Origin of the sequence: Microcoleus sp. POL10_C6 (assembly GCF_036701585.1) — a bacterium.
GTDB lineage: Bacteria > Cyanobacteriota > Cyanobacteriia > Cyanobacteriales > Microcoleaceae > Microcoleus.
Genome location: NZ_JAUBRB010000001.1, coordinates 57,672 through 115,342 on the forward strand (window position 1 = coordinate 57,672; position 57,671 = coordinate 115,342).

At 45.4% G+C, this 57,671-nt stretch carries 44 protein-coding genes (2 of these 44 cut by a window edge); 27 read left to right on the forward strand and 17 right to left on the reverse strand.

Features of this window, described 5'->3' with window-relative positions:
- Window positions 1–2,743, forward strand: the 3' portion of a protein-coding gene (locus tag QUA34_RS00235; RefSeq protein WP_333383125.1) for a PAS domain S-box protein. The gene continues 1,211 nt to the left of window position 1, outside the view; only the last 2,743 of its 3,954 coding nucleotides appear in the window; its start codon lies off the left edge, out of view; it ends in the stop codon at window positions 2,741–2,743.
- A gap of 77 nt (window positions 2,744–2,820) precedes the next feature.
- On the opposite strand, the gene QUA34_RS00240 is transcribed toward QUA34_RS00235, so the two are convergent.
- The 5 genes from QUA34_RS00240 to QUA34_RS00260 all read right to left on the reverse strand — a co-directional run bounded on the left by QUA34_RS00240 (window position 2,821) and on the right by QUA34_RS00260 (window position 12,596).
- Window positions 2,821–7,731 (reverse strand): choice-of-anchor Y domain-containing protein, encoded by a 4,911-nt coding sequence (locus QUA34_RS00240; RefSeq protein WP_333383128.1) that lies wholly within the window; start codon window positions 7,729–7,731, stop codon window positions 2,821–2,823.
- Between the two features lie 413 nt (window positions 7,732–8,144).
- The gene (locus QUA34_RS00245) at window positions 8,145–11,402 is read right to left on the reverse strand and encodes a tetratricopeptide repeat protein (RefSeq protein WP_333383131.1); all 3,258 of its coding nucleotides are present in this window, start codon (window positions 11,400–11,402) and stop codon (window positions 8,145–8,147) included.
- A 225-nt stretch (window positions 11,403–11,627) separates the two neighbouring features.
- Window positions 11,628–12,122 carry a glycosyltransferase gene (locus tag QUA34_RS00250; protein WP_333383424.1) on the reverse strand — a complete coding sequence of 165 codons (495 nt, stop codon included), beginning with the start codon at window positions 12,120–12,122 and terminating at the stop codon, window positions 11,628–11,630.
- A gap of 30 nt (window positions 12,123–12,152) precedes the next feature.
- A complete protein-coding gene (locus QUA34_RS00255) occupies window positions 12,153–12,380 on the reverse strand; it encodes a hypothetical protein (RefSeq protein WP_333383134.1) in 228 nt (75 codons plus the stop codon).
- Complete coding sequence (locus tag QUA34_RS00260; protein ID WP_333323924.1) at window positions 12,381–12,596, reverse strand: hypothetical protein; 216 nt, start codon at window positions 12,594–12,596, stop codon at window positions 12,381–12,383.
- Between the two features lie 39 nt (window positions 12,597–12,635).
- Here QUA34_RS00260 and rpiA point away from each other — a divergent pair, with 39 nt between their 5' ends.
- The 3 genes from rpiA to QUA34_RS00275 all read left to right on the forward strand — a co-directional run bounded on the left by rpiA (window position 12,636) and on the right by QUA34_RS00275 (window position 15,898).
- Entirely contained in the window at window positions 12,636–13,352 is a 717-nt protein-coding gene (rpiA, locus tag QUA34_RS00265) for a ribose-5-phosphate isomerase RpiA (RefSeq protein WP_333383137.1), read from the forward strand.
- 368 nt (window positions 13,353–13,720) lie between these two features.
- Entirely contained in the window at window positions 13,721–14,929 is a 1,209-nt protein-coding gene (locus QUA34_RS00270) for an aldo/keto reductase (RefSeq protein WP_445242780.1), read from the forward strand.
- A gap of 213 nt (window positions 14,930–15,142) precedes the next feature.
- Entirely contained in the window at window positions 15,143–15,898 is a 756-nt protein-coding gene (locus QUA34_RS00275; protein WP_333309030.1) for a Fe-Mn family superoxide dismutase, read from the forward strand.
- 66 nt (window positions 15,899–15,964) lie between these two features.
- Here QUA34_RS00275 and rsmG read toward each other — a convergent pair whose 3' ends face one another.
- Both rsmG and QUA34_RS00285 read right to left on the reverse strand, forming a co-directional pair.
- Window positions 15,965–16,708 (reverse strand): 16S rRNA (guanine(527)-N(7))-methyltransferase RsmG, encoded by a 744-nt coding sequence (gene rsmG, locus QUA34_RS00280; RefSeq protein WP_333323922.1) that lies wholly within the window; start codon window positions 16,706–16,708, stop codon window positions 15,965–15,967.
- A gap of 194 nt (window positions 16,709–16,902) precedes the next feature.
- Window positions 16,903–17,568 (reverse strand): energy-coupling factor ABC transporter ATP-binding protein, encoded by a 666-nt coding sequence (locus QUA34_RS00285; protein ID WP_333081148.1) that lies wholly within the window; start codon window positions 17,566–17,568, stop codon window positions 16,903–16,905.
- Between the two features lie 384 nt (window positions 17,569–17,952).
- Between QUA34_RS00285 and QUA34_RS00290 the strand changes: the two genes are divergently transcribed.
- From QUA34_RS00290 to QUA34_RS00300, 3 genes are all read left to right on the forward strand, one after another.
- Window positions 17,953–18,969, forward strand: a complete 1,017-nt coding sequence (locus tag QUA34_RS00290) for a Sll0314/Alr1548 family TPR repeat-containing protein (protein ID WP_333323919.1) — start codon at window positions 17,953–17,955, stop codon at window positions 18,967–18,969.
- Between the two features lie 15 nt (window positions 18,970–18,984).
- Window positions 18,985–19,437 (forward strand): DUF3531 family protein, encoded by a 453-nt coding sequence (locus QUA34_RS00295; protein WP_333038358.1) that lies wholly within the window; start codon window positions 18,985–18,987, stop codon window positions 19,435–19,437.
- A gap of 184 nt (window positions 19,438–19,621) precedes the next feature.
- Window positions 19,622–20,056, forward strand: a complete 435-nt coding sequence (locus QUA34_RS00300; protein ID WP_333323917.1) for an NUDIX domain-containing protein — start codon at window positions 19,622–19,624, stop codon at window positions 20,054–20,056.
- Window positions 20,057–20,204: 148 nt separating this feature from the next.
- Here the strand turns inward: QUA34_RS00300 and QUA34_RS00305 are convergent, their stop codons facing one another.
- The gene (locus QUA34_RS00305) at window positions 20,205–20,570 is read right to left on the reverse strand and encodes a phage holin family protein (RefSeq protein ID WP_333323915.1); all 366 of its coding nucleotides are present in this window, start codon (window positions 20,568–20,570) and stop codon (window positions 20,205–20,207) included.
- A 21-nt stretch (window positions 20,571–20,591) separates the two neighbouring features.
- A complete protein-coding gene (gene ychF, locus QUA34_RS00310; protein ID WP_333076677.1) occupies window positions 20,592–21,683 on the reverse strand; it encodes a redox-regulated ATPase YchF in 1,092 nt (363 codons plus the stop codon).
- A 121-nt stretch (window positions 21,684–21,804) separates the two neighbouring features.
- Here ychF and QUA34_RS00315 point away from each other — a divergent pair, with 121 nt between their 5' ends.
- Window positions 21,805–22,161, forward strand: a complete 357-nt coding sequence (locus QUA34_RS00315; RefSeq protein ID WP_333383142.1) for a hypothetical protein — start codon at window positions 21,805–21,807, stop codon at window positions 22,159–22,161.
- 133 nt (window positions 22,162–22,294) lie between these two features.
- On the opposite strand, the gene QUA34_RS00320 is transcribed toward QUA34_RS00315, so the two are convergent.
- A complete protein-coding gene (locus QUA34_RS00320) occupies window positions 22,295–22,543 on the reverse strand; it encodes a gamma-aminobutyric acid A receptor, epsilon-like protein (protein ID WP_333061712.1) in 249 nt (82 codons plus the stop codon).
- A 505-nt stretch (window positions 22,544–23,048) separates the two neighbouring features.
- On the opposite strand from QUA34_RS00320, the gene QUA34_RS00325 reads away from it, so the two are divergent.
- From QUA34_RS00325 to QUA34_RS00360, 8 genes are all read left to right on the forward strand, one after another.
- Window positions 23,049–23,945: a C39 family peptidase gene (locus tag QUA34_RS00325; RefSeq protein ID WP_333323911.1), complete on the forward strand. Its 897-nt coding sequence runs from the start codon at window positions 23,049–23,051 to the stop codon at window positions 23,943–23,945.
- Between the two features lie 117 nt (window positions 23,946–24,062).
- Window positions 24,063–24,608, forward strand: coding sequence for a hypothetical protein (locus QUA34_RS00330; protein ID WP_333383146.1), 546 nt, complete (start codon window positions 24,063–24,065; stop codon window positions 24,606–24,608).
- Between the two features lie 64 nt (window positions 24,609–24,672).
- Window positions 24,673–25,314 carry a lysozyme gene (locus QUA34_RS00335; protein ID WP_333323907.1) on the forward strand — a complete coding sequence of 214 codons (642 nt, stop codon included), beginning with the start codon at window positions 24,673–24,675 and terminating at the stop codon, window positions 25,312–25,314.
- A gap of 71 nt (window positions 25,315–25,385) precedes the next feature.
- Complete coding sequence (locus QUA34_RS00340) at window positions 25,386–27,524, forward strand: caspase family protein (protein ID WP_333323905.1); 2,139 nt, start codon at window positions 25,386–25,388, stop codon at window positions 27,522–27,524.
- Between the two features lie 111 nt (window positions 27,525–27,635).
- Window positions 27,636–32,423, forward strand: a complete 4,788-nt coding sequence (locus QUA34_RS00345) for an nSTAND1 domain-containing NTPase (RefSeq protein WP_333383150.1) — start codon at window positions 27,636–27,638, stop codon at window positions 32,421–32,423.
- A gap of 684 nt (window positions 32,424–33,107) precedes the next feature.
- Window positions 33,108–34,679: an aminotransferase class I/II-fold pyridoxal phosphate-dependent enzyme gene (locus QUA34_RS00350; protein ID WP_333323901.1), complete on the forward strand. Its 1,572-nt coding sequence runs from the start codon at window positions 33,108–33,110 to the stop codon at window positions 34,677–34,679.
- 99 nt (window positions 34,680–34,778) lie between these two features.
- Window positions 34,779–35,372, forward strand: coding sequence for a precorrin-6Y C5,15-methyltransferase subunit CbiT (gene cbiT, locus QUA34_RS00355; RefSeq protein WP_172184729.1), 594 nt, complete (start codon window positions 34,779–34,781; stop codon window positions 35,370–35,372).
- Window positions 35,373–35,849: 477 nt separating this feature from the next.
- Complete coding sequence (locus QUA34_RS00360) at window positions 35,850–36,767, forward strand: phosphatidate cytidylyltransferase (RefSeq protein WP_333383153.1); 918 nt, start codon at window positions 35,850–35,852, stop codon at window positions 36,765–36,767.
- Window positions 36,768–36,902: 135 nt separating this feature from the next.
- Here the strand turns inward: QUA34_RS00360 and QUA34_RS00365 are convergent, their stop codons facing one another.
- On the reverse strand, window positions 36,903–37,694 hold the full coding sequence (locus QUA34_RS00365) for a DUF2993 domain-containing protein (RefSeq protein WP_333323897.1): 792 nt from the start codon (window positions 37,692–37,694) through the stop codon (window positions 36,903–36,905).
- A gap of 618 nt (window positions 37,695–38,312) precedes the next feature.
- Between QUA34_RS00365 and QUA34_RS00370 the strand changes: the two genes are divergently transcribed.
- Both QUA34_RS00370 and QUA34_RS00375 read left to right on the forward strand, forming a co-directional pair.
- The gene (locus QUA34_RS00370) at window positions 38,313–39,107 is read left to right on the forward strand and encodes a pseudouridine synthase (RefSeq protein WP_333324001.1); all 795 of its coding nucleotides are present in this window, start codon (window positions 38,313–38,315) and stop codon (window positions 39,105–39,107) included.
- On the forward strand, window positions 39,104–39,985 hold the full coding sequence (locus tag QUA34_RS00375; protein ID WP_333323895.1) for a RodZ domain-containing protein: 882 nt from the start codon (window positions 39,104–39,106) through the stop codon (window positions 39,983–39,985). Before QUA34_RS00370 ends, QUA34_RS00375 begins: the two co-directional genes overlap by 4 nt.
- Window positions 39,986–40,370: 385 nt before the next feature.
- On the opposite strand, the gene malQ is transcribed toward QUA34_RS00375, so the two are convergent.
- The 4 genes from malQ to QUA34_RS00395 form a co-directional block, all read right to left on the reverse strand.
- On the reverse strand, window positions 40,371–41,879 hold the full coding sequence (gene malQ / locus QUA34_RS00380; RefSeq protein WP_333383154.1) for a 4-alpha-glucanotransferase: 1,509 nt from the start codon (window positions 41,877–41,879) through the stop codon (window positions 40,371–40,373).
- 462 nt (window positions 41,880–42,341) lie between these two features.
- Window positions 42,342–42,467 (reverse strand): photosystem II protein Y, encoded by a 126-nt coding sequence (locus QUA34_RS00385; RefSeq protein WP_333053037.1) that lies wholly within the window; start codon window positions 42,465–42,467, stop codon window positions 42,342–42,344.
- Window positions 42,468–42,642: 175 nt separating this feature from the next.
- Window positions 42,643–43,401, reverse strand: a complete 759-nt coding sequence (locus QUA34_RS00390) for a MinD/ParA family protein (RefSeq protein WP_333383156.1) — start codon at window positions 43,399–43,401, stop codon at window positions 42,643–42,645.
- 74 nt (window positions 43,402–43,475) lie between these two features.
- A complete protein-coding gene (locus QUA34_RS00395; protein ID WP_333383158.1) occupies window positions 43,476–45,260 on the reverse strand; it encodes a CHASE2 domain-containing protein in 1,785 nt (594 codons plus the stop codon).
- 336 nt (window positions 45,261–45,596) lie between these two features.
- Between QUA34_RS00395 and QUA34_RS00400 the strand changes: the two genes are divergently transcribed.
- The 5 genes from QUA34_RS00400 (at window position 45,597) to QUA34_RS00420 (ending at window position 50,220) form a co-directional block, all read left to right on the forward strand.
- A complete protein-coding gene (locus QUA34_RS00400) occupies window positions 45,597–46,337 on the forward strand; it encodes a DUF928 domain-containing protein (RefSeq protein ID WP_333323886.1) in 741 nt (246 codons plus the stop codon).
- A 142-nt stretch (window positions 46,338–46,479) separates the two neighbouring features.
- Window positions 46,480–47,217 (forward strand): DUF928 domain-containing protein, encoded by a 738-nt coding sequence (locus tag QUA34_RS00405; RefSeq protein WP_333323884.1) that lies wholly within the window; start codon window positions 46,480–46,482, stop codon window positions 47,215–47,217.
- Between the two features lie 227 nt (window positions 47,218–47,444).
- Window positions 47,445–48,239, forward strand: coding sequence for an HAD family hydrolase (locus QUA34_RS00410; protein WP_333323999.1), 795 nt, complete (start codon window positions 47,445–47,447; stop codon window positions 48,237–48,239).
- Window positions 48,240–48,652: 413 nt separating this feature from the next.
- Entirely contained in the window at window positions 48,653–49,870 is a 1,218-nt protein-coding gene (locus QUA34_RS00415) for a DNA double-strand break repair nuclease NurA (protein WP_333323882.1), read from the forward strand.
- 131 nt (window positions 49,871–50,001) lie between these two features.
- A complete protein-coding gene (locus QUA34_RS00420; RefSeq protein WP_006633087.1) occupies window positions 50,002–50,220 on the forward strand; it encodes a hypothetical protein in 219 nt (72 codons plus the stop codon).
- Window positions 50,221–50,353: 133 nt separating this feature from the next.
- Here QUA34_RS00420 and QUA34_RS00425 read toward each other — a convergent pair whose 3' ends face one another.
- On the reverse strand, window positions 50,354–52,444 hold the full coding sequence (locus QUA34_RS00425; RefSeq protein ID WP_333323881.1) for an ABC transporter ATP-binding protein: 2,091 nt from the start codon (window positions 52,442–52,444) through the stop codon (window positions 50,354–50,356).
- Window positions 52,445–52,888: 444 nt separating this feature from the next.
- On the opposite strand from QUA34_RS00425, the gene QUA34_RS00430 reads away from it, so the two are divergent.
- Window positions 52,889–53,413 (forward strand): GNAT family N-acetyltransferase, encoded by a 525-nt coding sequence (locus QUA34_RS00430; protein WP_333383160.1) that lies wholly within the window; start codon window positions 52,889–52,891, stop codon window positions 53,411–53,413.
- Window positions 53,414–53,612: 199 nt separating this feature from the next.
- On the opposite strand, the gene QUA34_RS00435 is transcribed toward QUA34_RS00430, so the two are convergent.
- On the reverse strand, window positions 53,613–54,935 hold the full coding sequence (locus tag QUA34_RS00435; protein WP_333383163.1) for a tetratricopeptide repeat protein: 1,323 nt from the start codon (window positions 54,933–54,935) through the stop codon (window positions 53,613–53,615).
- 33 nt (window positions 54,936–54,968) lie between these two features.
- Here QUA34_RS00435 and QUA34_RS00440 point away from each other — a divergent pair, with 33 nt between their 5' ends.
- From QUA34_RS00440 to QUA34_RS00450, 3 genes are all read left to right on the forward strand, one after another.
- Complete coding sequence (locus tag QUA34_RS00440) at window positions 54,969–56,249, forward strand: esterase-like activity of phytase family protein (RefSeq protein ID WP_333383166.1); 1,281 nt, start codon at window positions 54,969–54,971, stop codon at window positions 56,247–56,249.
- A 179-nt stretch (window positions 56,250–56,428) separates the two neighbouring features.
- The gene (locus QUA34_RS00445; protein WP_333383167.1) at window positions 56,429–57,283 is read left to right on the forward strand and encodes an alpha/beta hydrolase; all 855 of its coding nucleotides are present in this window, start codon (window positions 56,429–56,431) and stop codon (window positions 57,281–57,283) included.
- On the forward strand, window positions 57,280–57,671 hold the 5' portion of the coding sequence (locus QUA34_RS00450; RefSeq protein ID WP_333383170.1) for a glycerophosphodiester phosphodiesterase family protein. It continues 322 nt past the right edge of the window; the window shows 392 of its 714 coding nt (coding positions 1–392); it begins with the start codon at window positions 57,280–57,282; its stop codon lies beyond the right edge, outside the window. The genes QUA34_RS00445 and QUA34_RS00450 overlap by 4 nt, the downstream gene beginning before the upstream one ends.

Below are 57,671 nucleotides of genomic sequence, written 5' to 3' on the forward strand. Positions count from 1 at the left end.
AGCAGAACTACGCCTGCAGCAACAAGAACAGCAAATTATTTTTGATTCCGTGCCGGCGATGATTTGGCTCAAAGATACCGAAAGTCGCCTGCTGCGAATTAATCAAGCCGCCGCTGCATCAAGAGGTTTGCCCGCAGCTCAATTAGAAGGTAAATCTTTTTATGAAATCTATCCAGACGAAGCAGAGCAATATTATTTAGAAGATTTGGAAGTAATCAATTCCGGCATTCCCAAGCAGGGGCAAGTCGAACTGCTACCAACAGTTTCGGGTCAAAAATGCTGGGTGCGGACAGATAAAATACCTTACCGTGATGAAACAGGTAAAGTCGCTGGTGTAATCGTGTTTGCAGTAGATATTACTGATTTAATTAAAGTCGAAAGAGAACTGCGAGAATATCGCGATCGCCTCGCACAAAAAGTCGAAAAACGTACTGCTATGTACAGGCAAGCCATGACCGCTTTGTACTCGGCAAATACGCAATTGCAACAGCTAATTAACAACAGCTATTCCTCGGGCGAAAATGGCAGCAGTTACTCAGCAGCGCGCTTGCTCGAATGCGAAGCTTATTTTGAAGCAGTTGCCGTGGCTGACCGCGACACAATTTTGAGCGTCAGCAGTAATTTTGCCCAACTTTTCGGTTACGAACCGGCGGAAATGGTGGGAATGAGCTTGCTGGAACTACTGTCGCCGAAATCATACAAACAGGCGCCGCAAATGATTTCAGCAGCCAGCAATACAGTCTGTGAAACTATTTTTCTTAAGCGAGATGGAACTGCTTTTCCTGCTGACGTTCGCAGCAAATTCGTATTTTGGGAAGGTCGTTTAGTACAGGTGAAAGCAGTCCGAGACCTCACGGAACGCAAATTGACCGCTGCAGAATTAGAGCGATCGCGCTCTTTGCTGCACGCTACCTTAGAAGCAACGGCAGACGGCATTCTCGCCGTTACTACCGCCGGAGAAATGATTAGTTATAACGAAAAGTTAGTTCAAATGTGGGGGATTTATGAAGAAGTTAGAAACTCAATGGATAGAACGGTGCGGCTGGCATTTCTCACTAAGCAAGTGAAAGATCCGAGGGCTTTTTTGCAGAGAGTTAAAGAATTTTATAGTGATGCGGAGTCGGAAGGTTGCGATATTCTAGAATTTAAAGACGGCCGCACTTTTGAGCGCTACACGCAGCCAATTAGAGTCGGACAAAATATTATTGGCAGGGTGTGGCGCTTCCGCGATATTACCTCTCGCGAAAAAGTGACGGCAATGTTGGGAGATTCTCAAAGGCGCTTTCGGGCAATTTTTGATTCTTCTTTCCAATTTGTGAGCTTATTGAAACCGGACGGTACTCTGCTGGAAGCTAACCAAACTTCTCTAGATTTTGCGGGAATTAAGCTACGGGATGTGGCTAATAAACCGTTTTGGCTATTGCCTTGGTGGGGAGATTCTGAGGAAGTTCAGGAACAGTTGCAGGAGGCGATTTCTCGATCGGCACAAGGTGAATTTGTCCGCTATGAAGTGGAAGTTCAAGGTGTAAATCGGACGGCAATTGTTGATTTTTCTCTCAAACCTGTCGCGGATGAAACTGGCAAAATAGTATTGTTGCTGCCGGAAGGTCGGGACATTACTAAAAGTAAGCAAGCCCAAGTCGCGCTGCGGCAACAAATAGAACGGGAACGCCTGATCGGGCAGATTCAATCGCGCATTCGTTCTTCTCTGGATCTCCAAGATATTCTCAACACTACAGTAGCGGAAGTGCGGGAGTTTTTGGCAACCGATCGCGTGCTGATTTTCCGCTTCCGACCAGACTGGAACGGAGATGTGGTGGTGGAGTCGGTTGCAGAAGGATGGATGCCACTCAAAGGGATGGGAATTGACGATTGCTGTTTTGCCAATAGTTACATCGGACAGTATTTAAAGGGCCGCATTCGCGCCATAGAGGATATTCATGCTTCTAATTTGAGCGAGTGTCACCTGAATTTTTTGGAGACTTGTCAGGTGAAGGCAAATTTGGTGGTGCCGATTGTCCAGCAGGGAATAGAACCTAGGGAAGGGAACGGTTCTTGTCAAGTGCCGAAGTTGTGGGGTTTGCTGATTGCCCACCACTGTTCGGCACCCCGCCAGTGGCAGCAGTTTGATGTGGATTTGCTGAGTCAGTTGGGTACTCAAGTTGCGATCGCGATCGAACAATCTTTACTTTACCAGCAGCTAGCTGCGGCCAACCAGCGGTTGGACGGGTTGGCGAATTTGGACAGTCTGACTCAACTAGCTAACCGCCGCCGTTTTGACGAGGTGATCAACCGAGAATGGGAGCAGTCGAGCTCTTCGGAACCGCTATCTTTGATTCTGTGCGACATTGACTGTTTTAAACTTTACAACGACAATTACGGCCACCAAGCCGGGGATGCTTGTTTGCAGCAAGTGGCGCGGGCGATCGGGGATGCTTGCACAAAGGCACCCGCAGAACGCCTCTATTTGGCTGCTAGGTACGGCGGCGAGGAATTTGGGGTAATTTTGCCAAATACGGATGTCGTCGCTGCACAGGCGGTTGCGGAGGCAATCCGCAGCCGCGTCAAAGCATTGGCCATTCCCCACATCAAGTCTGTTGTCAGTGATTGTGTGACTCTCAGCTTGGGAGTGGCGGGCGTTTCGCAAAGTCAAAACTCCCCGAAAATGTTGATTGAAGCGGCGGATAAGGCACTGTATCGAGCTAAGTCTGGCGGGCGCGATCGAGTGGCTATTAATGAGTAGTTGTTACTTGTTACTTGTTACTTGTTGGTGAGTAGTTATTTGTTTCCCCTAACTCATAACCAACAAATAACCAATAACTAAAGTAAAGTGATATCGCTAAGTGCGATCGCACTAGCTTCCACTCCTACCAACAGAACCAACCGTTCCCCATTTGCTTTACTAATTAAAGAGCCTTCTGGAATTTGAGTTATTGCCAAATTTCCAATAGTTCCGCCTTTATATTGTAGCACATCCAGCCCTTTCGTGAAATCATAAATAATATCAAATCCGCCGTTACTTTCTAACACAAATGTGTCATTTCCTAGACCCCCAATTATAGTATCATCCCCCAAACCGGAGATTAAAATATCATCGCCCAAACCGCCAGTGAGAGTGTCACTACCAGCCCCGCCAAAGATAGTATCATTTTCCTCGCAGCCATCCAGCAAATCGTTACTTTGATTCCCACTTAAAAAATCCTTGCCAGCACCTCCGCAGATAGTATCGCTGCCCGAATTGCCGTAGAGAAGATCATTGCCTTTGCCACCCAACACAATATCATTACCTTTGCCACCAAATGCAGAATCATTACCTTTACCGCCGTCGATAAAATCAGCACCTTCATTGCCAAAAATTAAGTCGTTTTCTTCCTTGCCATTTATGGAATCATTGCCACGATTGCCAAAAATAATATCTTCACCTTCACCACCAAAAATGATGTCATTATTCTTTCCTCCAAAAAGGATATCATCTCCCTTGTTCCCGTCAATAAAATCATTGCCTCGGTTCCCGTAAAGGATATCGTTTCCTTCACCGCCATAGAGGTTATCGTCGCCTAAATCCCCATCGAAAAGGTTCTGATTTGGACTGCCGTAAAAAGCATCATTTCCTGCAGTGCCAAACTGAATTTCACCGCTACCATTGCTGTTGATAATATTGTCAACTTGATTGGGTTGGTTGAAATTGGGCTGCGGAATAGTATCGCAAATGCAATCGCTTTCAGTGGGCGTTGGCGTAGGCGTTCCGGCTGGGGTCGGCGTCGGAGTTGGTGTTCCCGTTGGAGTTGGAGTCGGTGTTCCCGTCGGAGTCGGAGTTTCCGTTGGAGTTGGAGTCGGTGTTCCCGTCGGAGTCGGAGTTTCCGTTGGCGTCGGAGTCGGAGTCGGTGTTCCCGTCGGAGTCGGAGTTTCCGTTGGCGTCGGAGTCGGAGTCGGTGTTCCCGTGGGAGTCGGAGTCGGAGTTGGTGTTCCAGTTGGCGTTGGAGTAGGTGTTCCCGTGGGAGTCGGAGTCGGGGTTCCCGTTGGCGTTGGAGTCGGAGTTCCCGTTGGCGTTGGAGTCGGAGTTCCCGTTGGCGTTGGAGTCGGAGTCGGAGTTTCCGTTGGAGTCGGAGTCGGAGTTTCCGTTGGCGTTGGAGTCGGAGTCGGAGTCGGAGTTTCCGTTTCCGTTGGAGTTTCCGTTTCCGTTGGAGTCGGAGTCGGAGTTGGTGTTCCGGTTGGAGTCGGAGTCGGAGTTTCCGTTGGAGTCGGAGTCGGAGTTTCCGTTTCCGTTGGAGTCTGAGTTTCCGTTGGAGTCGGAGTCGGAGTCGGAGTTTCCGTTTCCGTTGGAGTCGGAGTCGGAGTTTCCGTTTCCGTTGGAGTCGGAGTGGGAGTCGGAGTGGGAGTCGGAGTTTCCGTTGGTGTGGGAGTTGGTGTGGGAGTGGGAGTCGGAGTTTCCGTTGGTGTGGGAGTTGGTGTGGGAGTCGGGGTGGGAGTTGGCGCGGTAATATTAACGCTGAAAGTTCCTAAAATCGTAGGATTTACAGGATTCCCAGCAGTATCTTGAATTTGATTACCTTGCAGATTAATACTGTAAGTTGGATTATTATCTGCAATATCCCAACTTCCCCCAGGCGGAGTAAATGAATAAGTAGCTGTCCGCGTCAAGCCATTCGTATTAGTATCAATACTGACAAAGTTAACAGGAATACCACCGCCCGACCAATTGATTAAAAAGTCAGAACTGTCTAGAGTTGTAACATCGATCGCGCTATCATCGTTAAAAGTAACAGTAAAATCTTGAGTGGTTCCCCCCGCGACCGTAATATCAGCAATAGTTGTCGGATTTACAGTTGGGGCAATGCCATTTATTACTATTGCCTTATTTTGACCCAAGGAATTAGCAGCAGCCGGATTCGGCAAAGTCAAGACAGCATCACCATTAGTCAAATTCCTAATACTACCGCCGTTGAGAGATAAGGCAGTTGCGGAGGTATAATCTAAGTCGAGACTGCTATTGCCTGCTGTGACTGTGTAATTAAATGTCAGAGTATTGCTGCCGCTGCCACTGGCATAATTAATCACAGTACCTGCACCGCCTGTGGCTAAGGTAAGCTGCGGCGTACCCGTAACAGTAACTGGTTGACTGAATGTGACGGTAATGGGAATTACTGCACCGATGCCGTAACTTCCATCTGCCTGATCTGATGTGATATTAGTAATAGCAGCTAAAGGACTAACTGTAATGCTGGCTGTTTCGCTGGCTGTACTAAAAGGACTAGAAACGCCATTATTTTCTAAGTCCCCTGTCACATCTGCCGTGCCGCCGTTAGTGCCGGTAATTCTATCCCAAGCATTGAAAGTAATGCCGTTAGTAACTGTTCCGGTGTAGTTGCTATTGGGAACGAAGCGGAGGCGAGTTGTCGCGTCTGCTGCTAACAACAGGGCAGTTGCAGCGGTAGGAACAGTAGTAATATTGTTCCAATTTGTGCCGTCTGTCGTATACTGCCAAGTGCCATTTGTAGTATCTAAATTTGTGAGAGCGATGCCTCTCGGACGAAGGGAAATGGCGTCGTTTGGGTCGGTGATGCTGCTGCCGATAATAGCAGATATTAATGTGCCGCTGTTGTTGGTTTCGTTTACATTAATCGCTGTTAAATTAGGCGTGCCCGAGTTGTCTAAGACTGGGGAATTGTTGACGAGGACGCTGACTTGTGATGTTGAGGTACTGTAACCGTCGGTAGTTGTGTAGGAGAAGGTGTCGAGGCCGTTGAAAGTGGGCTTAGGAGTGTAGACAATGCTGCGTTTGGGGTCGATCGCGATCGCAAAGACTGTACTATCGGCATTGGGGTTAAAAGCAGGATCTGCTGTGCCATTGGTGCTGTTCAACCGGGCAATATAGTTGCGCGGTTGCCCGCCGATACTGGTGAATGGGCCACCTACTACTGGGTTGTTATTAGCATCAAGTGCGATCGCTATGACTCTATTATTCGCATTGGGATTAAAAGTAGGATCTGCCAACCCAGTGCTGCTGTTCAACCGGGCAATAGAATTGCGTGGCTGCCCGCCGATATTGGTGAAAAGGCCCCCTACTACTTGGTTGCCGTTAGCATCGATCGCGATCTCATCGATCACGCTCCCAGCGATACTATTATTCGCGTTGGGGTTGAAAGTAGGATCTGCCAACCCAGTGCTGCTGTTCAACCGGGCAATATTGTTACGGGGTTGCCCGTCGATATTGGTAAAAGTGCCCCCGACTACTGGATTGTTATTAGCATCGATCGCGATCGCGAGGACACTATTATTCGCATTTGGGTTGAAAGTAGGATCTGCCAACCCAGTGCTGCTGTTCAACCGGGCAATATAATTGCGAGGCTGCCCGCCGCCGATATTGGTGAATTCGCCCCCTACTACTGGGTTGCCGTTAGCATCGAACCCGATCTCCCTGACATAATAATTAGCGTTGGGGTTGAAGGTAGGATCTGCCGTGCCGTTGCTACTGTTGAGTCGAGCAATATAGTTGCGCGGCTGCTCGCCGATATTGGTGAAAAAGCCACCTATTACTGGGTTGCCGTTAGTATCGAACGCGATCTCTCTGACACTATTATTCGCATTGGGGTTAAAAGTAGGATCTGCCGTGCCGTCGCTGCTGTTCAACCGGGCAATATAGTTGCGCGGCTGCCCGCCGATATTGGTGAATTCGCCCCCTACTACTGGGTTCCCATTAGCATCGATCGCGATCGCCCAGATCCAACTATTCGCATTGGGATTAAAAGTAGGATCTGCCGTGCCGTCGCTGCCGTACAATCGGGCAATATAATTGCGTGGCTGCCCGCCGATATTCGTGAAATTTCCTCCTGCATAAATCCAGTCATCAACAGTAACAGTGCCGCCTGTTGGTTGAGTAACACTCTGCACTCTCAGTGCTTTTGTGCCGCCCGTATCGTTGGTCAGGACTTGAATTTTAATATTAGGAGTGCCGACAGTTGTTACCGCATTGTCTGGAGTAGCAACAGGCAAGTCATTAACAGCTATCCTGCCCAAGCGAAATGTAGCGCTTCCCTGGTCAGTATTGTCCCCAAAAAATAGGAAACTCGGCAATGTGTAAGGATTGAAAGGTAAAGGAGGAAAAGTTTGATTGGGGTTAAACTGAATTGGACGCAGCGGCCCTGTTAGGATTGGGGCGGCGGAATTATTAGCAAAAAGCTGGTAAGTAGTGCCTTGTACTTTCAGGACATAATTGTTATTAGCAGCGGTATTAAAATTAACTGTTTCAGACTCTTGAAAATTTGCTGACTGACCGAATATTCTGCCATTTTTAAAACCCAATTCTAAACCGTTCAAGCCGTCGCTGCTAATAGCTGTGACACTAAAACCCGCGCGGTTGGGGTTGCTAGTTTCTGTGGGAATTGCTGCATTAAAAGATATCGTATAACCAGCGGTGCGGTCTAATGTGGAGGTGGTGAAAGGCGGCAGTATCGCTGGTGTCGGAGTAAGTAGCGATTGCGGATCGTAATTGTTGTAACCCGCATAGCCAGCATTGCTATTAGGAGTGTAGATGGTACGAGTATTGATACCCGTCGAGTTTGGCGTAAACGCACCCGTAGCCAGAGAAGCAGGGGGGAAAGGGGCGGGAAGTGCCGTACCGGGCGGGGCTATTTGTCCGTAAGCAAGGGCGGTGGCGTTGGGCGTCCCTATGCCGGGGGGCGTTCCTGCTGGAAGGTTGGTAATCGCGTCGTAGAGGGTAAGATTGGGCATGATGTACCTAAAGGTAGATGATTTTGCTGAGTTTTATAATGTGAAAGCCTAGCAAATTTACTGATGAGTGTCATCGTTTTTCTACCTCCTGTCAAAAAATTTACGCAACTTTAACTTGTGCGTAATTCTAGCACCACAAAAAAACGATCGCCCTAACTGGCATAAAGTTAGTGCGATCGCGGTACTATGAATCAGCTATTTATCTATCAGAATCGGCGCGGAATTTTTACGCATTTCCACGGATTTTTTTACAAAACTTTACCGTGAGTAGCGTACAAATATCCAGAAACCACGTTTCTCTACCTAAGCTCTCTTTTTTTATTGAACCGCAGAGAACGCAGAGGCGCAGAGGAAGAGAAGAGAGGTAGGAAGGAGTTCACAAGTAATGAGGAATTCCTATAGCAATTCCCTACCTATTTAGCTAACAGTTTTTGAAACACCTCATACATATCCTCAGCCAACTTTTTAGGATTCCACAAAGGTGCGAGATGTTCTGGCTGCTTAGATTTTAATAAATGCTCTTTCACCGCATTTCTGAAACCCGCATCGCGACCAAACTTAACTCCCCACTGCGTGTATTCCTCCCAAGTCCACGCCGCACCAACATCAACATTTGCACTTTTCAGAAAAGCGTAACCCATGCGCGAAAGATATTGGTCGCCCGATCGAGTTACCACTGGCAAATTCGCCCACAAAGCCTCTAAATTGTGAGTCCCGCCGTTGTAAGGATAGGAATCTAAAAGCACGTCGGCTACATAATAAATAGCGCGGTGCTCTTCTTCACTTCTGGTTTGCCCTATAAACTTAATCCGACCAAAATCTACTCCCTGAATTTCGCATTCTTGGCGGTAAGTGCTGTGAATAACATCCGGGTCGCCTTGACCTTTGCGGATTAACACACTCTCTGGTACTTCCTTAAGAATTGTAACTTGAGCTCGTACCATTTCGGGATTGGTTTTTCTCCCGGGGGCAACGCACAGATAAGTCATTTGCTCTAAACCAATTCCGAGAGCATTTCTAATCGCCTCTCGATTCACAGGAATGCTTTGCAGTGCACCAATTGCTACCGAACAAACAGGCAATCTTACTAACTGTTCTAAGTAATTTTTTTCCACACCAGGGGGGTGAGTGTGTTCGTCGCAGAGAAAGTAGTGATTATCTGAAATGTAGGGTGCGTCAAATCCTAGCCAAGAAACGCAAATACCCGCAGGATATTGATACAGCACTTCCACATTTGTTGGCACTGTCATCGAGTCTAAGTCTATCAAAACATCCAAGTTGTCTTGCGCTACTTCGGCGAAGATTTCACCGCCATCAGCAAAGCCGTTTGGATATTTTTTAGGCCAGTAAAACTTGCCCGCCATGTCTTCAAACCGCTGCGTAACTTCATCTCGGTGGAGTTTGCCGGTGACGTAAAGGTGCACGTGGGGGGTGATGTGGCTTAATTCGCGAATTAGAGCTTCGCTGCACCAGCCTACTGAGTGGCGGCGGAAGTGTTTGGAAAGAAAGCCGATTTTTAAAGGACGCTGTTCTTTTGTTTGGTAATTTGCTAAGTTGATTCTGTTAATGTCTTGGCGCTTAGGGACGGCTTTTTGGTAGTATTCTTTGGCAATTAGTCTGTAGAAACTGGCATTCTTTTCGCGGTTGTCTCGCAGGTGAGAAACTGCAAACAGGAAGATTTCGTAGAGCAGTTTTAGTTCGATAACACTAAAGGTTTCGACCTTTTCGTAGCAGAGTTTTTCGATTTCTTCGAGTTTTTGAATTGCGTGTTGGCTGACACCTGATTGCAGGTAGGAAAAGACGTAGGCTGTAGCTGACATGATTGGGGCATTTTCGCCACAGTTTTCGCAGTATTTGTCGGCTATGCTACGGGCTCCGGCGAGGTTGGTGGAATGGCTTAGCAAGTCGCACAGTTGTTGGTAGGCTTCGCTAAATTTAGGGTTGCATTGGATCGCTTTTTCAAAATTGGCGATCGCCTCCAACGGCTTATCTTGTTTCTGAATGTGTCCCATCCGGCAGTAAACCTCTGCCCAATTCGGTTTTAATCCCAAAGCTTGCTGATAGCTGGCTAAAGCTTCTTCCAGCCGCCCCTGCATGGAAAAACAACTGCCGAGGTTAGCGTGAACTTCCGGCCAGTCGGGCTTTATTTTCAGAGTGTTTTGATAATTAGTAATTGCTTCGTCGTACTTGTTTTGCTGTAAAAAAGAATTGGCTATATTGAAGTGCAAAACTTCTAAATGCGGCTTTAAAGCTACAGCTTTCTGATAGTAAGCGATGGCAGCATCGAGATTGCCTTGTTGCGATCGCGCGCTGCCGATGTTACCGTAAGCTTCTGCCCAATCCGGCTTAATGGCGATCGCATTTTGGTAGCTTTCGATGGCTTCCTCGCGCTTTCCTTGGCTGAAAAGCCGATTACCTAAGTTAAAGTGGAAGTCTGCACCGACTAGCTGCGGGTTGAGTTCGGATGTTCTTTTAAAACAGGCGATCGCAGCTTCGATGTTGCCGTGTTGGTGATATACTTTCCCTAAATTCCAGTGAGCTCCCGCTAAATCAGGACTCAGGGCAATGGCTTGCTGGTAATGGGCGATCGCTTCTTCCAAACGCCCCATTTTGAAATACATACTGCCGATATTGGCGCGCACTTCCGCAAAATTTGGCTGCAATTCTAGGGCTTGAGAATACGATCGAATTGCAGCTTCAGTTTTGCCTCCTGCTTGCAAGGCATTGCCTAAAGTGACGTAAGCGTAGATGAAATCCGGTCGAATTTTTAGCGCTTGCTGACAAGCTGCGATCGCCTCTTTAATTTTACCTTGAACTAAAAAGTTTTCGGCGAGTTTATTGTACGGTTCTACTTCTTCAAAATTGGCAACTTGTCCGCTATCTGGAACGTTGAGCGAGGTAACTTGTTCGGAAAGTTCGGCGGGGTTTGTAAAGGGAGTATTTAACGTCTCAGTGGTGGGGGCTGGCGGCAAATTGATGCTCGAAGGCTGCAAGCCGTAGCCTTCATCTTTGTTGACAGATACTGGTTGCGCTTCCCCTGATTCTGTTTCTAATTCAATAAAGTTGCTGTCAGTATTTTCCCGCTCTTTTTGTGCGATCAAACTCGATAGTTTCTCAGCAGCGCTGGCATCTTCCGGTTGCTGTTGCAGCACTTTTTGATAGCAAGCAATGGCTGCATCTAACTTTCCTTGCTGCTGCAAAACGCTGCCCAGCATCATATTGACCGAACACAATTGAGGATTAATCGCCAGAGCTTTCTGGTAATAATTTGCCGCCTGTTCCAATTGCCCTAACTTGTAATACATACTGCCGAGATTCGCGCTGGCTTCAGCAAATTTCGGCTGAATTTCTAAAGCTTGCAAGTAAGCTTCAATTGCCCTTTCCAGCTTTTCTTGACTGTGCAGGGCATTGCCCATTGTCAAGTAAGCGGCAGCAAAATTAGGTTTGAATTTAAGAGCAAGATTGCAAGAGGCGATCGCATTTTCAAATTCTCCTTGCAAAACATAAACTTCCGCCAACTTTTTATGAACTTCGGCATCTCCTGGATTGAAATCTAAAGCTTTCTGATAATTCTCGATTGCGCCACCGAGATCACCTCGCTCTTTCAGCCAATTTCCCTTTTGAAAATAATCTCTCACTGCCTCTAAACCTACTAAAGAATTCCCGATCATTTGCTCTGCCACTCTTACAGGTTTTACACTAATACTATTCAGCCATTCTACCCACTATCGGGATCGCACAGACCAAGTACACCCTCGATTTATATATTCTACCTGCTGTCTCCGATGATTTTCAGCAGTGGCGCCGCCCGCACCCCTGGCCTCATTTAAAACTCGGACTACGGCCTCTGAAAACCGCCTTGTATATCCCTCCCAATCTGCTTTGCCCGCCCGCTTCTAATTAGTGATCAATGCAAAATTTTCCACCCCTGACATTGAAACTAGACGGGCAAATCCAGCAGTTGTTTCCGGCAAAGCTGCCAATTCACTCGTCACAATCCGGCAACCACTGGCCATCGCCTCCATCACCGCAATAGATGAGGTTTCCAAATAGGTATTCGGGTAAGCTAAAACCGCAACTGAACGCAGTTGCCGGAGGAGTTCGGGTTGGGGTATGGAACCGACGTACTCGACGCCTTCTGTTCCCTGACACTGGCGGTAAAGTTGACCGCAAAAAAGCTGGTTATCATTGTCGTCTATTTGGTGTACTTTCATGCTTGAAAATACTTTTAATGTGGTTCCGGGGAAAGCTTGACGAATTGCGGGAAAGACTTTTAACAAAATATCGAGTCCGCGAAATGGAGTGCTGGTGTAAGCTAGAATGGGCGGCAGAGATTTTTGAGAGAAAATAGAAATATTATCGGGAAAAATGTTAGCAAAACAAGGTGTAATCGCATTTGTTAAAACACAACTGCGATGGAATTAACTCCCAAAGCGCTGGCAAAATTGCTCGAGCTGCCAGTCGCTGACAAATACAAAGGCATCGCAAGCATTGATTTCTCGCTCATTCTTAAAATTTTCGAGGAATACAAAGCCGGGTTCGTTATTAATCCACAAAATTAATTTAGTTTGTTCCCCCAAAAGCCGCTTAACTTCCAGCGCTTTGCCGGCTATATTAACTATAACTAAAAAATCGAGCGATCGCAGCAATTATAAATTAGATTTGTCCCCCACCCTGCGCCTGCAATCAACACCGTGCGACATCCCCGACTCGGAAGTATTGTTGAGCAAAAATACCTCGTTTCCCTGTGCAGCCAACGCCTCAGCTAAGTAACAAATAGCAGACTGAGTGCCTCCCAAAGGTTCGCGGTAAGGAGTTGCAATATTGTAATCCCAGGTGTAGGTATCGAGAAAGCCGATTTTCATTCAATGGTATAATCTTAAAACTATTAAGGAGTACCGAACATGACCACAGAACAAGATCCCGTAAAATTGATGAAACAGCAAGTCGGCTTTGCTGCTGCCGATCGCGTAAAATCTGGTATGATTGTCGGACTCGGCACCGGGTCAACTACAGCTTATACTATTCAAGCATTGGGCGATCGCATAAAATCAGGTGAACTCAAAGATATCAAGGGAGTGCCGACATCTTTTCAATCAGAAGTGTTAGCCAAACAGTACGGAGTACCGCTGACAACACTAGATGAAATTGACAGAATTGATGTGGCTATTGACGGCGCTGATGAAGTCGATCCCCACCTCAACTTAATTAAAGGTGGCGGCGCCGCCCACACCCGCGAAAAAGTAGTCGATTACCTCGCCACTCAATTTATTGTAGTAGTTGACAGTTCTAAAATCGTAGATAAATTGGGTTCGACTTTTCGCGTCCCCATCGAAGTTATACCGATGGCATTAACACCCGTGATGCGCGCCATTGAAAAATTGGGTGGCAAACCCGAACTCCGCATGGGCGTGAAAAAAGCAGGCCCGGTAATTACCGATCAAGGTAATATGGTAATTGATGTCAAATTTGATGACATTGCCAACCCCGGAGAAATGGAAAAAAGCTTGAATAACATTCCCGGTGTGTTAGAAAATGGTTTGTTTGTAGACTGTACAGATTTGGTTTTAGTCGGCGAAATCCAAGACGGAAAACCCGTAGTCCGGGAGATTTCTCAATAGTCAAAACTGCCCCACTGGCGGTCAAAAACTCTTGGTGGAACAGGCATTTTGCCTGTTCAGGAGAATGCTGCAATATGCGAGTTAAGCTGTTGGGCATCTAAATTGTATTTTTAGGGCGGGCTTTCGGGCCCAACCCCTACTCCCCACAAGACTTTTCTTAAATTTGACTATACAATTTAAATGCACTTGGGCTTACCTTGACTTTGATTGTCAAAATTCAGGGGTTTAAACTCCTGTATGGCGGAGGAATATTTTTAGGGTGGTTTATAAATCTCCATCCTAAAAACCAGGCGATTCATCTGTCAACTGTCAACTGTCAACTGTCAACTGTCAACTGTCAACTGTCAACTGTCAACTGTCAACTGTTTATGATGCAATATCGCAGATTCGGTCGCACAGAATTATCCATGCCCGTCTTTTCCTGCGGTGGCATGAGATATCAGTACAAATGGCAAGACGTGCCAGCCAATGAAGTCCCCCCAGACAATCAACAAAATCTAGAAGCGACGATTAGCTACTCAGTTGAATGCGGAATCAATCACATAGAAACTGCTCGCGGTTACGGCACTTCCGAGATGCAATTGGGGCGAATTTTGCCGAACTTTCCCCGCGAAAACTTGATCGTGCAAACGAAAGTTAGCCCCAAACAGAACTCCCAAGAGTTTCGCGAAGAATTTGATAAATCCTTAGCTTATTTGCAACTGGAATACGTCGATTTACTGTCGCTACACGGTATTAATACGTGGGAATTGTTAGAGGAGTCTATCCGTCCGGGCGGCTGCATGGATGTGGCGAGAAAGTTGCAAGCAGAAGGGAAAGTTAAGTTTATTGGTTTTTCAACTCACGGCCCGACGGACGTGATTGTCAAAACAATTGAAACCAATCAATTTGATTATCTTAACTTGCACTGGTACTACATCAATCAAAGTAATTGGCCTGCTATTGAAGCTGCTAAACGTCACGATATGGGCGTTTTTATTATCAGTCCTTCCGACAAAGGCGGTCAACTTTACAACCCGCCACAAAAATTAATCGACTTGTGCTATCCGCTGAGCCCGATGGTGTTTAATGATTTGTTTTGTTTGTCGCATCCGCAAGTACACACTTTGAGTTTGGGTGCAGCGAAACCTGAAAATTTTAACGAACATCTCAAAGTTTTAGAATTGTTAGATAGATCAGATGAAATTTTGCCTCCGATATTAGAAAAGTTAGAAAAAGCAGCAATTGATAAATTAGGAGAAGATTGGTTTAAAACTTGGCACGTCGGTTTACCAACTATAGAAAATACTCCCGGAGGTATTAATATTTATGTGATTTTGTGGCTGTGGAATTTGGCGCAGGCTTACGATACGATCGACTATTGCAAGATGCGCTACAACCTTTTAGGTAATGGGGGCCACTGGTTCCCCGGCCAAAAAGCCGTGAACCGTAGCTATCCCGTAGGGAATCGCCTCGATGAATTAGACTTGCGCCGCTGTCTAGCGCACAGTCCCCACGCTGCTAAAATTCCCGGTATTCTTCAAGCAGCCGATCGGCTTTTTGGGGGCGAAGCCATCCAGCGCTTGTCCCAAGAATAATCAAAAAAAACCCGGTTTCGAGACAGAAACCGGATTAGTGAACCGGAGCACGTGAGTTAGTTACGCGCACACAATTAGCCTATACTTGAGAAACTCTCACAACCATCGCCCATCCGTCTCATCCATTCGGGCGATACCACTTTTTTTCTCAACTCACTCCCATTTTGCTTTAATCTGAGATAAAACAGTTAATAATTCACTTAGGTACTTTTTATGACTCTCAAACGCCGAGATTTCTTGTATTTAGTGACAGCCACCGTCGGAGCTATTACCGCAGGTGCTTGCCAAGCGTCAGGAAATAATGTATCGCAAGCAAGTCCAATTGCAGAAAGTCCAAAAATAGCCCAAACTCCGGGGCCTTTTACACTACCACCTCTGCCCTACGAATACAATGCTTTAGAACCGCACATCGATGCGCGGACAATGCAATTTCACCACGACAAACACCACGCCGCTTACGTTAAAAACCTCAACGATGCTGTCAGTAAATACCCGCAACTCAAAAATATCTCTGCGGAAGATATGCTGCGAGATTTGAGCAAAGTGCCGGAAGATATTCGCACAACCGTGCGTAACAATGGTGGCGGACACCTAAATCACAGTATGTTTTGGGAAATCATGGGTCCCAACGGCGGCGGCGAACCCACAGGGGCACTTGCAACAGCAATTCAGCAAAATTTCGGCAGTGTTGACGATTTTAAAACAAAATTTAACGATGCCGGCGCCAAGCGTTTTGGCAGCGGTTGGGTGTGGCTAGTCCGCAATAAAGCTGGCAAACTTGAGATTACAACTACGGCAAATCAAGACACTCCTTTCATGGAGGGCAACTATCCAATTATGGGTAACGATGTTTGGGAACACGCTTATTATCTCAAATACCAAAACCTTCGCGCCGACTACTTAAAAGCTTGGTGGAATGTTGTTAATTGGGCGGCAATTAACAAGCGCTACGAAAAGGCTATCGGGTAGTTTTCAATTAGATGAAATACAGGACACGGCCGATGAAATACAGGACACGGCACTGCCGTGTCCCTACTAGCGCACGGGACGCTCGAACTGCTGTACAACTTTCCGCAAGTAAACGCAGTGCCGCGCCCCCTGACTCGTCGGCGTTGTGAATGCTTCGACTGACTCAACTGTGCCGCCCAAATGCTCGCTCGCCCTTTGCAACTCGGTTTCTTCCTCCACCGTCCAATTCCCTCGGTAAAGTACAGCTAAACCGCCATTTTTCAGCAGAGGCAGCGCGGATTTAGCGCAGAGAGGAGCGGCTCCCACTGCTCGAAGAACTGCTAAATCGTAAGCTTGTTTGTGCTGTGGCTGTCGGGCAATTTCATCGGCTCTGCCCAACAAAGTCGCCGCATTTTCTATCCCTAAAGACGGCACAACTGTTTCCAAAAAAGTAATTTTTTTGCGAGTAGAATCCAGCAAAGTAACTGATAAATGCGGCAGGGCGATCGCGATCGGCAACCCCGGAAAACCCCCACCAGTGCCAATATCAATAACTTTATGCACCGAATCTAGGGGCAATTCGCTATTTTTTCCTGCACTGTTATTAGCTGGCAGCAGTCTCGCAATTCCCCGCAGAGAATCCCACAAATGTTTTTCCCAAAACTCCATCGGCTCAGTAATTCGAGTTAAATTCAAGGAGCGATTTCCCTCGACAATTAACTCATAAAGCCGCTGAAATTTTTGTTGCTGCGACTCATCCGGCTGCCAATTCAGCGTTTTTTGCCACAACTCGTTCATCTGGGGCAACACAGGCATTTTAATCTCATTCATCAGATTCTATTTCCACTCTTTTCTTTGAGTCCGCACAGGCGGACTTTGTTTGTGTAGTCGCGAATTATATTCACCGAGAATTTCTTCAGTCCGCGCAGGCGGACTTTGTTTGTGTAGACGCGAATTATATTCGCTGCCAATTGATTTAGACGCGAATTCTATTCGCCGGGAAACCATTGGAAACGCCAGAAAAATCAAACGCAACTCGTTTCCTTAGCTTCTAATTTAGCCCGATCGACCTCCTGCAAATCCCCGTGATCTAAAGTCCAAAATCGGTCAGCAACGCTCAGCAAATCGCTAGCATCGTGAGTGACAATCAACAAAGTCCAGTGACTTTTCAACTTACTCAACAAGCTTACCAACTGCCGGCGCATCGACCAATCCAAACCCGCCGTCGGTTCGTCCAAAAGTAGCAAATGCGGCTGCCGAATTAGCTGCACCGCCAGGGCTACCCTGCGCTGTTGCCCGCCACTCAAAGCGTGGGGAGAAGCGCGCAGCGGCAAATGTCCGAGTCCCACTTCTGCCATTGCTTTGTTGATTTGTTCTTGTCCCAATTCAGGATGCCCCAGTCGCAATTCTTCTAAAATTGTGCCTCCGCAAAAATGCCTTTCTGGAAACTGAAATACTAACCCTCCTAATTGTTGCAAGTGTTCCGGTGTTAATTCTTGTTCCCGCCAACGGATGTCGCCGCTAGTTTTTTCCGCTAAACCTGCTAATATTTCTAATAGCGTACTTTTGCCTGAACCGCTGCGGCCCACAATCAGCCCCATTTGCTGCGAGGGAAGTTCTAAGTTAATATTTTTCAGAATAGGATTCGGACAGGCGGTAGGATGATATACTAAGTTTTTTAGATAAAGCATTAATGGCAGTTGTTAGTTGGCAGTTGGCAGTTGGCAGTCAGAAAAATAGTTATTGTTGGATGAGGTAACTCCTGGTTGTGCTATTAATAGTTAAGGCTATTTCTGGTTGTTGCCGATCGCACACAATTATTTTACATAAATCTTTACAAAAATTTCCTTTTTTTTCAGGATGGGCGTTTGATTTTTTGGTTTTTTTATGGTATATTTTAATAATGCAAATCTGTCCTTTAATACATTACAAGTCACACTTCCATTATTAAAATATACCTCAACAACCACAAAAAATCAAGCAAATTTTACTTTTTTGTTGGTCGCGGCCCGAAAGTCTGAAAATTTAACTCTCTTGTTTCTAGTTTACAGTATATTACATTGAGAGAATTGACGATGACGAAAACCCCTTTAGCATCGCTTGGCAAGCAAATGTTAAGTTCTAAACAGACAGTGCGGGCGATCGCCTGTGCAGGAGCGATCGCCCTCAGCATCTGCATTAACTCAGCAGTAGCGGGCGATCCCTTTCGCAGCAGCAACGCGCAGGCGATCGGGCCCAACACCGAAACTGCTTTCAAAACAATGTTTCAGCAAGGAAACTACAAACAAGCAAAAACTCAAATTCAACAAGCACTATCAACCGAACCAAACGAGCCGCTAGCCTATGCAATGGCAGCCTCCCTATCCTACATCGAGCAGGACTTAAACTCGATGAATTCCTACGCACAAAAAACCCGCGAAGTCGGCGAAAAATTGACTAAAACTAATCCATTGCGCGGCAATATTTACACAGCAGCAGGTCACTTTCTAGAAGGGGCGAACATTATAGCCAAAGAAGGAACAGCCAAAGGCGCGCCCCAAGCGTTGAGTAAATTGCGAGTAGTATTTCAATACCTAGATGCCGCCGATAAAATAGCGCCCAACGACCCCGAACTCAACCTGCTCAAAGGCTACATGGACTTAATTCTAGCCACAAATCTGCCATTTTCCAACCCTAACGAAGCCATTCAAAGACTCGAACAAAAAGCCTCTCCTCGCTACTTAGCTTATCGCGGCATGGCAGTAGGATATCGAGACTTAAAAAAGTACGATCGCGCTTTAGAGTTTGCCAACAAATCTCTAGCAGAAACGCCCAACAATCCCGAAGTTCTCTATCTAAAAGGACAAATCTTGTTTTCCCAATCCCAAGGGAAAGACAGCAACAAAACCTTACTTGAGGAAGCCCGAAAACACTTCGACGCAGCCTTAGCAAAACCCGACCAACTGCCACGCAGTTTAGTAGCAGAAATTTTCTTTCAGCAGTGCAGAACCCGTAACCGTCTCGACAGCCAATCTCGCGCCTGCGACCCGATGCGCGATAAAATTAGAGATGCAGATGGAGTCTGGGGGCCGGCGGCCTTACCACCACTATAAAAACACCAAAAAACTATGCAAGTAGAGTTTCGCGAGTTTAACCCCTTTGACCTCTGGATTTGGCTGAAGTTCAGCAACGTGCCTTCAAACGGTGAAAAACAGTATGTTGAAGAAGTGTTTGACTCTTGGTTTTTCTTGGGAAAACTGGGAGGATTTAATGCAGAAAATTTGCAAGTTCAAGATGAAGGCTTAGATATCAGTCAGATGAATTACGATGTTAATCTAGCCGACCAAAGCATGATGGCTTTGATGCACAATATGGGAGAAATGGAGTATCAAGGTTCTTGGGCTCGCTGCTGGTTTGATTTGGGTACTAGCGATGCAATTGGCCTCGATGTCTTGATTAATGTTTTCCAGCAACTCAGCAAAGAATTCGTAACCATTGAAAAACTCATTATTGGCGGGGAAAATAGAAACTGGCCCGTTGACACCAGTCGCCGTCGAGAGACTTTTGCCGCCGATAATTAGTGATTAGTGATTACTCATTAGGGGCGGATTCTACTCGTTACTACGCTCTGCCTGGTAACACATATCCGGAGGCTCTGCCTCCTATTTTGCTGCTCCGAAAGCGAGGCAGAGCCTCTGGACATTGATTCCTAGACATAGCCTAGGAACCAGTTAAGGATTGATCACTAATGACTGATGACTAATTATGCAAAAAGGTAAAGTTCGCGTAATTGTTTTAGGATTAATTCAATCGGGCGATCGCATTTTCGTGTCAGAATGCGAAGATCCGGTCAAAAAAGACACATTTTACCGCGCTTTGGGCGGCGGCGTAGAATTCGGAGAACACAGCATCGACGCTTTGCAAAGAGAGTTTCAAGAAGAAATTCAAGCCGAGTTGACAAACATCAAATATTTGACTTGTTTGGAAAACTTCTTTATTTATAATGACCAAGCCGGACATGAATTAATACAACTATACCAGTGCGATTTTGTCGATTCCAAATTTTATGAATTGGATAGTCTGGATTTTGCAGACGGAGATGGGGAGCATACTGCATTTTGGATGCCGATCGAGCGCTTTCGATCGGGCGAATTGCGCCTAGTTCCAGAGCAATTTATCGACTACTGCGAAGGCAAATAACTCAACCAATACCAAAAAACAAATACCTGATATGGGGGAATTCAACCTAAAATATTTGCCGAAGAGGCGAGTTTCACCTGAAATATTTGCGATAACTAACAGGATGAATAAACCCGCCCCTTCCTTCCGCCCCCCGCATTACCCGGATCTACCTTACACTAGGCAGAGTCCGCAACAGCTCATAGAGCAAAGAGTTGATAAAACCGAGGGCGATAGCCCCCAGCAAAGCACTCCAAATTCCCCAGCGCAAGCGAAATCCATCCACTAGCCAAGCCGCCAATCCAAAGATAATCGCGTTGATAACAATTATCCACAAACCAAAAGTTACCAACACCAATGGAAAACCCAAAACCACAAAAAGCGGCCGCACCAAAGCATTCAGCAATCCAAAAACCGCCGCCGAAATCATAGCTTTTCCAAAAGTGTCAATATCTACCCCGATGGGCAACTTGGAAATGATAAAAAAGCTGACAGAAGTAACCAGCCAAGCAATTACCAGCGAAATGATATCCATGTGCCAATCTCCTTAAAAAAGCTAAACATTAAATCGGAACAACAGCACATCCCCCTCTTGTACAACATACTCTTTTCCTTCACTGCGAACTAAGCCTTTTTCCTTAGCTGCATTCATCGCGCCCGTAGCAACCAAATCTTCATAACTCACAGTTTCGGCCCGGATGAAACCCCGTTCAAAGTCCGAGTGAATAACCCCTGCAGCTTGCGGTGCTAACATTCCCGCGATAATCGTCCAAGCGCGAGTTTCTTTCGGCCCGCTAGTAAAATAAGTCCGCAAACCCAATAATTCGTAAGTAGCTCGAATCAGAGATTTCAAGCCCCCTTCTTTTACCCCCAGAGATTCTAGGAAATCCGTTCGTTCTTCCTCGGATAACTCCACCAATTCTGACTCAACTTGCGCCGAAACTATGACAACCTTAGCATTTTCTTTAGCTGCTACTTCCCGCACTTGTTCGACATAGCTATTCCCTGTTGCTAAATCGTCATCAGATACGTTAGCAGCATAGATAATTGGTTTGTTGGTCAGTAATTCCAAACCTTTAACTAATTCAGCTTCTTCATCTGTGAAATTGTACTGCCGCGCTGGTTTCCCGGCATTCAAAACCACCACTAATTTTTCTAGCACATCCACTTCGGCCTGAGCTTCCTTGTTGTTGCGGGCTAGCTTGCGAGTGCGATCGAGCCTACGTTCAATTTGAGCTAAATCTGCTAGAATTAATTCGAGATTGATAATGTCAATATCTCGGATCGGATCGACAGAACCCGCAACGTGAATAATATCGTCATTCTCAAAACAGCGGACCACGTGGACGATCGCATCTACGGCCCGAATGTGAGACAAAAACTGATTTCCCAGTCCTTCCCCCTGACTCGCCCCCTTCACCAAACCCGCAATATCCACAAACTCCATCCGCGTCGGGACAGTTTGCACGGAATTGGAAATATTGCTCAGCACCTTCAACCGTTCGTCTGGCACTGCCACGATACCCGTATTTGGCTCGATCGTACAGAAAGGAAAATTAGCAGCAGTCGCCTTGGCATTAGCAACCAGAGCATTAAACAAAGTAGATTTGCCAACATTAGGCAGTCCGACAATTCCGGCAGTAAGCATAGCTATTTAGAAACATATCACTGTTTCAAAATATCATAAGCAATAGCAATATATCTGACTTGTCCCTTCTAACTTCTACAGCTAAGCTTGAATAAATATCTAACTTGAGGTAGATGGCTCAATGGTTAACAAGTGGTTAAGCAAAGTAACGATCGCTGCGGGGCTGTCGCTGCCCCTGTTAGGGCTGACAGCAGCTAGCGTTTTCGCTCAGATGGTCAAAATTTCGGTGGTTAACAACAGCGGCCAGACGATGACAGCAGTCTATATGTCTCCTCCCGATAAGGAGACTTGGGGAGAAAACGAGCTAGAGGCCCCCATTCCCGATCGGGAAAAGGCAGATTTTGAGTGGAATCGAGCTGACTACGGTGGGTCGGAGGCGGGCTGTGTTTTCGATGTCAGGGCCGAATACTCTGATGGCAAATCCACTGATTTGGAGGCTGTTGACCTTTGTAAAGAGACTGCGCTCAACTTCAATTAATCGATAATTTAGGCAAAAACCGAGTTTTTTCAAGTCTGATATTCAACAAAATGATTGGGGACTTTGGAGAAAGCCGGTTTTTGCGATCGACCTCACAAACAATCTTAAATTGTGCGATCGACTAAAACATAATTTAAACAGGTTCCGGGATTGTCTGAGGAATAGGCTCCGGCACTGTCTGAGGAATTGGAGAGGGTACAGTTTCCGGCACCGGTTCGGGAATTGGCTGGGGAATTGGCGCAGGTACCGGCTCCGGTACTATCCCGGGAATCGGTTCGGGAACGGGGCCCGGCACTGGTGGCGATGCGGGTATAGTCGGCAGCCCCGGTTCGGTACTGGGAATCTGCGGGCCGGGAAATGGAGTAGGGTTGGGAAAAATCACGGCAATTCTATTAATAACTCAATACAATCATGCTAGATAAAAAACTGAAAATACAACATCTATCTAAATAGTGAAAATTTATTAAAGTTGATATTTTGCACGATTTTTAATCCGCTTTTTGGAGTAGACAAAAGCAACCGGGTTGATCTGTATTTGATTTTTTATGCTGACCGAAATCAATTTGGTCACAGGCTCACGGTACAGCCCGTGAACCCTTGAAAAAAGCGTAGCGTACTCATCACCTGCGATCGCTGCAGCCCGTGGGAGCAATTCTTTAATCTCAAATCTCAAATCTCAAATCGCCCAATCGATCGCCCTCCGAAAAGCCTTGCCAGCCTGTGGTTTGGCACGACACCTAGCCAAAAGTACAGGTTCTGTCCTGTACTTACGGCCAGTTGGGAGCAGGCCTTTTGGCTAATTTAAGACTCAACTAAAAGCTAGGAACTTTTTGGGGATTATTCTCTTACGATTGAACCTAGCATCTTACCAGTCCACGAGGTAAAGAATGAACACCCTAGAATATACATTGCGTTTTAAAGACAATTCGGTGCTGAAAGCTCGCCCACTCGACACATCACTATTATCTCCAGATCAAATGCTCAAGTACAAAGCCGGAGAGGAAATTTTTATCAGTGCGTACACCCCTAATTTGCAAGGTAAGTATATTCGGGTTTATCTCGATGAATTTGATATTCGTTCACCAGAAACAGCCCCAAAACAATATTACTGTTTTGGCGATGATGTTGAAATCTCCTTAACGGCTGTTCCGCGAGGTGAGTCAGTTGCTCAACAGTACCAGCCGGTACTGCCGCCGAAAGTTGATTTAAAAGTTCCTTACCACTCTCAGCTCAATAATTTAAAACGTCCTTCAGGGGCGTGTAATGTCACTTGCATAGCAATGGTTCTCAAGTATTATGAGGTGGATTCTCGAACGCAAGAAGATATTAAAAACGATGTACAGCTTGAAGATGTGCTGTTCCGAAAAACAGAAGAGTGGGATGAAAAGGAGGGTTATCCTCTCGCAGACGGCACTTGTACGCGACACATCCCCATTTATCTTCAGCGGCTTCTCCGGGAGTGGGGTCAAAAATATGGCAATGGAAAACTTCAGAATACTTACTTCAAAAATGTTACCTCTGAACAGGAAATAAAACAGCATTTAGCTAAAGGTAATCCTGTTGTCATTCACGGTTATTTTACAAATGGTCATATCATTGTCATCAAAGGTTATGACGATGCAGAGGGAGTTTGGATCTGCAACGATCCCTATGGCAAATGGCTAGGTTATCAGGGTGGATATGACAATAACGCTAGCGGTGGAGATGTTCGCTACACTTATTCCGACCTTCGAGCTGTTTGGGATGTGGGTGGCGAGAGTTGGTGTCATTTTCCCGTTCCCTAAGTAAGCCTTGATATTTGTAGTGTCGGGTCTCCTAGATTGATAGTATCAAAACAATCGCTCTTCTCAACCCGCCCTTTCTTTCACCTTGTAGTCGGTCACAACAACTTCCCTAAAGTTATGACGCAAATTGATGAAGTAGCGCAAAAATTGCTAGACCTTGATGAAGATACTCTCAAGGCACAGCTTGGGATTCGGCTTCAAGAAATAGGGCAAGATACAACCGCACGTTCTGCTTCTATTGAGAGTCTGGAAGAGGAGCTAAACGCAACTCCCAGAGGTTTTAGTTCAGATAGTCTTGCTTTGAAATTTGGCGACCAATTCTTCAAGAAATTCAATATCAAATCCTATGAGTTGATGTGCGGCGAACTGTTAGACCCAGAACTGATAGCCAAAATTCAGGCAAGCTACAAAGAAAACTCTGAGAAAGCAGCGACATTTTTAGCCCCAGCTTTAGCAAGTCAACTCAATTTACCTTTTTCGATCGCCATGATTGTTGCGGTATTGATTATCAAAACCCTGGTTTCGGCAACTTCTACAGTTGCCGAAACCACATCGGAAACGGTCTGCGAAATTTGGGGAAAAAATCTGCCTGAAGAGACAGATACATTTAACGGCAAAGAATCGCCAACAGCAAACAGTGTTGCACAACAGCCAGTGAATTAATTATAGAGCTTATGCTTCACGGTTGAATTGAAACATAAAATCCAAAAAGTAAGGATAAATCACGATGGAACGGGTGCTGGAAATCTTCCCTGATGGAAGTCTTTATGAAATGGAAGGCGAGGTGGCGGTAAAGGCGATCGCCACCGAAGGACAAGTTAAATTGCTTTCAAAAGCTTTGCGATTCACATTAGCTAAAACCTTTGGGATCGCTCCTCCCGATAAAGTTCCTCCTCAAGTTATGGAAATAGCCGCTCGCGGAGGGATGACAATCAATCAAGACGGGGTGAATTTGATTAAATCCTTTGAGGGAATGGAGGTAGAAGCCTATCTTGATGCTGTTGGCGTTTGGACAATTGGATACGGACATACCCAAGGCGTATATGAGGGAATGACTATTACGGAAGCACAGGCGGAAGAATTGCTGAGAAAAGATTTAGCAGAATTTGAAGGGTATGTGTCTGAGGCTGTGCAAGTTTCTATCAATGAAAATCAATTTTCGGCGTTAGTGTCTTTTACTTTTAATCTGGGGCCTGAAAATCTTTTTGATTCAACTCTTTTAAAGCTTTTAAACCAAGGAGACTTTCAGGGAGCGGGCGATCAATTCCCGCGATGGAATAAAGCAGGCAGTCAAGAATTAGAAGGATTGACACGGAGGCGGAAGGCTGAAAGAGCTTTGTTTTTAGGGGAAGATTGGACAGTTTTTTAGGTTTTAAACTGTTGTTTAAGCCTCCTCAATAAACTAGAGAACTTTAAAAACCATAAAAACTGAAGAAAAATATGGCTAACGCAACCGATTCGACTCGCTCTAATTTCCACGCATTACTTATAGGAATTGATTGTTACCTACCCAATAAATTATCTGACGGTAGTTACTACAAAAGCTTGAAGGGATGTGTACGGGATATTAACCACGTAGAAGCTTTTCTGAAAAATAGGCTCCAAGTACCCGAAACCCAGATTGTGAAGCTAACAGCTTCTAATAATGCTGACGCTTCAATTGAGCCACCGGAACCAAAAGAACTGTGGCCAACCTACGAAAATATGATAGCCAAATTTAAGGAAATTACCGAGAAGGCTCAAGCTGAAGACCAGGTGTACATTCACTACTCTGGTCACGGGGGACGTGCGGCGACGATTTACCCCAACCTGAAAGGAGAGGATGGAATTGATGAGTCGCTAGTTCCCACAGATATCGGCGATTCAAACGCTCGCTATCTCCGCGACATGGAGTTAGCAAAACTTCTACAAAATATGGTGGATAAGGGGTTAGTCGTTACAGTCGCTCTGGATAGTTGTCATTCTGGAGGGGCTGCGCGAAAGATTGGAGATGACTGTGATATTCGTCGTTCAGAAGGGGGCGCTGTTGACACAACGCCGCGACCCATAGAGAGTTTAGTGGGATCTGCGGATGAATTGGCTCAAACGTGGAAAAGCTTGGCACAAAACAACCACAATACTCGCAACGTTACAAGTAGTGGTTGGCTACCTGAACCCAAAGGCTACACTTTATTAGCTGCTTGTCGAGACAATGAGTATGCTTACGAGACAGATTTTGATGGCGAGCGTAATGGAGCGCTGACTTACTGGCTCTTGAGGTCTTTAGAGAAATTTGGAACAGGAGTTACTTCCAAAACACTTCACGATCGCATTTTCGCTAAAGTCCACAGTCAGTTTGAAAAACAAACACCGATGTTGCAGGGAAAAAGCGATGGCACTTTCTTTGGAAATAACTTGGTATCTACCCAGTTAACTGTACCAGTAATACAAGTAAATTTAGAAGAGAATCGGGTTCAGTTGAATGCTGGTCAAGCTCATGGTTTGCGTCAAGGTGCAGAGTTTGTCATCTATCCATCTCAAACCGCAGATTTCACACAAACCAATCAGCGATTAGCTTTGGTTCAAATTACACGACTCGGTGCGGTGAATTCTTGGGCTACTATTACCCAAATGCTAGGAGAAAGCAAGATAGAGGATATTGAAGATGGCGCTCCCGCTTTATTGCTGTATCCTCATGTCCAACTTGTCAGTAAAGTACATTTGGTATTGCCAGAAGAAAAAGACCAACCTTTAGGAATAGATGCAAAAGTTGCACTGCAAGCCGTTGAGTCTGCAATGCCAGAAGGCAAAGGTTGGGTGGAGTTAGTATCTGGAGATGAAGCTGCTGATTACCAAGTTTCTATCAACTCAGCAGGTGACTATGAAATTTTGGATCGCACTGGAATACCAATTTCTAATTTGCGACCTACTCTGAAAGTAGACAATCCTAATGCCGCAGTTAGTGTATTAAAACGTTTGGTGCATTTGTCTAAATATCACGCCACTATAGATTTGGATAACCACGATCCGGAGTCTCCTCTTAAAGGAAAGATCGAGGTAGAGTTATTTGCCTTACCAGATGACTACGTACCTGGAGATAAGGAAGAATTAAAACCATTTAACAATCCTGGCAACGTACCAACCCTTGATGTGGATCGATACAGTTATTTGATTATTCGCAACAAATCTTCCCTATTTCTCAACATTACGGTGCTGGCAATTCAGCCGGATTGGAGTATCATAAAAGGCTACCCAACTGGCGCACCCTTTCAAACTGTAGATCCTGGCAAGGAAGTCAAGTGGCGGATTAATACAAGCCTTCCCAACGGTTCCCAGGAAGGTACGGATATTCTGAAAGTTTTTGCCACAATTGATGGGACTAGCTTTGATTGGCTGGAACTACCCGCATTAGATAAACCCATTGAGAGTAGAAATCCAGATAGAGCGACTACTCCATTAGCTAAATTTTTGGCTGCTTTCTTTGCTAGCGAAGATGCTCCTCCCACAAAAAATGTCAATTCTGCGGCTTATGCCAGTGAAGAATGGACAACAGACCAGGTAACGCTTGTTGTAAAAAGAGGTGTAAGCAGCCAAAGATAATTTTCAAAGCTTAGACGTAAAACTGTTTTTTAAGTGCATCTAAATTGTAAATTATTTAATCAATTATAAGATGCACCTTCGCTTTTTTGTAAATAAAGGTGAGGTAAGGCAATGAGTTGGAGCCCAGATAAAACAAATTTCGATCGCAACATAGCAGTCGTTATAGGCATCGACAATTATCAAAATGGAATTCACCCACTGAAAACAGCCGTCAATGATGTTAGAGCGATCGCAGATATTTTAGAACAAGAATATGAGTATCAAGAAGTAATCAGACTATTTTCCGAGCATGGCGAAGCTACATTGGCAGAAATCAATAAACTATTGTTTGAAACACTGCCCAATGAAGTTAAATTGACGGAAGGCGATCGCTTACTATTCTACTTCGCTGGACATGGCATTGCACGTAATAGTGAAGATGGGCCAGCAGGAGCTTTAATTCCTCAAGATGCCAAGTTAGGAAAGTGGGAGACTTATCTACCCATGCGGAAGTTGAATGAAGCACTTTCTAAACTCGATTGTCATCATTTATTAGTGATTTTAGATTGTTGCTTTGCTGGGAATTTTCGCTGGTCGAGTAGTAGAAATGTTATTTCCGCTTTAGAAACTATTCACAGAGAGCATTACGATCGTTTTATTCGGTATCCAGCTTGGCAAGCCATCACCTCTGCTGCTCATAATCAAGAAGCCCTAGACTATACTGATGAGCGAGGAATAGATAAAGATTCTCTGCATTCGCCTTTTGCTAAAGCCCTAATTAATGGGTTGAAAGACATGAAGGCAGATTTAACTGGGGATAAGGTGATTACAGCCCCAGAACTTTATCTGTATCTGCGCGATAGTTTGATCGGTAAAGATGGCTATAGCGAATTACAAACTGCTGGACTTTGGCCTTTACAAAAGCATGACAGAGGGGAGTTTATTTTTACTTTACCAGGTTTTGTGCGAGAAAAATTAAAGCCTGCTCCCCCACTGGATGAAAATAACAATCCCTACCGAGGTTTGCAATCCTTTGACGAGCAACACGCACGTTTCTTTTTTGGCAGACAACAGCTAGTTAACCAATTATCGGTTCGAGTGTCTCGACCAGTATCTCAACCAGAACAACAACTGACAGTTGTTTTAGGAATATCGGGTTCCGGTAAATCGAGCTTAGTAAAAGCTGGGTTGATTTCTGATTTACGAAAAGCTACCAACTCATTCGATATTACTCTCATTTATGCTTGCATAATTACTTTGGCAATTTTGGAAGTTAATCCTGATATTTCTCTCAAATTTCTGCCTATAAGCTACGCACATCAATGGGAGATTTTAGAACCAATGCGTCCGGGTGAATCCCCCTTTGATGCCTTAGCAAAAGCAATTCTTCCGCTCGTGGAAACTCAAGATAAGTTAGCTGATAACTTAAAAGAAAATCCTGAACATCTTAGCTTGTTTTTATCTACTTGGAGCCAAACCAATCCAAATCGCAAACTCTTACTGGCAATTGACCAATTTGAAGAGTTAATCACAATGAGTCGCCAGGTAAATCCTGCTAACAACCAATCTGAAGAAAAAGAGGATATTCAGAAGCAGTTTTTAGCCTTGCTTGTCAACGCTCTAAAGAAGTGTCCGCAACTTCATATTGTGTTAACTTTGCGTTCTGACTTTGAGCCTCGGTTTATTCAATCTGCGCTTAAAGAATATTGGACAGAAGCGCGTTTCCCAGTGCGAGCTATGAATTTGGATGAGTTACGGCAGGCAATTGAGCAGCCAGCAGCTGAAATGGCATTATATTTCGAGCCAGCTAACTTAGTGAATCAGCTGATTGATGAAGTGAGTCAAATGCCGGGAGCTTTACCGTTGTTATCATTTACCCTCAGCGAACTTTATATTAAGCTGCATCAAGCATGGGTAAAAGATGGTAAGCAAGAACGTGCCTTAACTGTAGATGAAGAATTTTACAAACAGGGTGGTATTGCGGGTTCTTTGAGTCGCAGAGGCAATGAAATCTATAATAGTTTACCGGATAATGCTCACAGAGATACGATGCGTCGAGTAATGCTGCGGATGGTGGCGATCGAAGGTGGGGAACCAGTACGGCGACGGGTGCCATTATCAGAATTGAATTACGCCAACAAGCAAGAGCCAACCCAACTAGATGAGAAAGAAAATCAGCGAGTCAAAGTAGTCCTAGAATCTCTTGATAAAGCTCGCCTTGTTGTTAGTGGACAGGAAACGGGAGAACCTTATGTAGAGCCTGCCCATGATTTCTTAGTTAAAGGGTGGGATAAATTACAGAAATGGCAAGAGGAGGAGCAGGAAAATTTGCTTTTGCAACGGCGACTGACACCTGCTGCTTTGGATTGGAAAGAGAAGGAACAGCCCCCAAGTTTGTTAGCAAAAACTGAACCTTTTTTAACGAGTTTAGACAAGAAGATCGATCTTACGCAAGACTGGTTAAAACAAATCCAAGAGAAAGATATCCAACAACTGCTGCAAGAGGCAAGAGTGCGGTTACAAAGCACTACCTTGGAATACAAAAGCCAGGAACAACCATCAACTTTTTTAAATAAGACTAAACCTTTTTTAAATTTGTTAGACCAAACATTCGGCTTTGCTGAAGACTGGTTGAGCAAAGTCAGACAGAAAAATACTCAAGAAAATCCGCGTGAAAAGAAGGCACAGTTTCTTTGGAATGGGAATCCTTATCTTGATGTCTTAAGAAAGACTCTTAAATCTCGCGACTACTGGTTTAACCAAGTGGAAGCTGAGTTTGTGCAGCAAAGTATTTGGCAGAGGCGCAGAAATGTTAATTTGCGTTGGGGAATTGCAACTGGAGTAATTCTGGGATTGAGCTGGTTAACTGTTTGGGCTTTGAGAGAGCAAAGAATAGGTGTAATTGGTCAAATAAACACTGCTAGGCAATCCTCAGAAACTGGCTTACGCTCAAATTATCTAACCCTAGACACTTTGATTCAGAGTTTACAGGCTGGCCAATCCAGTAAACACTGGCTGTTGCGAGTAGCGCCACCTGACTCACAGCTACAAAGTCAAATCGTTGCTACCTTACGTAGGGCTGTTTATCTCAACAAAGAGCAAGAACGTTGGCAACTCCCTCCCGATGAAGTGGTACAGGATACCCTTGTCAGCCGGAATCGCAAGCTATTGTGGGCTACTACAAAAAACAAAGATACTATCTGTGTCGGAGACATAAACAATAGGCAATGCAACAAAATACCAACAACTCTTGGCTCAGTGATTGATGCCAAGTTTAGCCCTGATGGTACAAAACTAGCGTTAACCAGTGAGAGTTTTCGAGGAATCTATCTATGGGACTGGGAAAACGGACATTTTTATCAATCATCAAGGCTTCCTGGTGCTGTAACAAGCATCAGTTTCAGTCCAGGTAGCAAAACACTGGCTTTCATTAGTAATTATGTCGTGTACTTGTGGACTTGGAACAATCCACAACCATATCAACTATATCCATTAACAGACTCACAAGTAAAGGCTCAAGGGATTACTTTTAAAAAGGATGGCAATTTACTGGTAGCTACCAGGGATACCAATGGGACGGATCTCTTTTTATGGAACTGGAACTATCGATACAATAAATTCACAGGCCCAAGTAAGTTCACAGGTGAGTTTTCTCAGTTTCCAGTTGATGATGTCATCATTAATCCCAATGGTGAGAACTTGGTAATTACCTTTGGGTCGGAACGAACAGTAGGACAAATTAGTCAGTTTTGGAATGTAGGAAAACGCACTCCCAAAGAAGAATTAGGTCAGGTTTTTAGAGTGAGTTATAGCCTCAATGGCGAACAATTAGCTATCACAGATTATGACGGCACTGTTCGCTTGTTAGATGGGTTTGGCAACCGAGTAACTGAATTAAAAGGTCATCAAGGCTTAGTCTCTAGTTTCAGTTTTAGCCCTGATGGTAAGCAATTCCTCACGGCTGGAAATGACAATACTATCCGTCTATGGAACCTAGAGAGTGAATCATTGAGCCAACCACAAGAAATGCAAAACTTAGTTCAGGCAATAAGTTTTAGCCCTGATGGTAAGAGATTAGCAACTTTAGAAGAGGGGAAAATTCACCTACGAGATTTATCATCAGGCCAAGATTTGAAAAATTTATCTCCGAAGTATAGCCCAGAAAGTAAATTGATTTTAGCTCCTGACGCTAAGCAAGTGGCAATCATTCAACCTAAAGACATTCGTTTATTGGATTTGTCATCAAACCAAGAACAAAAGCTTCTAGAACATGATGAATCAGTAAACAGCGTAAGTTTTAATCCTGATGGGACAAAATTAGCAATTTTTGAGGGAACTTCGGACTCGCCAAATTCTTTGCGCGTGTTGGATTTTAAACGCAAACAAGAGAAAAAATTTAATTGGGATGAAGGCTTCATTCAAAGCGCAATTTGGAAATCCGATACCAAGGGAGAAAAACTGTTAGTAGCTATGGCTGATGTTATGTCCACCTACGGTAGTGTTGCCATTTGGGATTTCTTTTCTCGTAAACAGTTGGCAATTTTACGTCTGGGAAGATTGAGAGTTAGAGATATTGACAATATTAGCTTTAACAATGATGGCAGTTTAGTCGCCATTAAAGCGGGACAGACTATGATCTTATGGGATTTGCAAAGCAATCAGTCTGTTGATTTTAATTTAAGTTCTAACGAAACTAGCTCTGATGACAATACTAATCAAGTAAAGTTTGGCGAAATTAGCCCCGACGGTAGTGTCATAGCTACTATTGACGAAAAAGGTAATGCTAAGTTGTGGCATTTGGGAGGATTTGACAATTTATTAACCAAAGGTTGCACTAGAGTACGCAAATATCTAGCAACCTTTAATGAAACAGACAGCGATCGTCATGTGTGTGATGGGATCGAAAATTCTCGCCCTTAGAGTAATATTAAGCTTTCTAAGAGGGACATTCATTATTCCAGCCAATGAGACGAGCAGGAGTGCGATCGCCCTTCCCAACCACAACCAATAGAAATAGCGATCGCACTCTCTATCTCCCTTAGAGGATGTTTTAAAAGTCCAGGAAGGTATAATTTAGCCCTTCTGATTGGGCTTAGCTGAGACGATCAATCAAGGTTTGGGCCCATACTTAGATGCTTCTTTGTGCCAACTATGAGGTCAAACGACTCTTTTAAAACATCCTCTAACCCAAGAGTCGTATAAACAAAAGCCGATCGCCCTCCAAGACGCGATGGGGCGATCGGGCGGAGTAAAGGCCGATATTATCGAACAGATTGTATTGACTCGAAAGCAGGTCTTGGCTGAAAAAAAAGCCGCAGACTGTGGTATGATTTTGTGCTGTAACTGAAACCACAGCCCCTAGACAAACCATAAGTAAAGCAGTAGCCAGGATTTTCAAATGTTGGAGTATCATACTTAAGCAGTCGATGTTAAGTCATTTTAGAGAAGTTTGAAATTGAGACGGTGTTGCTTGTGGGCGATTGCAACGAAACAGGAAGCAGTCGATGCGATCGCGGAATTTCCAGCAATGGTTTCAGCAATTAATAACGTCCAGTGAAACCTCAGCGGTTGCTATAATTCCAAATATTCAAATCAAGATTAAGCGTGTCACCAGCAAACTCTCAACAACAAACGCCTCTATTAGATGCCTTGCGCGATCGCACAAATCAGCCACACGCCCCATTTTATGCCCCCGGACATAAACGCGGACAAGGAATCTCTCAACCCCTAATTGACTTATTCGGTGCGACAGTATTTCGATCGGATTTGCCGGAATTGCCGGAATTAGATAATCTCTTTAACCCAGAAGGTGCAATTGCCGAAGCTCAAGACTTAGCCGCCGCAGCTTTTGGAGCCCACTCAACTCGGTTTTTGGCTAACGGTTCGACTTGCGGAATTATCGCCGCCATCTTAGCAACTTGCGGCCCCGGCGATAAAATTATCTTGCCTCGAAATATCCACTCCTCGGCGATTTCAGGTTTAATTTTATCCGGTGCAATTCCAATTTTTGTCAATCCAGAGTACAACCCGGATTGGGATATTGCCAACAGCATCACCCCAGAAGCCACAGCCGCAGCATTAGAACAACATCCAGACACGAAAGCAGTAATGATAGTTTACCCAACCTATCACGGCGTCTGCGGGGATTTGCGGGCGATCGCCCAAATTACCCATCAATACAACATACCGTTATTAGTAGACGAAGCCCACGGCGCACACTTTAACTTTCATCCCAATTTGCCAGAACCGGCACTATCAGCCGGCGCCGATTTAACAGTACAATCAATCCACAAAACCCTCGGTGCAATGACACAAGCATCGATGCTGCACGTCAAGGGCGATCGCATAGATATCCAAAAATTAAATAGAGCATTGCAGTTAGTACAATCTACCAGTCCGAGTTACATACTATTAGCATCTCTAGACGCAGCCCGCCAACAAATCGCACTCCACGGCAAAGAGTTAATGGCGCAAACTTTACAGCTAGCAGAAAAAGCGCGATCGCGCATCAGTCAAATTCCCGGCTTATCAGTTTTAGAACTGTTAAATACACCGGGTTTTGCAGCATTAGACCGAACCAGGCTAACAGTAAAAGTATCAGATTTAGGAATCACAGGATTTGCCGCCGATGAAATTCTGCACTCTCAACTCGCCGTCACCGCAGAACTTCCCATGCCCCGACATTTAACATTTATTATCAGCTTGGGAAATACAGAAACAGATATCGACAATTTAGTTAAAGCTTTGACGATTTTAGAAGGAAGAAGGAGGAAGGAAGAAGGAAGTTCGGCAACGGATTCTGTAACGGATGTAACGGATGTAAAGGATAGAAGGAAGAAGGAAGAAGGAAGAGAGAAGAAGAAAGAGAGAAGAAGGAAGAGAGAAGAAGGAAGATTTGCCCAATCTCCCACTCTTCCACTCTCCCCCTCTCCCCCTCTCCTATCCCCCCGCGAGGCCTTCTTTTTCCCAGCGGAAACAGTACCCGCAGACAAAGCAGTCGATCGCCTGTGCGCCGAACTCATCTGTCCCTACCCCCCAGGAATACCAGTCCTGATGCCCGGTGAAATCATTACCCCAGCAGCCGTTGACTACCTGCAACAAATCCTTGCCGCCGGCGGAAAAATCACAGGTTGTAGCGATAGAAACCTCCAAACTCTCAAGGTTGTGCGACAGTAAATATTAAGGCTTGGGGGAAATTGGGAGAATTTCTACTTCTTCCACGAGTTCCAACTGCCGTCTTGCTTCAATCAAAAATCAAAAATCAAAAATATAACTATGCTTTGGCCCTACGTCACTCCAGGCATCCCGGATGACTTATTTGAACGTTTACCGGGAATTCCCATGAGTAAGCGAGAAGTCCGACTGCTGTTAATCTCCCACCTGCGGCTGCAAGCAGATTCAGTCGTGTGGGACATCGGTGCAGGTACTGGTACGATCGCCGTAGAAACAGGTTTGCTGTGTCCCAAAGGTCGGATTATTGCCGTCGAAAGGGACGAAGAAGTAGCAAGCTTGATTCGCAGAAATTGCGATCGATTCGAGCTCAACAACGTAGAAGTCATAGAAGGCAGTGCCCCGGAATGCCTGGAAAACCTGCCCCAACCCCCCCACCGAGTCTGCATCGAAGGAGGTCGCCCCATTAAAGCCATTCTCCAAGAAGTCTGGCGGTACTTGCAACCCCACGGTAGAGTTGTCGCCACAGCCTCGAATTTAGAAAATCTTTACGCCCTTTCCGAAGGGTTCGCCGAGTTGCAAGTCCGCAACATCGAAGTAGTCCAGTCCGCCGTCAACCGCTTGGAGACTCGCGGCCTCAGCCAAACCTTTGCCGCCGTCAATCCCATATTTATTCTCAGCGGCGAAAAGCTGGATTAGAAGTTAGTTGACAGTTGACAGTTGACAGTTGACAGTTGACAGTTAACAGTTAACTTTAACCTGGTTCCTCGGCAGATCCTGGGAATACATACCCAATGCCCCATGCCCTATGCCCTATGCCCATTCCTAAATGTAATTCTTAATCTTTTTTAAGTTCACTTAACCTTCATACTTAGAATAAGGGCGACCATAGCTGGATTGACCCCCTGAGTTGAGATTTTGGATCATCGCCAGTTGAGTATTCGGCTTGGCTGTGCAAGGGAGGAAACCGTACCCTAACAATCCTTACATCCTTGCGTCGAATGACACCGCCCAAAAACGGGTACAAGCCGCCGACAATCGTCGTGAACCACCCAAAATTTTAGACCAAGGTTCAATCTCCCAGATTCATCTGTGGAGTAAATGTAGAATCTAAAATCTAAAATCTAAAATCTAAAATCGAATGATCCACCGCCGTCTGCAAGAGAAATTCATTTTATGCCTTGGTCTCGTATCCTGAGTGGAATAGTTGCGATCGCCCTTGCTTTGGGAATGATTATTATGGGCGGATGGTACTTCACCGTCGGCTTCGGGATCATCGTCTACCTAGGTCAATTGGAATATTTTCAATTAGCCAGGGCTAAAGGCATTGCACCCGCTGCCAAAACTACTTTAGCCGTCAGTCAAGGGCTATTAATTACTGCCGCCCTAGCGCCGGAACTCGTAGATGCCATGTTCCCCTTAGCGGGAACCTTAATTTGTTTCTACCTGTTATTCCAGCCTAAATTATCGACGATCGCCGATATTGCCTCCTCAGTTTTAGGATTGTTCTACGGCGGTTATTTGCCCAGCTATTGGGTACGGCTGCGAGTCGGCCTCGACCCAGGGAATCTTGCTACAACCCAACTTTCGCAAGCAGTAGCAAGCAATTTGTCGGTTAACATTTACCCGTCCCCGTCTTGGACAAATTCCAGCCACATATCTTTAGGATTGACTTCGCTGCTGCTGGCTTTCTTCTGCATCTGGGCCGCTGACATTGGGGCTTATTTTGTCGGCAAATTCTTCGGGCGCACTAGCCTATCCCACATCAGCCCCAAAAAAACCGTTGAAGGTGCCGTATTTGGAGTTTGCGGCAGCATCGCCGTGGCAGCCGCTGGGTCTTGGTATTTACACTGGCCGGGGTGGCCGTATACTGGGGCTGCTTTTGGTCTGTTGATTGGGGTTGCTAGCCTGTTGGGAGATTTAACTGAGTCGATGATGAAGCGAGACGCCGGCGTTAAGGATTCGGGACAGTTGATCCCCGGTCACGGTGGCATTCTCGATCGCACCGACAGTTATGTTTTTACCGCCCCCTTAGTCTACTATTTTGTGACTTTACTGTTGCCCGCGATCGACTCTTTTTTAATTAATCGGTAATTGGGAATTGGGAATTGGGAATTGGGCATGGGGAATTGGGCATGGGGAATTGGGCATGGGGTATGTATTCCCAGGCTATACCGAAGAACCTGGTTAAAGCCAACAGTCAACTGTCAACTGTCAACAGTCAACTAACTAAGGCAAAACTCTAATTCCTCCCCGACACACAATCTCCCCCTGACTCAAAATCAATTCTTCAATCTCAACTTCCGGCCCAAAATCAATTTTAAAACCATTGAAATCACTGCTCTTTAATTCTCCATCCATTTTGATTTCTGGTGATTCAAACATCAATTCGCGACCGCTGGCTATCCGCAAACCCGTCCGCAATACCAAAGGCATTTGCCTACCGCCAGCGCGCAAAATTGCAGCCGAAAGCGTCAACAAACCCGCCTCAATTGCAATCTGCGAATTTTGCAACTTCAGCGACTGTTCCCTATCTGTCAGTGGCAGCATTGGCAGCAAAAATTCGCTTAAAGCATCAGCCAGCAAAGGCGCTTTCAGCGACGCATTCAAATCCGCTTGGCTAAGCCTCAAAACGCCTGCCACGGGAACGGATTCCAGGAGGCGCAGGGGTTTGCCTTTGAGAGCTTGACCGAGGTTGATGCGAATGCCGCAGCCCTCTATCGCAACTTCAGTTAGGTGTAGTCCTTTATACACAGCACCGCGAGCTGCCGCCGTGACTTTGGGGATCGCACCGCTGAAGATTTGTCGATCGCTCCCCTCAATTTTCACCTTCAACTCATCCACCTGCTGAACTTGCGATCGCAGCCACAACTGCACAGCCGGAGACAGCACTGCGCTCGCGATCCGGCTGCCTGGACTCGCCGAAGGTCTCCCGGGTTCCTCGCCGAGATTAACAGTCCCACCAGAGCCAGCAGCGCCATCTCTATTGTCAAATTGAAGAGAGTTTCGATCGACAGTCATAAACAATTTCAGAATATAAACCTTAATATTCAAGCACATAAATTTAACTAGAACTTGCACATCCAGCCTCAAAAATCCGGTTTCTGCACAAATATACGGCTATCAACCTCTGATTTTCGTGAGAAACCGGGTTGATGAACACAAGTCCGATTAACTCCAAAATCAAGCATCAATCTGGCATCAGCAAGGCCAGAAGCAGAAAAATTCTCACCTTTGTCCCCTTGGGATATTGGGGTAGTTCACGAGTTGTGCGATCCCGATGAAAAATTCGCGATCGAGCGTATAAATTTAACCAGGAGTACGGGATTTATGGTAGTGTTGGTTTATGGTCGGGTCAGACCCACACCTTTCAAACCAGCCGCAAACCAACGGTGCAAACCTGTGCCTGCAGCGAGTCTTTTCGTCGTAGTTTTTGCACAGCATTCAGGGTAATGCCATCAGGACAATCTGCACCGGGCACAAGGACAATCTGCACTCTTGCCGGGCGTCCTGTAATAATTGGTCAGCATTATAATTTATTCCCAACCAGGAATTGAGCATTGCTAGTACGGTTAATCAATTAACCGTGTCGTGTTTCCTCCCCACCGTTCGCTCGTTGGGGATTTCCACACTCCCGTCATGTCTGATGAAAGGCTGCAAAAAATCCTCGCCCAGTGGGGCATTGCCTCTCGCCGTCTTGCAGAACAGATGATTGTAGCTGGACGAGTCCGAGTTAATGGCAATATTGTTCGCTTAGGAGAAAAAGCGAATCCCGATCGCGATCTCATCCAAGTCGATGGAGTCCCGGTGAAACCAACGGATCGACCCGCAAAGGTCTATCTGTTGCTCAACAAACCGGCAGGCGTAGTTTCTACTTGCAGCGATCCAAGGGCCCGATCGAAAGTTCTCGACTTGCTGCCACCCCAACTGCGCTCGGGTCAAGGCATCCACCCCGTAGGACGCTTAGATGCGGATTCCACCGGCGCCCTCTTGCTCACCAATGATGGTAAGCTGACATTTTGTTTGACCCATCCGCGTCACTCGATCGCCAAAACTTATCAGGTTTGGGTGAGCGGCGATCCCCCGGAACCCATACTACAAACGTGGCGTCAGGGCATCATCTTGTCCGGCAGAAAAACTTTGCCCGCGAAAGTTAAAGTTCTCGATCGCGCGCGAGACCAAACTCTGTTAGAAGTCATTCTATCAGAAGGCAGAAACCGACAGATTCGGCGAACGGCCGAACAGTTGGGATATCCCGTGGTGCGCCTGCACCGCACAGCCATCGGCCCGATTCAATTGCAGCGGCCCGGTTCGCCAATATTGCCACCCGGCTGCTGCCGACCCCTAGAAGATGCGGAAATTATTTATTTATGGAATCTAGTCAACCTAACATCAATAAGCGTGCCAGTAAATTCCCAGGAGCACAGCATATGACAAAGAATTTATTGTTTTTATTCTTCAAAACCACTAAGCAGAAACTGCACTCCCAAGAGCCAGAAACAGCTCAGAAGAAGCTAGCGGAAATAGGAACTCAACTCCGCCAGTACCGCGAACAGCAGTCGATTTGTTTGGACAAAGTAGCCGTGGTAACAATGATTCGGCGGAATCTACTGCAAGCCATCGAGGACGGTCAACTAGACCAACTTCCCGAACCCGTCTACACTCAGGGTTTGATCAAGCGCTACGCTGAAGCAATGGGTTTGGACGGAACTCAGTTTGCCGACTTTTTCCCGATCGAACCGCCACCCCGATCGAGAACCAAGCTATCCTGGCAAGATGGGCCTCAGTTGCGGCCGATGCACCTCTACCTCTTTTACACATTTCTAATTATCTGTTCGGTCAATGTCTTATCTCAGTTGATGAGCGGTTCTGTTACCGCAAAAAACGGTGCCGGAACCGAAGAACTAGCACTTGGGCAGCAAGAAAAAGCTCGTTTAGCTGCTGAGGCATCAAGACCCTCACAAAATCAGAAACCGGATAGTTACGAGGCTGTCGAAGCAGTAAGAACCGGTCAAAATTTAAATAAATCTGGCAATAAACCAGTAATGGTTAGCGTCACTTTTAAAGCAGAATCGTGGATGCAGGTTGAAGTCGATGGTAAAACAGAGTTTGAGGGAACTTTGCCGACCGGGACTGTTCGCACCTGGGAGGCTCAAAAGCAATTAGTAGTGGTAGCAGGTAACGCCGGCGGGGTAATGGTTGCTCTTAATAACGGACAGGCCGAACCACTCGGAGATCCTGGAGTCGCCAAAGAAGTTGTTTTTAAAGCAAACGAACTCAAGCCTTCAGCACCGCCCAAGAATGAAGGTTGAGTGTTAATTGGTAATTGTTAATGGGTAATAGGTAATAGCGGGCAGTCCACAGAGTTTAATTAGAATGTCCGTCTTGATGCACTAATTACCAATTACCAATTACCAATTCTATCAAACCCGGTTGCATCGGAATAGTCAAATCCAGTCAACAGTCAACCACGGATGGTGCAACCGGAATTGATCTAATTCATCTGCGTTAATCTGTGTTTATCTGCCTGTCTCTGCGGTTTAAAAAAGAGAATTTCTTCACCGCAGATGACAAGGGATTGACGCTGATTCACGCAGATAAAGAGTAGAGAGATAGGAAGAATTCCGATGCTAACAGATTTGATATTACCCATTAACAATTACCAATTACCCACTGCCCACTACCCCTTACCGACGATCAATGTTTATTAGGAGCGCGCCCGCAGATGTAAGTCATAGTTTTTAGCCGATCCCTCACATCCCAATTCAAAGCTTCGGGTCGATACCGCCAGCCCCAATTTCCCTCTGGTTTCCCCGGAAAATTCATCCGCGCGTCAGTATCTAAACCCAACAAATCTTGAAACGGCACAATTGCCAAATTAGCAATAGAAATCCAGCCCATGCGGATTAAAGACCAGTGAATGCCTTGGGGATCGATGCAGCCCAAATAACGCAAAACCTCATCTCTTTCGTAGTGTTGCAGTTGATTGAACCAGCCGACAGTCGTGTCGTTGTCGTGGGTGCCCGTGTAAACTACGCAGTTGCGATCGTAGTTGAAAGGCAAAAAAGGATCGCCAGGGCCCGCGCCAAAAGCAAACTGCAAAATCTTCATTCCTGGAAACTCGTATCGATCGCGCAAAGCTTCCACTTCTGGAGTAATTACCCCTAAATCTTCAGCGATAATCGGCAAGTTGCCAAACTTCTCGTTAATTAGATCCAACAAAGCTGTTCCCGGCGCTTTAATCCACTCTCCCTCGATCGCAGTTTCTTGTCCGCGCTTCACCGCCCAGTAAGCCTCAAATCCTCGAAAGTGGTCGATCCGAGTCACGTCTACATAAGAGAAAATCGCTTCAAAACGCTGCACCCACCAGTCGAAATTAGTTGCTTGCAACTTCTCCCAATTGTATACGGGGTTGCCCCACAATTGACCTGTATTGCTGAAGTAATCTGGGGGAACTCCTGCCATTAAAGCTGCTTCTCCAGTGGCTTCATCCAAGCAAAATATTTCTGGATGAGACCATACATCGGCGCTATCGTGAGCTACATAAATCGGAATATCGCCAATAATTTTAATGTCCCGCATATTAGCATAGCGTTTCAACTCCGTCCACTGGCGAAAAAACTCAAACTGAACGTATTGGTAGTAATAAATCTCAGCATTTAGCTGCTGACGCCACTTCTCTACTGACTCTGGTTGTCGACGGGCAATTTCTGGTTCCCAATTGTTCCAGCTAACACCGCCAAAGTGATCTTTTAGTGCCATAAATAAGGCGTAATCTTCCAGCCAATTCTCTTTGCTTTGGCAAAAACCTGAGAATTCTTTTTGCTGGATCGGAGATGCTTTGGCTTTGAAGTTTTCGCAAGCTTTTTTGAGCAAAGGTACTTTCAGCGCGATCGCTCGATCGAAGTCTACATAATCCAGCGGAAATTCTGGCAAATTAGCGAAGTCTTCATCTCCGAGCAATTGCTGGTCCCGCAGCAGTTCTGGGTTGATCAGCAGCGGATTTCCCGCCATTGCTGAATAGCACGAATAAGGAGAATTGCCGTATCCTGTCGGCCCCAGCGGCAATACCTGCCAGTATTGCTGGTCGCTCTCTACTAAAAAGTCAATAAAGCGATATGCTTCTATTCCCATGTCTCCAATGCCAAATCGACTGGGAAAGGACGTGGGGTGGAGTAAAAGGCCACTCGATCGGGGAAAAAGCATAATCTATCTAAAGATATAGGAATTTAACATTGACAATTTGACCTCTCTTCCCTACTAATTAAACTTCGTAGTTTTGAGGGAGATTCTCAGGGCAAATTCTTTTGTGATTGTCTCATATTTTCTGCGATAACGTGCTTACCAAATATTTTTATAACACTCTACTCACAAGTCCTGAGTAGAAAGGAAAACATCACAATCTGAAGTTATGCGATCGCCCTGCTTTCACAGCTAGGTTTTTTTACCCAGGCTCGTTTGCTGCAACAAAGTATTTTGCTTGAGCGTACCCGGTTTCTGCTTAATCTTTAAATATACTTTTCTTTTGTTTTCGCCCCCTCTCTCTGCAGTCGTAAATTGCCCGCCAACAATCAGCCATCACTTAAGCAGAGCCAATGCACAAATTAGCCGGCTGTTTTGTATCTCAAAAAACAGCCGGCTGCGAAATTACTGGTGATAATGCTTAGTTCACGCTTGCTTGTTCAACAATTTCTGCACTTGTTTGAGAGCTATAGCGCCGACGTTGTAAGCAGCCCAGCCGCCCGCCAACAATACGGGCATCAATACTATTAGTATGCGGAAGTCAAAATCCATGAGTTCTCCTCCTAAAGTTTTTTAACAAATTCTCATAATCTATTTGTATCTCATTTTGTCGCCATTCTCCTGACTCTTTAACCAAATATTCGGGATACACAGGAGGACATCGCTCCGCAAGAATTGAGAGCGAAAGCGAAACTCCTAGGCGGGCGATCGGCATTCGCTGCACTAATTATCCCACAATCTGTTTGGCAATCCCTTCCACCACCTTAGTTAGAGGGTCGTTAGGGAACTGCAGCGCAAACACCCCCTTGCTGGCGAGCAGCATCATCTTGTCGCTGTGGGGCAGTACCCCTGCCACTGGGATTTTGTAAATACTCTCTACTTGCTGCTTCAAATCCTCGAAATCCAGCGATTCTGGGGCTTTATTAATCGTCATCAAAATCTTGGGAACTTCTAATTTGCGGGCCACATCTACCGTGACAGCCGTTCCCTGAAAATCTTGCTGATCCGGACGCAGAATCAGCAGCAGGATGTCGGAAATGGTGATGCTGAGGAGGGTTTCTTCGTTGAGCCCCGGGTGCGTGTCTATAAATAGGTAGTCTAAGTTCAAAACCTCGATCAGTTCTTGAAAGCCGTCGGTAAGCAGTCCCACATCGTAGCCTTCCCGTAAAACTCGCGCTATCTCCCCTGCTTTAATGCTCGAAGGAATCAGGTAGAGGCTGCCGTTACTGGCTAATTTTGGCAGTAGCGAACTCACATTGTAGGCCGTATCCGCGATCGGACACCGGCCCCACAGGTAATCGTTCAGGCAGCGATCCATGTTGCTCTCGCTGAAACCGAACAGCACGTGAATCCCTGGTGATTGAATGTCTGTGTCCACAATGGCGACCCGATTTCCGCCGCGAGCGATAATAGATGCCAGGTTTGCTGTCGTGTTCGATTTGCCAGTTCCGCCCCGGTAAGAGTGGACAGAGATGATTTTGGACATGATCTGCGTAGGAGGGTAAGAAACTGCGAGAACCCATTATGATGCAATTCTCGATGATGCAGTCGAGTTGTCTCTCATTCTTCCTTGCCCCCCAAATCCTCCTTATCTGTTAAACTATCAATTTTTTCATCTTTTATCATCTTTTGGGCGCCCCTGCGCTGCCGCATCTGTTTGGCTTTGGTTTGCAAATCGCTGAACTCGTCATGTTTAGTTTCGGCTGAACTAGCACCGCCGCCCGCATCGCACGCAGCCGTTTTTGAGCTGTTTTCCGATTCAGTCACGGCGGCGCGCTGCTTCTGCTGTTTGGCTTTTTCCTGCAACTGAGCTAGGTATTCGTCTGTCTGACTTTCGACCTTGGGAAGCTCTGGGGTACTTGCAGTTATTTCTTGGGGTTCGGAAGGTGCTTTTTCAGAGGTTTCTTGTTTGCTAATCCTCAGTTTATCTTTCTTTTGCTGCAATTCTTTAAAGAAATCAGATTCTATGATTTCTGCGACTTGCTGTTCTTTTTTGGCTTGGTCTATTTCGATTTTGAAGACTTGTTTAACTCGATCGCTAATTGCTTTCCCGTATCCGGCTTTATTAAATCTTTCTGCTGATACAATGCTACCGCCAGTTAAGATTAATGCCAAGGCTGGCGCTGCCACAGGCACCCACCCTCCCAACAGAAAAATCCCAAAACTAATCGCGCAACACCCGGACAGCACTGCTCCGAATGTCACCGTCAACTTCGCTGGGTGAGCCATCCGCGATGCCAACGTTCCTCCGACCATTGACCATGCCGAAATCCACAGGATTTCTGCCCATTCCGGCCAAAACCACAACATCGGTCTGTTGTCTAAAACGGCACTCAAAATTTGGCTGACTACTTGTGCGTGTGCCACGATACCAGGCATGAATTGGTTGCTTTGCTGTCGCCCACTGTAAGGAGTATAAAAGAAATCTTTAACGGTTTCTGTGGTGTAACCGATGAGCACTATTTTATCTTTAACTAAATTCGGGTCAACTTTCCCTTCTAAAACATCGGTGATTCTGACTTGGTTTGCGACTTGCTGCTTGGAACGATAGTTAATTAATATTTGATATCCCCTGACATCGGCATTTTTGTATCCTCCGTCATTGCTTGCGAGTTGTTTTAATTGGGTTTCTCCCAGCCATAAAGATTGATCGGGTGCCAGTTTGGGATAGATTTTTTGCCCTTGCAGGTAGCGGAGTGCTAGCTGGAGGTTGAAGGAATATAAAACTTGAGAATCGTCATTGCAAAGATGTTTTTGGGCCGAGGAGTTGCCCTCAATTGTCGGTGGTTTCATAAATAATAAAGCCCTGCGGAGTATGCCACCCGGATCGACTCCGAAATCTGCAAATCCCACCCGGTTTTCTGGCAGCCCCGGCGCAGGCGGAGAACCTGGATTGTCGGGGTTCCCGTCGGTGACTAAACATACCCCGATAATGCGATCGCTTTTTTGTAAAATTTTAGTTAATTCCTCGCGCCCGTCTCCTAATGGTACGTCTCGCAGTACATCTAAACCGATGACTGCCGGCTGCATTTTGTCGAGTTTTTGTAAGATTTCAGCTATTTTGCGATCGGATATTGGCCACTCTTTCAGTTTCTGAATGTCTGCTTCGGTAATCCCCACAACTAGCAAACGCGAGTCTGGCTGTTCATCGGGACGCCACCTCACCATTTGGTCGTAAGCGCTTAATTCTACTGGTTCGAGTATTCCTAGCTGTCTGGCCCCCATCAAGGATAATGTTACTGCCGCGCTGGCAAGTAATACAGACTTAGCCAACGCTAGTGATGGTTTATACATTTGACTCAATTGAGCCACTGTCGATCGAATGTTGTTAGATATTTTACTCATTATCCCAGCATAAAAGTTTGACTCGTTTCTGGAACAGCAGTTGTTTCACATTTTCCGCCTGCTGGAGGCTTCCTCCATCTTAGAACACTCGGAAACTGCGACCACTTTGTTACAAAAATTTACAGTACATAGCGAGCAACTGTATCCAATGATACTTGCGGCCTAAGCAACCTGATTTTTCCGACAGAGAATCCCCTTGCCGCTCGAATTAATAAATGTTATTGATGATATGTCAAGGTATAAATTGTGTATCTGCGCCCTCGACTAGCAGCTCAAAAATATTTGTCGCCATCAGCCAATGCCTGTGTTTGGAATTATAGTGAAAGGTACAACAAAATGAAACGTTTTCTACATCGGGCTACACTTGCGGTCGCCGTATCTGCGATCGCAGCTACCGTACCCAGTTCACTTACACCGATGCGCGCACAATCTCAGCCGCTTCTACTGAGTCAAAATGTTAATTTCAAGCCTCCCGACGTAACAGCCCCGGCCGGCAGACAAGGAGGGACACATCGTGGCAACAAGCTTTGTCCAGCGGGTTTATCTATTACTCCTTTAGTGCCTCCAACTAATATCGGTTTAACCCTAACAGATTCTCCCACAATTTTTGTCTATATTCCTAACACCTCGCCCGAAATAGAGTTTACTTTGCTCAACGAAAAGGAGGACAAAGTGGTCTACGAAAAAACCTTTAAACTAGACAAATCCGGGATTGTTGGAGTTAGTATTCCGGCTACCGTGGACAACAACAAATCCCTTGAAGTTGGCAAGCGATACGTATGGTCATTTTCGATGGTTTGCGACCCCGATGACCGGTCTGCGGATTTAGTTGTTAAAGGGTTCGTACAGCGAATTGAACCGCAGGCAACTCTCAAGAGCGATTTGGCAAATCCCGACCCCATGACTAGGCTCAACGTTTATGCTCAAAATGGGATTTGGTACGAAACTCTCGCTACTTTAGCCCAAATGCGGCGTCAGACACCGGGGGATGTGAAGCTGACAGCTAAGTGGACGCAATTATTGCAGTCCCAAGGACTGGAATCTGTTGCAGCTCAACCACTGGTTGCGCCTCTTTAAATCTCGCTATTTCGGGAAATTTTGTCGGTCTGTCGATGGCGATGTGAAAATCGACCCATTTACTTGATCGCGCCCGGGGCTAAAACTCCGGGTTAACATTTAGAGATACGCTCTATAAATATTTCTACAAGTTGGTGAAAAAATGAAACGTTTTATACATTTTACTGCACTGGCGATGACTGTATTGGCGATCGCCGTTACTCTCCCCAGTTTGCTGACACCGATGCAGGCTGTGCCTGCACCCATGCTGCTGAGTCAGAATGTTAATTTCACACCTCCCGATGTAACAGCCCCCGACAACAGGCAAGGGGGGACGCATCGAGGCTGTAAGTTACGGGATGGTTTATTCATTACTCCGTTAATACCTGAAAGCAATATTGGCTTAACGCTAACAGAGTCGCCAACATTTTTTGTATATGTTTCTCAACCGGCGGCTCAAGTAGAGTTTATTTTGCTAAACGCAGATGAATCCGAAGTAGTCTACGAAACTACTTTAAAAAATGACAAAGCCGGAATTGTTGGAGTTAGCCTTTCTGAGAAAGACAAGACAAAAAATATTGAGGTTGGTAAACGATATGTGTGGTCGTTTGCACTAGCCTGCGATCCTCTGGAGCGTTCGGGAGATTATATTGTTAAAGGATGGATGCAGCGAATTGAACCCCAGGCAAATCTCAAGAACGATTTGGCAAATCCCGACCCTATGGCTAAGGTGATTGCTTATGCTAAAAATGGGATTTGGTACGAAACTCTTGCGACTCTAGCCGAAATGCGGCGCCGCGCACCCGATGATTCGCGGCTGACGGCCGAGTGGACGCAATTGTTGCAGTCCCAAGGACTAGAATCGATTGCCACTCAGCCGCTAGTTCAGTCTTTTGAATAACGACTCTTGACCAATCACTGCTGAGTGTTTGCATAGTCAATTCTTCAATGATTCAATCCAGTGACCGAAAGCAGCCAGGGTACAAGCCCCCGTCTTTATCCTGGCACCACCAAAAAATAGTATCCGATAACAAGTCCCCGGATTCATCAGTGAGATCGCTTTCTTCAATTCTCAAATTCTTCAATTCTTCAATCCAAAATCTAAAATCTAAAATCTAAAATCGATTGATGGCTAATAACTTTCCGACAATTCTAGCTCTTGATTTTGACGGTGTGATTTGTGACGGACTAATCGAATATTTCCAAACCGCTTGGCGTACCTACTGTCAAATCTGGAAACCAGTCGAAACAGTGCCAGATCCAGATTTAGCTTTGAGTTTTTACCGAGTGCGGCCCGCCATCGAAACCGGTTGGGAAATGCCACTGCTGATCCGCGCGCTGCTGACAGGAATTTCCCCAGAGCAAATTTTGCTAGAGTGGCCCAATATAGTACCGCATTTATTGACCGAAAATAATTTAAAAGCGCAGTCTGTCGGTGCTATGTTAGACGGATTGCGCGATAATTGGATTGCTGAGGATTTAGCAGGGTGGCTGTCTTTGCACCGCTTTTATCCAGGGGTTGCGGATCGGTTGCACTCGTTGCAGGAGAGTTCGGTGAAAGTGGCGATCGTCACTACAAAGGAAGGTCGTTTTGTGCGAGAACTTTTGCAGCTAGCAGGGGTACAAATGCCGTCAGAGTTGATTTTTGGTAAGGAATACAACAAGCCTAAACACCAAATTTTGCGGGAATTTTTGGCCGCGTCTGGCAAAGATTCGACTATTTGGTTTGTGGAAGACAGGTTAAAGACTTTGCTGTCGGTGAAGCAGCAGCCGGATTTATCTCAGGTGAGGTTATTTTTGGCGGATTGGGGTTACAATACTTTACCAGAACGGGAATCTGTGGCTCAAAATCCACCAGTTCAATTGCTTTCTCTGTCCCAGTTTGCCGGAGATTTTGCAGATTGGCTGCCGATCGACTGTTGATGTTAGATTTGTTTACAGTAGTGATTTTTTTTCGCTTTTCAGAGTCAAAAAAAATCACAAAATTTTACATCTTTTTTGTTGACTTTTGCGGCGTAGACATGGTATTTTAGTATAATGGGATGGTGGCAAAAATAATATTTTTGCTACCATCCCATTATACTAAAATAAATATAACAGAAATCCCTCATAAAAGCAAGGCGATAAACAAAAAAAAATGTTTTTTTTATAGACTATTGCAGGTACTCTTGACATCAAAAATCGGGTTTTTTTACTATTTATGCGGGCTGGTACGAAGTATTTTAGTTGCTCAAACCGCGTGGATGACAAAAAACCAAGCTTCGGAACCCAAAAATTGAAAAGTGTTTTGATAATTTCTCAGCTTGAAAGCTTTCTAATATTGAGACTTAAAACCCATGCTGGATTTAACTAAAGCAGCCAAGGCAATGCAGGGAATGAGCCAACATTTGAATGTGGAAGCGGCAGCCGCTCGCCAGCGTTTGGAAGTGGCTCAGAATTTGCTGGTAAAGGCTGCAGGCGAACAGGAAAAATTGGTGGAATTGCAAGAGAATTGGCGAGATCGCACTTTATTTAATGCTGCCACCCCGATCGAGCCATTGTCCGATCGCACCTACATCACCGCACCCCCCGCCGCTCACACAGTCTTTGCCACAGACGGATCGCAAATTTCTCCCAACCATCACGAAATAGCCTACTGTTACCTGCTAAACGTCGGCACAGTCATGCTGCACTACGGACAAAGCCGGCACCCAGTTTTAGACAGCGTACCCGAGGTTTTCTACAAAGCCGAAGACTTGTACGGTTCGCGGCAGTGGGGAATTAGAACCGAAGAATGGATGGGATATCGGCGCGCAGTTTCCGAAGCAATTGCCTTAGCAGAAATGGGCTGCAATTGGGCAAAAGTTAACGACAATAAATTGCCCGCGCCAGCTTTAGCAATGGTAGACGGTTCCCTAATTTATTGGTTTTTGGAACAGTTACCCACCGATGCGCGCGATCAAATTTTGCTACCAATTTTAGAATCTTGGGACAAGTTGCGTCTAGCAGGAATTCCGCTGTTAGGATACTTAAGCGCTTCTCGCAGCAGCGAAACCTTATCTTTTTTACGATTTGAAGCTTGCACCCACGAAGTACCAGACTGCATGACAAATTGCCCGAACGTCGGATTTGCCGCCACAATTTCTTTCGCCGAAAAAGCACCTTGTCAAGAATTTGAACCTTTGCGAGATGCCATATTGTGGGCAACAATCCTGTCACCGGGACAAAGAAGCCCTTTATGGAAGTCCCAAGCTCGAATTTTAGATTTGTACGGCGTTAATTCCGTCTATTTCTGTTACGTTCACGTTGGCACAGAAATTGCTAGAATAGAAGTGCCGGAATGGGTAGCACAAGATACAGCACAGCTAGATTTAGCATTAGGAATGATGCTGGCTCAAGTACACAAAGGCGGCGGGTATCCGGTGACGCTAGCAGAAGCTCACAATCAAGCGGTAGTCACGGGGGGCGATCGAAGTCGCTTTTTCGCTTTGTTAGAGCAGCAAATGATTAAAGCTGGCTTAAAAAATGTGGGAATTTCTTATAAGGAAACACGGAAACGCGGCAGTATTGCTTAAAGTAATAAGTAGAGTCCTGGAGGCAGAAACCTGGTTTTTTACGAAAATACTGAAATTGAGCCTTTAACACAGATAAAAAACCAAGTTTCTTTGGTTTTGATACGTAATTTATGTAGAGTTAAAAATGTTATATGCCAATAGAACTAATTATCTTAATTGCTTCGTTACTTGTATCTTGGTTAGTGTTTAATTGGGCGTTTAAAGTATTGAAAGCCAGCATCGGGACAGCGATTGGTTTAGCAGCAATTGTGCTGACGATGCAGTTATTGTTTGGCATCGGCCCAAATCAGTTGTTTCAACATATAATTCACCTGCCCGAAACCCTGGGGAAAATGATTTCGGGCAAGTGAGCCGATTTTAGATTTTAAATTTTAGATACCCGACTTCTTCCAGAAGCCGGGTATCAGGGGATTCCGAGAATTTTCCCTCTTCCTTCTTCCCTCTTCCCTCTTCCTTCTTCCTTCTTCCTTCTTCCTTCAGATATTAACTTCCCAGCATTTGCAACTTGTACAAACTGGCATACAACCCTTCTTGCTGCAACAACTCTTCGTGGCTGCCAGACTCTACTAACTGCCCGCGTTTGAGCACTAAAATACGATCGACATTTCGGATAGTCGAGAGCCTGTGGGCAATAATTATCGCCGTTCTGTCCGCCATCAAACGCTCTAGAGCTTCTTGAATTAAAGCTTCTGTACCCACATCCAAACTAGCAGTTGCCTCGTCTAGAACTAAGATACTGGGATTGCGAATAGCGGCGCGAGCAAACGCTAATAATTGCTTTTGTCCCCCCGAAAGATTCGTCCCCCGTTCCCGCAATTGCGTGTCATAACCTTGAGGCAACTGTTCGATTAACCGGGCAACATTTGTCTTTTCTGCTGCTGCTTGAATTTCCTCAATCGAGTAACTTTCTCCCAGGCTGATATTGCTCTTCACATCACCAGCAAATAGAAAGCCATCTTGGATAATTACGCCTATGTGCCTGCGTAACTCTGCTTGAGGCAAATCCCGAATATCGACATGATTAACCAGAATCCGTCCTCGGCTAGGTTCGTAAAGGCGGCACAGAAGACGGATAATCGAACTTTTGCCTGCACCGGTGGGGCCAACTAATGCTACTTTTTCGCCGGATTTGATGGTGAAATTGAGGTTTTGCAGGACATATTCGTCTTGTTTGTAAGCAAACCACACGTTGTCAAATTGGATTTCTCCCGATTCAGAATTCTGCGATTTGGCATTTTCTCCCCCCCGAAGCTTCGGGGGGTTGGCGGGGGGTGATGGGGGATTGTTGGGCAATAAACGATATTCTGAACTTGGTGGATTTTGAGGATTATCTGCCAATTCGCGATCGAACGGAGACAAGTTGTAAGCCGTTGCCTCTGGATGTCCAGTTATCAACAACGGTGAATAACCTGTCCTTCTTCCTTCTTCCCTCTTCGCTTTTCCTTCTTCCCTCTTCCCTCTCCCTTCAAACATCCGTGTATCCGTGTCAAAATCCGTGTTGTGCCCTTCCTTCTTTGCGCTGGTTGGATCTTTAATTTCGATCGGTTCGTTGAGAATATCGCTAATGCGTTCGACGGCGGTAAATCCTGCTTGAATGGCGGTAAATTTCTCAGCAAATTGCCGCAGCGGATCGAAGAGACGCTGAGCAAATAAAATGAATGCAGAGAGAGTACCAAAGTTAAGATTACCGGCTAAAACCCTTTGACCACCCATCCACAAAACCGCTGCAATAGCTACTAAAGCAATCCATTCTAAAGTCGCAGATACGGCTGAGTCGTAAAATATAGTTTTGTCAACTGCTTTAATGTAGCGTTTATTGGTGACGCGAAACAATTCTGAGTTGAATCTTTCGCGGCGGAATAGCTGCACTACGCCAATACCAGTCAAGTTTTCTTGCAGTTGGGCGTTGAGTTCGGAAAGTTCTTCTCTGGTATTGTAATTGGCTATGCGATATTGGTACTGGAAATAAATTATGACGGCGGTAATTGGTATCATCATCAGCACCAACATTAAAGCTAGTTGCCACTGCATGGTAAACATGAAAATAGCAATTACTAAAATTGAAAATAGATCGCTGACAATGCCGATCGCCCCTGAAGAGAAAACCTCTCCCAAAGCTTCTACATCGCTGGTGAGGCGAGTCATCAGTTTGCCGACAGGAGTGCGATCGAAAAATCTCACTGCTAGCGATGTGACGTGGGCGAACAAATCATTTCTAATATCTGTAGTAATTATTTGCCCTACTTTCGTGACGCAATAGCCTTGAAGTGATTGCAGTGCTAATCTAAGTGTTATAGTTAGCATCAGCAAAATAGCCAAAATATTCAAGGCAGCAGATAGAGGCAATCCTCGCAATAATTCGTAGGTAGGTTCCGAGCGAATTACCGAAATTGCCTGTCCGATGAGAATGGGTTGAATTGCTCCTGAGACTGCTAACGGTACTAATAGTGCGATCGAAATAATCAGCAAGCGTTTGCTGCGGGTTGCGTAAGATGCCAACCTCAGAAATAACCGCCAGTCTGTTTCCTGGCCGGATTTGTTTTTGGTGTCTGCTACTGGTGAGGAAATTGTCATCCGATTTTAGATTTTAGATTTTAGATTTTAGATTGCAGAAGCTATTATGCTGCTAAATTAGGCGGCTTTTGCTGAAGATATCGAGCTTTTTTTCGCTGCGCGGCTTGTAGGGCGGGCGGCGAGATCGGTTCTGTCAGCTTTTAGCAAAAAAGCTGTACAATATATCCAACTAATAATTGTAGCAAATAGAGTCAGTCAAATTAGCAAATCTTCTACATAGCCAGCAAATTATCGAACCAGACAGCGCTCAGTCGCCCATATTTATTACAATTGCGGATACCCGCTACTTGCCACTTTATGCCTTTAGACATAGAGTTAGCCACGGGTTTTATTTGCTGGATCAAATGCTAGGTTTTCCAAAGGCAGTTCACTGCATTGAAGAGATTGATTTTACATTTCACCGTCGTCCCCAGGAAAGTGTATTAGACTTTTTGGTTAAAAGTTATGCAAGAAATAGAGACAGCCCGATTGTATCTGAGACAATTTACGCCAGACGACTTAGATGAGCTGTACCGTATTTACAGTGATGCAGAAATAATGAAATACTTGAGAGGAGTTAAAACTAGAGAAGAAACAGAAAGTGCCATTCATAACATGGTCCAACATTGGGCAGAAAACAATTTCGGAATGTGGGCTTTAGTACATAAAATAGACCGTAAAATGATTGGCCGCTGTGGACTGGCTTTTCTGGATCAGACACCGGAAGTTGAGCTGGGCTATGCGCTAGACAAAGTTTATTGGAATCAAGGATTGGTAACAGAAGCATCTTTTGCTAGTCTTAACTATGGATTTCAAATATTAAAGTTGGAGAGAATAGTTGCGATCGCCCGCCCAGAAAATATCGCCTCCCAGCGGGTGATACAAAAAGTTGGCATGAAATATGAAAAAAATGCTCGTTATTACGAAACTGATGTACTATATTACTTTATCTCGCGAGAAACCTACGAGTCATTCGATTTTAGATTTTAGATTTTGGATTTTGGATTGACCGCACGGATCAATTCGGGGGCTTGAGGATTTTAGATTTTGGATTGATTGCACGGATAAATCACGTGGCGGGTACCATGAAGAAATTCTCGGTCAAAAGTAGTTTTGTAAGGCGTGCATTGCACACCTTACTGCATTTAAATTACTCGCATCGCAAATTGGCATTATTGTCGGCTGACAACTACGAAGTTTTTTGCAATTGCTTGTTAACTTTTTGAATTTTCTTAGCAAAATACTCTTGTCTGTGTCCCAATTTTTTAGCCACTTCTAACCCTTTTTGATAGGATTCCAAAGCTTTATCGTAAGCCTTCATCTCTTGATAAACTTGACCGATCTTGTCATAAGTGTTCATCAAGCCGTAGAAATTGTAAGCCCGCTCTTCTAACAGCAACTGCATTTGATAAATCCGCAAAGTCTGCTCCCACTGCTTTTGCGATCGATAAAGTAATGCTAATTTATCTAAAGCTTCGCTAGCTTGGGCATACTGTTGAATAGGGACGGCTAAATTGTAGGCTTCCTGATAGTATTGAGCGGCTAAATTGATTTGACCTATGGTTTGGTAATCACTGGCGATCGCAATTTTGAGCGGTGGTATAGCGCTGGGGTTTTGTAAGTTAAGATACACCGATGCTAGTTTTTCCCTAGCTGCGATCGCCTTTAGGGGTTGTTTCGACTGCTGGTAAACGTAGGCCAACTGTCTCAGAGTCTCTACCTCAGTTGGAGGAGTTACAGGCTGCGGCGGCGCACCGTTTCCCGCAACTACAGCAGAACTTTGCACAGCAGAATTAGCAGCAAATAAATCCCGGTTTTCCTGAATTAAAGTTGCCAATTCCTCATACACGGGAGCAGCTTTATCGTAACTCAACCAATTGATATGAATCAGCCCGATCGCCTTCAAAATCTGACCTTGAGCCAATATATCTTGGTTTTGGCGCGCATTTTCGAGAATTTCTTGGTAAACTTCTACAGTCGGCCCTTTAGCGCGCACCTGCTGAAAAGCCGCAGCGAAGACGGGGAGCAACTCAGTATTAAGTGGTACTTGGGATTTGACTTGTTTTTGAATTGCTTGCAACCGTTTGGTAATAAGCTGTAGTTCGAGGTTTTTACCATTACTCCAAGCAACACTTCCCACCCGACTCAAAGCAGCAATTTCCGCCGCCGGCCCCAGATACCTCCGCAGCCGCAATTCTCGGAACCAAATTTCAAAAGCACCCGCGCCGTCTCCAGCTTGCAGTTTAGCCGCTGCTTCTAAGTTTAACTCTTCCAAAGCCGCTGTCAGTTCGTCCCGCTGAGTGCTGCTCAAAGATTCGTTAGCGGGAGTTAGGGGATCGGGTGTGGTAATTTCTAGAGGATTAGGAGAAAATTGATCGAGGCCTGGTGAATTAGTTTGGGCGCTAGCAATAGAACCAGCACACAGCCACAAAAAAAGCAAGCACCCAATTGGCACAGAACTTCTGATTCTCAAAATTTGCTTGCCGCGATTCGGCATCTTTTCTGGAAACATCAAGTTTTGCATATCTACAAAACGGTATAAATTATGTCACAAAGATGGCACAAAAGCAAACTGTTCAACAAGAGCAACAAAATAAATTTTACCGCACTGAGCAATTGTTTTCAGTTCAATGCGTTGGGCGATCCTCTTCCAGGGCTTCGCCAACGTATTTTACGATTATTCAGTCTAGCCCTAATTCTCTTAACTGTTTCCACAGCTTGCGCCCCCCCTCCCGCAGTTGGAAAAGACCGCTCTTTTCCAGAAATGTCCCTAGAATTTTTGGGCGACTACCAATTGCCAAAAATGAATTTTGAAGGAGTACCAGTCGGCGGTTTGTCAGGAATTACCTACGATCCGAAAGGTATTAGTGCAGTCACTTCCAAAGCTTATCGCTTTTACGCTCTTTCCGACGACCCCAGCGAAAACGGAGAAGCGAGATTTTACAGTCTCAGACTCGACCTCACATCAAGTGATCCCGGCAATATTCGCTTGAAAAAAGTTACCGTTGAAGGCGTTACCTCCCTCAAAAAAGCAGACGGTGAAACCTTCTCTTGGGGCTCCATCAATCCCGAAGGCATCGCCCTTTCTCCCCGCAACTCAGTATTTGTCGCCAGCGAAGGCGTTACTCATGTGGGCATACCTCCTTTTATCGGAGAATTCGACATCAAAACCGGGCAAATGCGGGGAAATTTGCCCATACCAAAGCGCTATATTCCCGATGCCAGCGATGAAAAACAGCAGCAAGGAGTTGTGGACAATTTAGGTTTTGAATCTTTAACCATCGACCCAGAAACTTTTAGTCCAGGCGGTCTCGATCCGTTTCGTTTGTTCGCAGCTACGGAAGCGCCGTTAATGCAAGATTTAGACCCCGAACAGGCAAGTAAACTCCGTATTTTACATTATATCATCGTCGATAAAACGCCGCAATTAGTCTCAGAAAATCTTTACAATCTCGACCAAGTTCCCATGACTATTTTGAACGGTTTAACAGAATTAGTAACTGTCGGTAGCGGTCAGATTCTGAGTTTAGAACGTTCTTTTGGGCTGTCGGGATACAGCGCTAGGATTTATCAAGTAGCGGTTGGGGCGGCTACAGATACTTCGAGAATCCAGAGTTTTAAAGGGCGAGTGGCGGTGGAACCTGTTAAGAAAAAGTTGCTCCTAGACTTAAGCGAACTCGGAATTCCGCTGTACAATTTAGAGGGGATGACCCTCGGCCCGCGCTTGCCAGATGGCAGCCAGAGTCTAGTTTTGGTCAGCGATGACAATTTTGATGAAGCGCAGAAAACTCAGTTTATCTTGTTGAGTTTGAAGGGCAAAGGTTAAGTTAGAAGGGCGGGCTAGGAGCAACGGCCCACCCCACAAAAAGATTTATTCTTTGTGAAACAGGCCCGCAAGCCTGTTTATGAAAACAGTAGAAAAAAATTCACTCTTTGTGGAACAGGCATCTTGCCTGTTCATAAAAAAGTTAAATCAAATTTATCCAAATATAAAACCCCATAATCATGCCAACTCGTAACACTTTGCACTTACCAGAAATCGAGCTTTCATACCTAGAATGGAAGCCAGAAACAGGGAAAACCAAAGTTCCGCGTTTGCTATTGTTACACGGTTTAGCAGATAGTGCTTGTGTCTGGACTAACTTGGGCGATTATTTGTCGAACCGCTATCATATTGTAGCGCCAGATATGCGCGGACACGGAGAGAGTAGCAAACCGAAAACAGGCTATACTTTTGAAAGTGCGATCGCAGATTTAGAAGCTTTGATGGCACATCTCAATTGGTCTGACGCACACATTTTAGGACATTCTTGGACGGGAAAACTAGCACCGATTTGGGCGAGGCAAAATCCCGATCGCTTTTGCAGTATGATTTTAGTAGACCCCATCTTCATCACCAAACTGCCCGCCGCGATGAAACTCACCCTGCCAATTGTTTACCGAAAATTAGACTGTCTCAAATGTGTGGGCCCGTTTGCGACTTTAGCCCAAGCAGAAGCAGCAGCAAAACAATCGGGAGAATACGCAGATTGGAGTGACGTGCAGCAAATGGTATTCCAAAACCAAATCGAACAAAAATCTGACGGAAATTGGGGCAGTAAATTTACAATTGCAGCCAGAAATCAGATATTTGCAGAAGTGATGAAAGTTGCGGGTTTAACTGAAAATATTGAGATACCGACTTTGTTTGTACAGCCGGAAAAAGGCGTAAATCGCATGGCTTGGCAAATGCAGCCATACAAGAGATACTTGAAAAATCTTACCGTTGCAAAAGTACCGGGGAACCACTGGTCTTTTTTGACTCAACCAGAAACTTTTAATCAAACTGTGGCAGATTTTTTAGAGGGTACAAGACAGTGAATTTAGAAATTATTGCACATCGGGGATTTTCGGCGATCGCCCCTGAGAATACTTTAGCAGCTTTTGAACTGGCGATCGCCCGTGGAGCTCATTCGATCGAATTTGACATCCAGCTATCCGCCGACAACGTACCAGTGATTTTTCACGACGCCACATTAGATAGAATCACGGGAGTTTCTGGCAAAGTTAGGGAAACAACCCTGTCTGAATTGCAAACACTTAATGCAGGAAAATGGTTTAGCGAGAAATTTTCACAAGAAAAAATTCCTACTTTAAAAGAATCATTAACCATACTCAAAAAGGTTGACAAATTTCTTTACTTTGATGTCAAACCTCACTGCGAGTGGTCTGACGCAGATGTCGCGGCTTTTGTCAACTGTTTGAAGGA

What these genes read in the sequence shown, in the direction of transcription:
- QUA34_RS00430 (WP_333383160.1), top strand. Translation starts at nt 52,889, where the DNA reads ATGCAAGAAATAGAGACAGCCCGATTGTATCTGAGACAATTTACGCCA.
- malQ (WP_333383154.1), bottom strand. Translation starts at nt 41,879, where the DNA reads ATGCTTTTTCCCCGATCGAGTGGCCTTTTACTCCACCCCACGTCCTTT.
- QUA34_RS00415 (WP_333323882.1), top strand. Translation starts at nt 48,653, where the DNA reads ATGCTGGATTTAACTAAAGCAGCCAAGGCAATGCAGGGAATGAGCCAA.
- QUA34_RS00400 (WP_333323886.1), top strand. Translation starts at nt 45,597, where the DNA reads ATGAAACGTTTTCTACATCGGGCTACACTTGCGGTCGCCGTATCTGCG.
- rpiA (WP_333383137.1), top strand. Translation starts at nt 12,636, where the DNA reads ATGACCACAGAACAAGATCCCGTAAAATTGATGAAACAGCAAGTCGGC.
- QUA34_RS00270 (WP_445242780.1), top strand. Translation starts at nt 13,721, where the DNA reads ATGATGCAATATCGCAGATTCGGTCGCACAGAATTATCCATGCCCGTC.
- QUA34_RS00410 (WP_333323999.1), top strand. Translation starts at nt 47,445, where the DNA reads ATGGCTAATAACTTTCCGACAATTCTAGCTCTTGATTTTGACGGTGTG.
- QUA34_RS00300 (WP_333323917.1), top strand. Translation starts at nt 19,622, where the DNA reads ATGCAAAAAGGTAAAGTTCGCGTAATTGTTTTAGGATTAATTCAATCG.
- QUA34_RS00285 (WP_333081148.1), bottom strand. Translation starts at nt 17,568, where the DNA reads ATGCTTTATCTAAAAAACTTAGTATATCATCCTACCGCCTGTCCGAAT.
- QUA34_RS00405 (WP_333323884.1), top strand. Translation starts at nt 46,480, where the DNA reads ATGAAACGTTTTATACATTTTACTGCACTGGCGATGACTGTATTGGCG.
- QUA34_RS00240 (WP_333383128.1), bottom strand. Translation starts at nt 7,731, where the DNA reads ATGCCCAATCTTACCCTCTACGACGCGATTACCAACCTTCCAGCAGGA.
- QUA34_RS00370 (WP_333324001.1), top strand. Translation starts at nt 38,313, where the DNA reads ATGTCTGATGAAAGGCTGCAAAAAATCCTCGCCCAGTGGGGCATTGCC.
- QUA34_RS00440 (WP_333383166.1), top strand. Translation starts at nt 54,969, where the DNA reads ATGTCACAAAGATGGCACAAAAGCAAACTGTTCAACAAGAGCAACAAA.
- QUA34_RS00295 (WP_333038358.1), top strand. Translation starts at nt 18,985, where the DNA reads ATGCAAGTAGAGTTTCGCGAGTTTAACCCCTTTGACCTCTGGATTTGG.
- QUA34_RS00315 (WP_333383142.1), top strand. Translation starts at nt 21,805, where the DNA reads ATGGTTAACAAGTGGTTAAGCAAAGTAACGATCGCTGCGGGGCTGTCG.
- QUA34_RS00340 (WP_333323905.1), top strand. Translation starts at nt 25,386, where the DNA reads ATGGCTAACGCAACCGATTCGACTCGCTCTAATTTCCACGCATTACTT.
- QUA34_RS00245 (WP_333383131.1), bottom strand. Translation starts at nt 11,402, where the DNA reads ATGATCGGGAATTCTTTAGTAGGTTTAGAGGCAGTGAGAGATTATTTT.
- QUA34_RS00385 (WP_333053037.1), bottom strand. Translation starts at nt 42,467, where the DNA reads ATGGATTTTGACTTCCGCATACTAATAGTATTGATGCCCGTATTGTTG.
- QUA34_RS00305 (WP_333323915.1), bottom strand. Translation starts at nt 20,570, where the DNA reads ATGGATATCATTTCGCTGGTAATTGCTTGGCTGGTTACTTCTGTCAGC.
- QUA34_RS00330 (WP_333383146.1), top strand. Translation starts at nt 24,063, where the DNA reads ATGACGCAAATTGATGAAGTAGCGCAAAAATTGCTAGACCTTGATGAA.
- cbiT (WP_172184729.1), top strand. Translation starts at nt 34,779, where the DNA reads ATGCTTTGGCCCTACGTCACTCCAGGCATCCCGGATGACTTATTTGAA.
- QUA34_RS00390 (WP_333383156.1), bottom strand. Translation starts at nt 43,401, where the DNA reads ATGTCCAAAATCATCTCTGTCCACTCTTACCGGGGCGGAACTGGCAAA.
- QUA34_RS00290 (WP_333323919.1), top strand. Translation starts at nt 17,953, where the DNA reads ATGACGAAAACCCCTTTAGCATCGCTTGGCAAGCAAATGTTAAGTTCT.
- rsmG (WP_333323922.1), bottom strand. Translation starts at nt 16,708, where the DNA reads ATGAATGAGATTAAAATGCCTGTGTTGCCCCAGATGAACGAGTTGTGG.
- QUA34_RS00420 (WP_006633087.1), top strand. Translation starts at nt 50,002, where the DNA reads ATGCCAATAGAACTAATTATCTTAATTGCTTCGTTACTTGTATCTTGG.
- QUA34_RS00335 (WP_333323907.1), top strand. Translation starts at nt 24,673, where the DNA reads ATGGAACGGGTGCTGGAAATCTTCCCTGATGGAAGTCTTTATGAAATG.
- QUA34_RS00325 (WP_333323911.1), top strand. Translation starts at nt 23,049, where the DNA reads ATGAACACCCTAGAATATACATTGCGTTTTAAAGACAATTCGGTGCTG.
- QUA34_RS00260 (WP_333323924.1), bottom strand. Translation starts at nt 12,596, where the DNA reads ATGAAAATCGGCTTTCTCGATACCTACACCTGGGATTACAATATTGCA.
- QUA34_RS00425 (WP_333323881.1), bottom strand. Translation starts at nt 52,444, where the DNA reads ATGACAATTTCCTCACCAGTAGCAGACACCAAAAACAAATCCGGCCAG.
- QUA34_RS00275 (WP_333309030.1), top strand. Translation starts at nt 15,143, where the DNA reads ATGACTCTCAAACGCCGAGATTTCTTGTATTTAGTGACAGCCACCGTC.
- QUA34_RS00435 (WP_333383163.1), bottom strand. Translation starts at nt 54,935, where the DNA reads ATGTTTCCAGAAAAGATGCCGAATCGCGGCAAGCAAATTTTGAGAATC.
- QUA34_RS00445 (WP_333383167.1), top strand. Translation starts at nt 56,429, where the DNA reads ATGCCAACTCGTAACACTTTGCACTTACCAGAAATCGAGCTTTCATAC.
- QUA34_RS00375 (WP_333323895.1), top strand. Translation starts at nt 39,104, where the DNA reads ATGACAAAGAATTTATTGTTTTTATTCTTCAAAACCACTAAGCAGAAA.
- QUA34_RS00360 (WP_333383153.1), top strand. Translation starts at nt 35,850, where the DNA reads ATGCCTTGGTCTCGTATCCTGAGTGGAATAGTTGCGATCGCCCTTGCT.
- QUA34_RS00365 (WP_333323897.1), bottom strand. Translation starts at nt 37,694, where the DNA reads ATGACTGTCGATCGAAACTCTCTTCAATTTGACAATAGAGATGGCGCT.
- ychF (WP_333076677.1), bottom strand. Translation starts at nt 21,683, where the DNA reads ATGCTTACTGCCGGAATTGTCGGACTGCCTAATGTTGGCAAATCTACT.
- QUA34_RS00395 (WP_333383158.1), bottom strand. Translation starts at nt 45,260, where the DNA reads ATGAGTAAAATATCTAACAACATTCGATCGACAGTGGCTCAATTGAGT.
- QUA34_RS00345 (WP_333383150.1), top strand. Translation starts at nt 27,636, where the DNA reads ATGAGTTGGAGCCCAGATAAAACAAATTTCGATCGCAACATAGCAGTC.